At 41.1% G+C, this 41,169-nt stretch carries 24 protein-coding genes, 1 pseudogene and 1 riboswitch (1 of these 26 only partly in view); of the genes and pseudogenes, 12 read left to right on the top strand and 13 right to left on the bottom strand.

Going from position 1 to position 41,169, the window contains the following annotated elements; all coding sequences use genetic code 11:
- Positions 1-91: 91 nt before the first annotated feature.
- The 4 genes from ACM0OW_RS12865 to ACM0OW_RS12850 form a co-directional block, all read right to left on the bottom strand.
- On the bottom strand, positions 92-1,060 hold the full coding sequence (locus ACM0OW_RS12865; RefSeq protein WP_414550491.1) for an Rpn family recombination-promoting nuclease/putative transposase: 969 nt from the start codon (positions 1,058-1,060) through the stop codon (positions 92-94).
- A 425-nt stretch (positions 1,061-1,485) separates the two neighbouring features.
- A complete protein-coding gene (locus ACM0OW_RS12860; RefSeq protein WP_414550490.1) occupies positions 1,486-2,883 on the bottom strand; it encodes a protein kinase domain-containing protein in 1,398 nt (465 codons plus the stop codon).
- Positions 2,884-3,238: 355 nt separating this feature from the next.
- Positions 3,239-4,765 (bottom strand): ferredoxin:protochlorophyllide reductase (ATP-dependent) subunit B, encoded by a 1,527-nt coding sequence (gene bchB, locus ACM0OW_RS12855; protein ID WP_414550489.1) that lies wholly within the window; start codon positions 4,763-4,765, stop codon positions 3,239-3,241.
- A gap of 504 nt (positions 4,766-5,269) precedes the next feature.
- Entirely contained in the window at positions 5,270-5,593 is a 324-nt protein-coding gene (locus ACM0OW_RS12850; RefSeq protein WP_414550488.1) for a hypothetical protein, read from the bottom strand.
- A gap of 1,001 nt (positions 5,594-6,594) precedes the next feature.
- Here ACM0OW_RS12850 and ACM0OW_RS12845 point away from each other — a divergent pair.
- From ACM0OW_RS12845 to ACM0OW_RS12830, 4 genes are all read left to right on the top strand, one after another.
- Complete coding sequence (locus ACM0OW_RS12845) at positions 6,595-6,882, top strand: hypothetical protein (RefSeq protein ID WP_414550499.1); 288 nt, start codon at positions 6,595-6,597, stop codon at positions 6,880-6,882.
- Between the two features lie 454 nt (positions 6,883-7,336).
- Positions 7,337-13,849, top strand: a complete 6,513-nt coding sequence (locus ACM0OW_RS12840) for an SDR family NAD(P)-dependent oxidoreductase (RefSeq protein ID WP_414550487.1) — start codon at positions 7,337-7,339, stop codon at positions 13,847-13,849.
- A gap of 44 nt (positions 13,850-13,893) precedes the next feature.
- The gene (locus ACM0OW_RS12835) at positions 13,894-14,175 is read left to right on the top strand and encodes a hypothetical protein (RefSeq protein WP_414550486.1); all 282 of its coding nucleotides are present in this window, start codon (positions 13,894-13,896) and stop codon (positions 14,173-14,175) included.
- A gap of 117 nt (positions 14,176-14,292) precedes the next feature.
- A complete protein-coding gene (locus ACM0OW_RS12830; RefSeq protein ID WP_414550498.1) occupies positions 14,293-15,957 on the top strand; it encodes a PfaD family polyunsaturated fatty acid/polyketide biosynthesis protein in 1,665 nt (554 codons plus the stop codon).
- Between the two features lie 229 nt (positions 15,958-16,186).
- On the opposite strand, the gene ACM0OW_RS12825 is transcribed toward ACM0OW_RS12830, so the two are convergent.
- The 7 genes and pseudogenes from ACM0OW_RS12825 to ACM0OW_RS12795 form a co-directional block, all read right to left on the bottom strand.
- Positions 16,187-17,110, bottom strand: a complete 924-nt coding sequence (locus ACM0OW_RS12825) for a manganese catalase family protein (protein ID WP_414550485.1) — start codon at positions 17,108-17,110, stop codon at positions 16,187-16,189.
- A 201-nt stretch (positions 17,111-17,311) separates the two neighbouring features.
- Positions 17,312-17,653, bottom strand: a complete 342-nt coding sequence (locus tag ACM0OW_RS12820) for a cupin domain-containing protein (protein ID WP_414550484.1) — start codon at positions 17,651-17,653, stop codon at positions 17,312-17,314.
- A 15-nt stretch (positions 17,654-17,668) separates the two neighbouring features.
- The gene (locus ACM0OW_RS12815) at positions 17,669-18,838 is read right to left on the bottom strand and encodes a zinc-dependent alcohol dehydrogenase (RefSeq protein ID WP_414550483.1); all 1,170 of its coding nucleotides are present in this window, start codon (positions 18,836-18,838) and stop codon (positions 17,669-17,671) included.
- Positions 18,839-19,061: 223 nt separating this feature from the next.
- The gene (locus ACM0OW_RS12810; RefSeq protein WP_414550482.1) at positions 19,062-19,460 is read right to left on the bottom strand and encodes a hypothetical protein; all 399 of its coding nucleotides are present in this window, start codon (positions 19,458-19,460) and stop codon (positions 19,062-19,064) included.
- A gap of 30 nt (positions 19,461-19,490) precedes the next feature.
- Positions 19,491-19,973, bottom strand: a pseudogene (locus tag ACM0OW_RS12805) (SRPBCC family protein); the annotation flags it as partial.
- A 55-nt stretch (positions 19,974-20,028) separates the two neighbouring features.
- Positions 20,029-21,153 carry a DJ-1/PfpI/YhbO family deglycase/protease gene (locus ACM0OW_RS12800; RefSeq protein ID WP_414550481.1) on the bottom strand — a complete coding sequence of 375 codons (1,125 nt, stop codon included), beginning with the start codon at positions 21,151-21,153 and terminating at the stop codon, positions 20,029-20,031.
- Between the two features lie 109 nt (positions 21,154-21,262).
- Positions 21,263-21,667: a DUF2267 domain-containing protein gene (locus ACM0OW_RS12795; RefSeq protein ID WP_414550480.1), complete on the bottom strand. Its 405-nt coding sequence runs from the start codon at positions 21,665-21,667 to the stop codon at positions 21,263-21,265.
- A 298-nt stretch (positions 21,668-21,965) separates the two neighbouring features.
- Between ACM0OW_RS12795 and ACM0OW_RS12790 the strand changes: the two genes are divergently transcribed.
- Positions 21,966-22,364: a DUF6335 family protein gene (locus tag ACM0OW_RS12790; protein WP_414550479.1), complete on the top strand. Its 399-nt coding sequence runs from the start codon at positions 21,966-21,968 to the stop codon at positions 22,362-22,364.
- Positions 22,365-22,465: 101 nt separating this feature from the next.
- Here ACM0OW_RS12790 and ACM0OW_RS12785 read toward each other — a convergent pair whose 3' ends face one another.
- Positions 22,466-24,841 carry a WD40 repeat domain-containing protein gene (locus tag ACM0OW_RS12785; RefSeq protein ID WP_414550478.1) on the bottom strand — a complete coding sequence of 792 codons (2,376 nt, stop codon included), beginning with the start codon at positions 24,839-24,841 and terminating at the stop codon, positions 22,466-22,468.
- A 1,415-nt stretch (positions 24,842-26,256) separates the two neighbouring features.
- On the opposite strand from ACM0OW_RS12785, the gene ACM0OW_RS12780 reads away from it, so the two are divergent.
- A complete protein-coding gene (locus ACM0OW_RS12780) occupies positions 26,257-31,443 on the top strand; it encodes an eIF2A-related protein (protein ID WP_414550497.1) in 5,187 nt (1,728 codons plus the stop codon).
- 181 nt (positions 31,444-31,624) lie between these two features.
- Positions 31,625-32,119 carry a peptide-methionine (R)-S-oxide reductase MsrB gene (gene msrB, locus ACM0OW_RS12775; protein WP_414550477.1) on the top strand — a complete coding sequence of 165 codons (495 nt, stop codon included), beginning with the start codon at positions 31,625-31,627 and terminating at the stop codon, positions 32,117-32,119.
- Between the two features lie 87 nt (positions 32,120-32,206).
- Here msrB and ACM0OW_RS12770 read toward each other — a convergent pair whose 3' ends face one another.
- Positions 32,207-36,169 (bottom strand): DUF4912 domain-containing protein, encoded by a 3,963-nt coding sequence (locus ACM0OW_RS12770; RefSeq protein WP_414550476.1) that lies wholly within the window; start codon positions 36,167-36,169, stop codon positions 32,207-32,209.
- A 327-nt stretch (positions 36,170-36,496) separates the two neighbouring features.
- Positions 36,497-36,645: riboswitch (cobalamin riboswitch) on the top strand.
- Positions 36,646-36,751: 106 nt separating this feature from the next.
- Here ACM0OW_RS12770 and ACM0OW_RS12765 point away from each other — a divergent pair.
- The 5 genes from ACM0OW_RS12765 to ACM0OW_RS12745 all read left to right on the top strand — a co-directional run.
- Positions 36,752-36,997, top strand: a complete 246-nt coding sequence (locus tag ACM0OW_RS12765) for a hypothetical protein (protein ID WP_414550475.1) — start codon at positions 36,752-36,754, stop codon at positions 36,995-36,997.
- A gap of 63 nt (positions 36,998-37,060) precedes the next feature.
- On the top strand, positions 37,061-39,061 hold the full coding sequence (locus ACM0OW_RS12760; RefSeq protein ID WP_414550474.1) for a TonB-dependent receptor: 2,001 nt from the start codon (positions 37,061-37,063) through the stop codon (positions 39,059-39,061).
- Between the two features lie 27 nt (positions 39,062-39,088).
- A complete protein-coding gene (locus tag ACM0OW_RS12755) occupies positions 39,089-39,955 on the top strand; it encodes a (2Fe-2S) ferredoxin domain-containing protein (protein ID WP_414550473.1) in 867 nt (288 codons plus the stop codon).
- Positions 39,956-40,100: 145 nt separating this feature from the next.
- Positions 40,101-40,241 (top strand): hypothetical protein, encoded by a 141-nt coding sequence (locus tag ACM0OW_RS12750; protein ID WP_414550472.1) that lies wholly within the window; start codon positions 40,101-40,103, stop codon positions 40,239-40,241.
- Between the two features lie 89 nt (positions 40,242-40,330).
- Positions 40,331-41,169, top strand: partial view of an ABC transporter substrate-binding protein gene (locus ACM0OW_RS12745; protein WP_414550471.1) — the 5' portion only. It continues 364 nt past the right edge of the window; only the first 839 of its 1,203 coding nucleotides appear in the window; it begins with the start codon at positions 40,331-40,333; the stop codon falls past the right edge of the window.

Raw genomic sequence — 41,169 nt, 5'->3', positions numbered from 1 at the left:
CTTTGAATTTTCCCCCTTCCCTACCAGGGAAGGGGGCTAGGGGGTTAGGTTTCGCGTGGGGTTTTCCATATCCCGTGAAAAGTGAGTACGGTTAATTTGATTCCAACCAGTTGAGTAAATCTGACATACTTGTGAAATCTAGTAAAGCTTCGCCAAGGGTTTCTAATTGATTTCCCGAAAGTGATTGGATGCGCTGTTGTATTTCTGGGGATAGTTCACCTACTCGTCTTTTGAGTAGTTTTAAAATAATCGCCTGTTCGCCTTCTTGTCGTCCTTCTTGTTTTCCCTCTTCTCTTCCTCGCTCGTAGCCTATGCGCTCACCTGTGGTGACATATCTCATAGTCCTCTCCTGCTCAAATTGTTTAAATTCGTCCCAGAATTGATTCTCTAATGCTTTTGGTAAAATCATAACCCAATCGATGAATCGATAGAGGTTGCGAATGTCTTGCTCTTGTAAGCCTATGTCGTATAATCGGCGAATTAGGCGGAATTTCCAGATTTTGCGTTCGGCTGGTGATGAGCGTGTCTGTTGGGTTTTCAAATGCGCCATGACTACTGTCGCAAAGGGATTATTGCTATTTTCTAACTCTTCCCAACTATCTTCGTAATCTAAAAGTTTGACGCTACCAAATTCAAAGTCTAAGCGGGTGTCGGGATAATTGTAACTGTAGTTGCTGGGTCGCCATTCTCGGTTGGTGTCGCACAGAATGGCCAAGCTGATTGCTGGTTGGTCAAAGCGGTCAAAGATGCGAAAGTTATAAGTAAACATCCGCTTACTAAAATTATCTTCTTTTTGCGCCTGAATTTCTACATGAATTAATAACCACAGTTCTTGTCCTTGGATTTGCCAAACTTTTACTAATTGGTCTGCATATCGTTTACCTTGTTCGGCTTCACAGGCGATTTGTTGAAATTCTTTGTTGAGAAATTGGTAGGGACGTTCCCAGTCAATTAATGCTGCTGTTTCTGGGAAAAAGAATTGCATGGCTTGGGGAAAATATGCTTCCAGAATTTCTTTCCAGGGGCTATCAAAATCGGCGCGTTCGTTAACGTTGGTCATGAATTGATGGCGGAGGATTTTTTATGGTTGTTGGGGCGGGTTTATTATTATTGTCGTTAGTATTTCGCAACAATAGAATAATTGTCATTGCGAGGAGGAACGACGAAGCAATCGCATAGGTTTGTGGTTATTCGGAGATTTTGCGATTGCTTCACTCCACTTCGTTACGTTCGCAATGACGGGCAAAAAAGTGGAATGCTATCATATCTCTCAAGGAAGCAAGGGAAACAAAATACTAGTTAAAGTTATTAGTTAAGTCAGAATTAATCACTAATGAAAAAATCGCCGATCTTATTGATGAATGCGAACAATTGATTAAAATTATCGCTAAGTCAATTATCATAACTAAGCAAAAATTGAAACAATAATTAATCTCTATAATTTTGACTTTTGACTTTTAACTTTTGACTTCCCGCTAGGGCGTGTTACACTTTACAAGTCTCGACGCGAGAGAAGAGACACACACCCTCATTTCCCCTAAAACAATATTTCCCCAAATCTCCCCAAAAATCATCACACACAACACAAGGAAAGTGGGCTGATGGTGCTTTAATATCATAAGTAATATCTGAGTAAAACCAGTCTCCTCCTTTTCTCCATCCAACTTTTTCCCCAAAAGCTTCCCAGATTTTTTCGTTGTACTCTCTTGTTCCACCCAAACTTTGATAAATGCGCTTTTGGACAGAAAAGCCAAATCGCCCATTACTATATTTTACCCACAACTGGTCAATAGTGCGGAGGTCTACACAGGGAAAGTTATCAATATCTTCTACATTTAACAAACCGTTTCCTTCCCGCTTCGCTACCGCTAACATTACCCGTTCTGTTTCCTCATTTGCTTCTTGCCACTTCCCAGCAGCGAGTAAGTCACGCAATTTGCTATAGTCCATCCCTACGGCTGATTTTAATCCCCCCTCCTCGCTGACGTTAGGGGGTGGGGTGATTCTCTCATGCTGGCGCTGAGGGGTTGGTACTGAGGTGACAACCAAACCCAAATTTTTCCGAAACTGCAACACCGTTGGGGTACGTTCTTCGGGTTCTAACGCCATCCCCTGTAAAATCGCATCATTCACCCTCTGACTAATACGGGAATTATAACTGCGTGGTTCTGGTAAAGGTTCATCATCATACTTACGATTTAGCGCCGGGACTGGGTATATCTCTTCCTCTGCTTTCAGTCCGTCCGCAGTCAGGAGATAATATAAAGTTGCAGCTAAAGCGTAAACATCGGTATGGGAACCAAAATTACCTTTGCGTCTATATTGTTCTATGGGTGCATAACCTTCTGTGCGTGATTGAGTCATGCTTTGGGTAGCAATACTCCGGGTTAAACCAAAGTCAATTAACACCGCTTCTTGTTGATTTTGTCGTAAGAGGATATTTTGCGGTTTGATATCTCGGTGTAAGTGTCCCTTTTGATGAATATATTCTAAAGCCTGTCCAATTTGGTCTATATATAATAGTGCTTCTGTTTCTAATAGTTGTCCTTTTTTCTGGACATATTCAAATAAAGTTACGCCATTTATATATTCCATGACTACGCCAAAAAGTTCACCTTCTTGGATGACTTCATTAACTTTGAGTATATGGCGATGGTCAAAGCCTTTCATCGTCAAGGCTTCGTTAATAAATTTTACCTGTTGTTCGGCAAAGTCGTTTTCGCGTTGCATTCGCTGATTCAGGGTTTTGATGGCGTATAATTTCCCTGTGTTGGGTTCTTTGGCTTTGTAGGTAATGCCAAATCCTCCTCTACCCAGTTCACCCTGAATGATAAATCTACCTTTGTTTATTGGTTGGTCGGTTTGCCAAATTATATATTCCATATATTTGTCAAGATAAATACCCTGTCCTGCGGCGATGTCTACCAGGGAATCAGGGTGTGGTTTTGTATAAATTACAGTATAAGCGATTAATTAAGAACCCCACCCCCAACCCCTCCCCGCAAGCGAGGAGGGGAGTTAAGAGTTGGGTTTGGGTTAATGTAAAGTTTTATACAAATGTGGGCAAGATGCTTACTTTACAGGATTTATGATATTAAGATGTCTACTTCGGTAAGCACCGTGAGGCTCAGATCCCCGACTTCTTGAAGAAGTCGGGGATCTATATAGCGTAAAGCCTCCAGCTTAAACAAGGTTTTTTTCTCCCCTGCTCCCTGCTCCCTGCTCCCTTTCCTCTTTTCTAAGCGCCTACGGATTCTTTGGCTGCATAAAGCACTTCGGCGTTAATCTCTTTGAAGCCTCTCTCACGGGCAAATTTCTCGGTGTTGCGTTTGACTTTACCTCGCACAAATCCGGGAATTTTGTTGAGTTCGGCTTGTCCGTCTTTCGACCAGTTGAGGTCTGAGTCGGCTGATATTCCTTTGGTGATTACTTCTTTGGTGTCGTGTCCACCGAAGATTTCTAAGAGGTGATCTTCCATTCCCAAGGTGAAGGAGTTGTATATCAAATCTGTGATCTGATTTGTCCCTTCGTAACCTAAAAATGGTTTGTATCCGATGGGGAAGTTCTGGACGTGTATGGGTGAAGCTATGACTCCACAAGGAATGTCTAAGCGTTTTCCTACGTGGCGTTCCATTTGTGTACCGAATATGGCTGAGGGTTCGACGCGGGCGATCGCATCTCCAATTTCTCCGTGATCGTCGGTAATCAGCACTTCGTCACAATATTCGCTCACTTGTTCGCGGAACCAGTCTGCATCATATTTACAGTAGGTTCCCGCCCAAACTACGTGTATCCCCATTTCTCTGGACAAAATCTTGGTCATGGCCGCAGCGTGGGTATTGTCTCCAAAAACTACGGCTTTTTTACCAGTCAAGTTTTGACAGTCAATAGAACGGGAGAACCACACAGCTTGAGATACATTCATGGTTTGTTCGTTGATGAATGCTTCGTAATCAGCTTCAGCGCCTTGGGCGTTAATTACCTGCTGAATTTTACGGATACATCTGGCAGTTTCTACTACACCCATTGGGGTAATATCTACACAAGGTGTACCAAATTGTTCTTCTAAGTAAGCCGCAGTGGCTAAACCCAGTTCTCGGTAAGGAACCAAGTTAAACCAAGCTTGGGGTAATTTTTTCAAGTCATGAACTGAAGCACCTTCAGGAATGATTGTATTGATTTCAATTCCTAAGTCAGCCATCAGCCGCTTGAGTTCGGTGCAGTCGTGGTTGTTATGAAAACCCAGGGTAGAATTACCTATAATGTTAACAGAAGGTTTTGCCGTTTTGCCTTCTGGTAATTCGCCCCGTTTGCGGGCTTTTTCAATGTAATACTGCACGATTTGATGCAGTGTGCGGTCTGCGGCTTGCAGTTCGTTAAAGCGGTAGTGGTTGACATCCGCTAACATGACATCGCCTTTGGCTTCTAGCTGCGCCCGTTCTACAAAGTTGTGTAAATCTTCTTGGAGAATGCTAGATGTGCAGGTGGGAGTTAACACAATTAAATCGGGATGTTCTTCACCATCTTTGCGGACGATGTTATCTACCACTTTTTCTTGAGAACCCCTAGCTAAAACGTTGCGGTCAACTACACTGGTGGTTACAGGGGTGAAGTTTTTCTCCCGTGATAACATGGAGCGCATGACGTTGAAGTAGTCATCGCCTAGTGGGGCGTGCATAATCGCATGGACGTTTTTAAATGAACTCGCGACTCGCAATGTACCGATGTGGGCTGGCCCTGCATACATCCAGTAAGCTAATTTCATGAATGTGTTCTCCCTTTGCAACTGAAATAACTATAAGTGCTTGATTATGAAATCGCTTCTGATTGTCTCAAATGTTGGAGTCGCAATGAAAGGGGAGTTTTTGCTGATTGGGTTGGTAATTAATGGCTGAAATTGAGTCACTGATTGGGGTTTAGCTTTTGTTTTTAACAATATTCCTGTTGTTTAATTAAATAACTCTTAATGATTGGACAAGTATTTTTATCATTTTTTGTTGATTGTTAAATTAATGCTAAGAATATTTTGCACCGCCAAGCCTTCATCTGCTAAGGCTAATTTGGGATGACTGACTAAAGGGCGATCGCCATCCGTTGTTTTTGTCTGGGCGTATTATAGTAATACGCCCCTTCAGCCCTGCGGTGCTATCGACAAATCATTCCCGAAGTTTGTCAAGTAAGCATTGGTCATTAGTAATGAATCTTTACGCCCACAGACTGAATAATTAGTGGGTTATGTATCTTCAACAACTAAATAACTAATGATTACTTATTTATTTAGCACTGCCTCTTTTTGATGGTTCAAAATGGCTAAGTATTCACGACGTGTTCCATCTATCCGGTAATGGTCACAAATTTGGCATAGTTTCAAAATATCCAATCGGCTGAATAGTTTTTGATGCTCAATTTTGTTATCTGTCCTCCAGCGCCAAAAAGTTGTCCGGTCAATGCGGCGATTACTCTCAGGCCATCTGCGTCGGGATAAGAAATCGACTATTTCTTGTTCATAAAACGAATAGCCTTTGGGCAATTTCAGTAGTTCTTCTCTTAACTCAACTAGCGGTATGAGTGGATCTAACTCAGATAGTCTCATGCCAGCAATCCCTTATAGTTTCGTGTCAGTCTAATTATGTAGAATGCTTGATGCACCACGGTTTCATTATATGTAAGTGTATTGTCATCCTCAGTGAATTTCCATGAATAGAGGAATGAGATCATCAAGCAAGTTTATGTCTCTGTACTCTATTTGCAAAATCCACATTATTTAATTACCCTTTCTATCACTTAGAATAAACATCATGATACTCAATTGCAACCCATAAGCAACATATTTAATGATAAAACAATGGCAAAATGGCATAGATATTTTTTGTAGGCAAGTTATAGCTAAGAACTATTATTGGATATTCTATTTAATAAAATAGTTGATACACAATTAATTGCTGAAATTTTCTTAAAGAAAATAAAAGTATTAGTAAATAAATTTACATCTCGCCAACAAAAAATCGTTTTTAACGGTAATAATTTAATTAAAATACAATATTCATAACGATGTTTAGGTGAATATATTCTCGCTTTACAGGCATATTAATATTCCCAATGGCAGATGTAGTTCAAATAAATTCAACCTGTTGTATAGAGTGTTTTATCGCCAGCGTCCTATTTCTAAGTTCTAAAATTTGTAGTGATTTGCGGATAAAGTTCTTATTTTTTCTATCAACGCTGTGAGCTTTTTAACAATAGTCTCTACTTGGGAAATTATACTTTCAAACTGAATCAATCCTTAGACAGATGGAAAAAAAGTCATTGCTTATTAGTCATTGGTAAATCACAATTTTTCCTTGCTTCCCTATACAGACTTCAGCTTACTAATTGGGTGGCGTAAATATGGTGTGGCACATAAGAATATACATTGGATAATTAACTAAAGCTTATATTTCAAACGCATAAGAATTACACCTATGCAATTGTTATGCAATTTATATTTAGATAGTTTCACTATATGGCATAATAAGAAGTCAAACTGTAAACAACTATTTAATTAATAGTTATAGCCCTCCACAGAGCAGAGACAAAATGAGATTACAGCGATTTATGCTCTCGTTACCAAATTTTGATAATCAGAGGCTAATTTTTCATGCAGCTCGCCAAACTCTTCGGAAAGCAGAGATGGCACGCCTGGTGGTGCATGAATGGCTCAATCAGCATGATTTTGAGCTAGAAGAGTGGAAAAATAAAACCGCCACTGATCTCGGAATTAGTATTAGTGAGCTAGAGCAAAAATTATTAGCTTCTACTCAAAAACAGGGAATAAATAGGAAAAAATCTGACCATGCTAATTCAGAAACTAATCTTGACTCAGTTATTAAGACCGATGTATAGCTATGTAAATAATAACAATTTATATGCTGATATCACCAGGTTTGCCAGTATTTTCTCTAGTCATAGATATTGAGTTGCATATAAGTTGCGATTAAGAATCAACCAGTCTAATATAGCTGTGATTGGCAAACTAATAGGACATTACAGGTTAAGCACAGGTTCAATATCAAGCTATCCTAGCTCAAGTTGTTAAATAAATTAGACTGCAACTTTCTATCTATATCTGTAATTTATTTGCCAACAGCAATTCTTAATCCAATAAATTATTGCTAATTTTCTACTTGATAGAGGAACTACAGTCAACATAGCTACATTTCCCAAGCACATTAAAATAATGAAGTTGAAGTCATGGCTGCTTCTAAAATTGAAGCTGAATTAGAACAAATGCAAGATCAATCAAATCAGCAATTGTGAGAAATCTCTGCTAAAGCTAATACAGGGGAAAAAGATTATAGTGACAAACGTACCGCTAAATACTAACCAAATAAATAGAAAACTCCGACATACCCAGATTGCTATTGTCGGTATGGGTTCTATATTTCCGCAAGCCCAAAATTTACAGGAATATTGGGAAAATATTGTTCAGAAAGTTGATTGTATTACAGATGTTCCGCCTTCCCGTTGGAACATAGATGATTATTACGACGCTAACCCCAGAACACCTGACAAAACCTACTGTAAACGGGGTGGATTTATCCCAGATGTGGATTTCAATCCGATGGAATTTGGTTTACCACCCGATATTTTAGAAGTTACAGATATTTCTCAATTGTTAGGTTTGCTAGTTGCTAAATCTGCCATCGAAGATGCTGGTTATGGTGACTTTCGGCAGTTTAATCGCGATATCTACGATAGGCTTCGCCAACGCACTGGTGTAGTATTGGGTGTGGAGATATCTAGGCAATTGGCGATACCTCTGAGTTCGAGATTGCAGTACCCGGTTTGGGAAAAAGTTCTTAAAAGCAGTGGCTTATCTGATGAAGATACACAAAGCATAGTTGAGAAAATCAAAAGCGCTTATGTGGAGTGGAATGAGAACGCCTTCCCAGGGATGTTAGCTAATGTGATTAGCGGACGAATTGCCAACTTCTTAGATTTGGGAGGAATGAACTGTGTCGTCGATGCTGCTTGTGCTAGTTCTTTGGGTGCGTTGAAAATCGCCATTAGTGAGCTTGTTGAACATCGGTCTGATATGATGCTGACTGGTGGAGTGGACACAGATAACTCCATCCTGGCTTATATGTGTTTCAGCAAAACCCCGGCTGTTTCTCCCAGTGAGAATGTCAAACCATTCGATGCCGATTCTGATGGGATGATGTTGGGTGAAGGTGTGGGGATGTTGGTACTGAAGCGCCTGGAAGATGCCGAGCGAGACAATGACCGCATCTATGCAGTAATTAAAGGGATTGGCAGTTCTAGCGATGGTCGCTATAAAAGCATCTATGCACCTCGTTCAGAAGGTCAAATCACAGCTCTACATCGTGCTTATGAAGATGCAGACTGTTCGCCTACAAGTGTGGGTTTAATTGAAGCACACGGCACTGGCACTATGGCTGGAGATCCCACAGAATTCTCCTCTATTAAAACAGTTTTTAGCGAAAATAACCCCAAACAACAATATATTGCCCTGGGAAGCGTCAAATCACAGATTGGACATACAAAAGCGGCTGCGGGTGCGGCGAGTTTAATTAAAACTGCTTTGGCTCTGCATCATAAAGTATTGCCACCTACAATTAATATTACTCAACCCCACCCTAAACTCAATATTGAAAATTCTCCGTTTTATTTAAACACGGAAACTAGACCTTGGATTACTCGCAATGACCAACCGAGAAGGGCTGGAGTTAGTGCTTTTGGCTTTGGTGGGACGAACTATCACGTAGTTTTGGAAGAATACAAACACGAACACAACCAGCCTTATCGCATACATAATATTGCTGAATCAGTATTGATATCAGCTAAAACACCAGAACATCTGTTATCGCGCTGTGAAGAAATCCAAGAGCAATTACAATCTGATGGGAGAGAACGGCATTATGCAGAACTAATTGCGGCTGTTCAAGCTTTAGAAATCCCAATTACGGATGCTAGAGTCGGGTTTGTTGCTAATTCTTTAACTCAAGCTGGTGAGTTGTTACAAAAATCTATTGACTTGCTGAAAAACAAGTTAGAAGCTGAATCTTGGGAACATCCCCAAGGAATTTATTACCGTAAAACTGGTATCAGCAAAGATCAGAAAGTTGTGGCTCTGTTTTCTGGTCAAGGCTCACAATACTTAGAAATGGGTCGGGAACTGGTAATCAACTTTCCCTGCTTACGACAGACTTATGCAGAGATGGACAGGCTTTTAAGCCAAGACGGTTTACAGCCTGTTTCTGAAGTGGTATTTCCGCATCCTGTGTTTAATCCAGAATCAAAAGCAGCGCAGATGTCAGTTTTACAACTGACCGAATATGCACAGCCAGCCATTGGCGCTTTTAGTGCGGGTCTGTACAAGATTCTACAACAAGCGGGTTTTAAAGCAGATATGGTAGCCGGACATAGTTTCGGAGAACTGACCGCTTTATGGGTTGCGGGGGTTTTGAGTGAGGAGGATTATTACTTCTTGGTTAAAGCTAGAGGTCAAGCTATGGCTACACCCCCAAATTCTCAATTAGATCATGGAACCATGTTGGCGGTGAAAGGGGATGTGAGTCAGGTTAAAAAACTGATCGAAAATTTCCCTCTGGTTCATATTGCTAATTTGAATTCCCATCAACAGATGGTGCTGGCGGGGACAAAGGCGGAAATTGCTAAAGTTGAAGAGATGCTGACGGCGCAAGGGTTCTATACTGGATTGCTGACAGTTTCCGCAGCTTTTCATACATCCTTGGTGGCTTATGCTGTGAAACCTTTTGCGAATGCTATTGAAAGGGTGACTTTGCAACAGCCACAAATCCCGGTTTATACCAATTTTACCGGGACTCCTTACCCCAATCAGCCCAAAGTTATTCAAAATATCCTCCAAGAACATTTGGGAAGTCAGGTGTTGTTTCAAGAGGAAATTGAAAACATTTATGCTGAAGGCGGTTATTGCTTTGTGGAATTTGGGCCACGAAATACTCTGACTAATTTAGTTAGAGAGATTCTGGGCGCGAGATCCCATATAGCTGTAGCATTAAATACTCATCCTCAAAAAGATAGCGATCGCACTCTCCGAGAAGCTGTTGTACAATTGCGTGTCGCTGGTTTACCTCTATTCAACCTAGACCCATACAAACAGTCGCGCCCCATTCCCCCAGAACCTCAAACTCAACTCTTGAATGTGCGCTTAAATAGCACCAATTATGTCTCGGACAAAACGAAGCAGTTGTTTGAAAAAGCTTTACAAAATGGGCATCAAGCACAATTGCCGGTTAGCAATGGTCATTACTCCACAATATCAAACTCTGTCACTGCTGAAAACTTGCATAATCGAGCCATACCTACAGAGACAGTAGCAGTTAATGGTCAGCCTAAATTACCTACAGAGGAGTTAACAGTCCATGAGGCTAAATCTATGAAAAACGGGCAATCAGATCAACAGGATATCAAGTCTACACCAAATAATCTCGAAGCAACCGTGAATTACCAGAGAGCCATAGATAACTTAGAATACACCCTGATTGAATTCAATCGCCATCAACGTCACATCTTGCAGGTTCATGAACAGTCTTTGAAGCATCAGACAGAATATACTAAAACCTTCTTTGGGCTGATGCAACAACAGCATATCTTGTGGGGAAATGGTAAATTCATTCAGCAAGAACCGCAAACTCAGCAACTTGCTATCTCCAGTTCAGAGCGTAGTATCATGCGGTTTCACCAGCATCAAGCTGACAGCCTCCGCATTCATGAGCAGTACTTGAACTATCAGCAAGAATATACTCATAACTTCTTCCAATTAGTCCAACAACATCAACTGCCGACTTGTGATGATACCACAGAACACAGTTTGATTCCGTCGTTCCAATATCAAGATAGTTCTCGCATTCCTACATATTCAGAATATCAGCCTATTTCAGTCACCACTGCATCGGCTGTGGCTACTAAACCTGAGCCAGTTTCTAATGGTAATGGTAACGGTAATGGTAACGGCGCACATCATCAACCAACACCAGTTCTAGATATCATTGCGCCCCAGGAGAATCAAACTCTAGTAGCTGCACCACCAGTAGAGATTGATGCAGCTACCCTCAGTCAAACCCTGCTCACCATCGTCAGTGATAAGACAGGCTACCCCAGCGAAATGTTAGAGATGTCAATGGACATTGAAGCTGATTTGGGGATTGATTCTATCAAACGTGTCGAGATTCTGGGCGCATTATTAGAGCTATACCCCGATTTACCTCAGCCAAATTCTGAAGAAATAGCTCCACTGCGTACCCTCCAAGAAATAGTTGATTACATAGAACAGACGGTAGAGGAAGCAGGGGCGCAGGGAACAGGGAGCAAGGGGGAAGGAGTAGGGAATAGTTTGTCTTCTCAGAGCCACTCTCTAATTCGCCGCAGTCCCGCTAGACTGAAATTTCTGCCTGAACCTGATTTTTTAAATTTCACCTTACCTGCACAGCATATTGCTTTGCTCACTGATGATGGTTCCCTGACTACTACAAAATTAGCTGAAGCTTTAAGTAAGCGGGGCTGGAAAACCGTTGTTTTAAGTTTCCCTCAAACTCTGATTGGTAAACAATCGCCTTTACCTGACAGTATCAATCGGGTAGTGCTATCAGATTTGAGCGAGGAACATTTGCAACAACAGTTAAATGCGATCGCTTCTGAATATGGTAAGGTAGCTGCATTCATTCATCTCAATCCCCCAAGTTTGCAAAATAGCAGTAATCATGTCTGCTATCTGGAAACAGAAAAATCTCTCCTGCGTCACGTCTTTCTCACTGCTAAATACCTCAAAGAATCGTTGAATCAAGCAGCAGAGCAAGGACGCAGTTGTTTCTTGACAGTGGCTCGTCTGGATGGCGAATTCGGACTAGGACAAAAAACTAACTTTGGCGCAATTAGTAGCGGTTTATTCGGATTAACCAAAACTGTCAACCAGGAATGGGAACCTGTATTTTGCCGAGCTTTAGATATCAGTCCTGATTTAGATGCTCAAACTTCAGTAGAGCATATCCTGGCTGAACTTCACGACCATAATCGCTTGGTTGTGGAAGTGGGATATACTGCACAAGGACGCACAACTTTAATCTGTGAACCAAAATCAGATGATATTTTTGCGAACCCCATACCTCATCCCCAATCTCAAGTATTTCTCGTCAGTGGTGGTGCAAAGGGGATAACAGCTAAATGTGTGATTGAATTAGCACAGCGTTATCAATGCAGATTTATTCTCCTGGGGCGTTCTGCTGCTGAACCGAAACCTGTATGGGCGGAAGGTTATGTTGGCGAAATGGAATTGAAAAAGCGAATTATGGAGGGTTTCATCGCTAAAGGAGATAAACCTACACCCGCAATGGTGCAGAAAAAGTTTCAAACTATTGCATCCAGACGAGAAATAGCCGCTACCTTACAAGCCATTAAACAGGCGGGTGGACAAGCAGAATACTTAAGTGTCGATGTGACTGATGCAGTCATGCTTTCTGAAAAAGTTGCTAGTGCTGTGGAGCGTTTGGGGCCAGTTACAGGTATTATTCATGCAGCCGGTAATCTCGCTGATAAACGGATTGAGAAAAAAACACTCCAAGATTTTGAAACGGTTTATGCTGCTAAGGTGAAAGGTTTAGAAAACCTGCTACGGTGTATACCAAATCGTGAATTGCAATATTTAGTGCTGTTTTCTTCGGTTGTCGGCTTTTACGGAAATGTGGGACAATCTGATTATGCGATCGCTAATGAAATTCTCAACAAATCAGCCCATCTGTTCAAACGCAACCATCCCAATTGTCATGTAGTCGCCATTAACTGGGGGCCTTGGGATAGTGGAATGGTATCTCCAGAATTAAAAAAGGCTTTTTCTGAACGAAATATCGAGACAATTCCCCTGGAAATTGGGGCGCAGATGTTAATTAACGAACTGGAACAAAAAAATAACCAAAGCACACAAGTAGTAATTGGTAGTCCGCTTATCTACATCCCAGAAGCATTAAACCCAGAGTTAAAAAGCTTTCGCATCCAAAGGCGATTAACATTAGCAGCAAATCCATTTTTACGTGACCATGTAATTGCAGGTAAACCAGTTCTTCCCGCCACTTGTGCAATAGCTTGGATTGCAAATACCTGTGAACAACTCTATCCCGGTTACAAATTCTTTAGTTGCCAAAAATTCAAAATTTTGAAGGGAATTATCTTTGATGGAAATCAAGCCCCTGAATACACTTTAGATTTAGTAGAAATTTCTAAATCTGATGTCAATGAAATCGAAGTTCAGGCTAAAATTTGGAGTAAAAATGGCGATAAAATACGTCATCATTTCAGTGCCAATATCAAGTTACAAAAGCAAATTACCCTAGCTCCCATCTATGAGCCATTTAACCAGGAGCGAGCCAACCCAGATATCAGCACATCATTTTATCAAAACGGGGCATCAAGTTTATTTCATGGTTCAGCTTTCCAGGGCGTAAAAAGAGTTTTAAATATTACTCCTGAGACTATAACTATAGAGTGCTTATTGCCTCAAATCCCAGAAACCCAACAAGGGCAATTTCCAGTCCAAACCTTCAACCCTTATATTGCTGATGTTCAGGTTCATTCACTATGGATTTGGTCTCAACATTTTCACCAATTAGGTTGTTTACCTTCAGAAATCCATAATTTTGAGCAGTTTGCAGACCTGCCATTTGGTAAAAAACTCTACATCTCTTGCCAAGTAAAATCAAAGACAGAATCAGCAGTAGTTGCTGATGTGATCACACACGATATCCACGGAAAAATATATTCCCGGATGATGGGAGCTAGAGGTATTATTTTACCAAAATCAGCCGGAAAAATTTAATTACACATCTGCAATCGCAAAAGATAAATAATAATACTTTAGTTATGTCACAAAAAAACTCTCCAAGCTTGTTGCTCAATAGCCGTATAAATGATGGATTTATTCATAAAGATAATCAACCTAATTTACGTGATTTCCACTACCGAGAATTGAGCAAAAATGCTTTAAAAATGAACGAAATTCACTCTGTTTTATTGGAGTCACGACAAGAAACACTACATCAAATTAGCTCTATTATTCAGCAACAGCTAGAGTTGTACCAAACATTATTTGAAGAATCAAGTGATTTGAGTGAATACAGCTTTTCATCCACTTATAGAGCATGAAGTTGCTAAAACTCTGCATTCAGAAGTTTACAACTTTAGGCAAACTTATACTTGTTAAGTATAACTGCCACATAACTTATCCCTATATACCATAAAAATCAAAAAAATAAAAATGTGATGATTACAAATAATGTCATCAAGCATAAACGCAGTAAGTCACTTTTAAACACAGCTAACTTTTTTACCGCAGGTAATCAAACTTGGCAAGGTTCTTTAAACACCATATCTTTTGATGGCAATGGAATCAAAGCTAAATTACTTAACTTAGCTAAACCTTGTTATGTTATTAGAATTAAAGATAAAATAGGTGTTACTAATGAAGGGGACTTACTTCATACTTATAATGAAGAAATAGGAGAAATAGAACTGTTAATGTCTGTACCAGCTATGCAGATGCAACAGTTAGGCGATCCCAAGTTTCTCAATTTTCACAATGTGAAATATGCCTATGCTACTGGAGCAATGGCTCATGGTATTGCGTCTGAAGAATTAGTAATTGCTCTTGGCAAAGAAAAAATTTTAAGTTCATTTGGTGCGGGAGGTTTATCCCTTGACCGTGTGGAAGCAGCCATCAAGCGTATTCAACAAGCCCTACCCCAAGGCCCTTACGTTTTTAACTTACTTCACAGTCCCAGTGAACCTGCTATTGAACGCGGTGTCATTGATTTGTACCTGAAATATCAAGTCAGAACCATAGAAGCATCTGCCTTCTTAGATTTGACTGAAAACATCGTTTATTATCGGGCTGCGGGGCTAGGTTTGAATGCAGCCCATCAAATCGAAATCAAAAATAAAGTCATTGCCAAAATTTCCCGTCGAGAAGTTGCCACCAAATTTTTAGAACCTGCTCCTTTAAAAATTCTCAAAAAATTAGTCCAGCAAGGTTTAATTAGTGAATTACAAGCAACTCTAGCCGCAAAGATTCCGATGGCTGATGATATTACTGTAGAAGCAGATTCTGGTGGTCATACAGATAATCGTCCTTTGGTTTGTTTGTTACCATCCATTCTGGAATTAAGAGATCAAATTCAATGTCAATATGGTTATGAAAAACCAGTCAGAATCGGAGTAGCAGGAGGAATTGCCACTCCACAATCAGCCTTAGCTGCCTTTATGATGGGCGCTGCTTATGTTGTCACTGGTTCCATTAACCAATCCTGTATTGAGGCTGGAACTTCTCAATATACCAAAGAATTACTAGCTCAAGCAGAGATGGCTGATGTGATGATGGCTCCAGCCGCAGATATGTTTGAAATGGGGGTAAAGCTGCAAGTTCTCAAAAGAGGAACTCTCTTTCCTCTCCGAGCGCAAAAATTATTTGAGTTATACAAAAATTATGATTCAATTGAGGATATACCTGCTGCCGAAAGAGAAAAACTAGAAAAACAAGTTTTCAAAACTAATCTAGATGCAATTTGGCAAGAAACAGTTAATTACTTATCTCAACGTAATCCCGATAAATTACACAAAGCAGCCCACAATCCCAAGCTGAAAATGGCTCTGATTTTTCGCTGGTATTTGGGATTATCTTCTCGTTGGTCTAACTCTGGTGAAAAAGGGCGAGAAATTGATTATCAAATCTGGTGTGGCCCTGCTATGGGAAGCTTCAATAACTGGATCAAAGGTTCTTATTTAGCAGATTTAAATAATCGCCGTGTTGTTGATGTTGCTAACCACATTATGACTGGTGCAGTATTTTTATACCGGACGCAAGTTTTAAAAATTCAGGGGTTAGAAATACCAAGTTACTACAGTACATATCACCCAGTTCATTTTCAGTAAAGGATGAAAATTAGATGAATTACCCCAATTATAGGACTACGATTTGATTTTTGAACAGACACGTAGGGTGTATGTAACAAGGCTAAAATGTTGCATTATGTTTCCTTGTGGAACAGGCATCTTGCCTGTTATCGGGGACCAGTAGCCCACCCCACAATATTTATGCTTATGCAACATTTTAGCCTTGCCACGCCCCTACAAATTGGGGATTTTGTGCCTTGGAAGTCCTTTATGAACTACGGATATTAAGGCGGTCAGCTAAAGGAGGGGCGCTAGAACCATTACCATCTGTTTGCCGATTTTGGGGCGTACCGTGTAATTTTGGATCTGGCTGTGGTGGCTGCGGTTCGGGGCCTAAAGGTTGGGGATTAGCAACATACTCAAATTCCCCTTTACCATCCATTGAACGCCCTTTTGCCCAACGACCTTCGGCGCTTTCATTACCTTCCGAGTGATTCCAGAACTGATAAGCAACTTCGCGTTTCTCTAATTCTAGAGGGAAAGAACTGGGAACCGGTGTGCTTTCTAGTCCAGAATCTCGTAAATCCTCAATGGCTGCTTCCCATTGATTTTGGTGCATGGTGTCACGAGCAATCATAAAGCTTAAGGTATCTTTCACCCCAGGATCATCGGACATCTCATACATTCGCACAGCTTGCAAACGTCCCTGAGTTTCTGCATGGAGATTAGAGCGAAAATCTGCCATCAGGTTGCCGCTAGCGACGATAAAGCGACCATTCCAAGGGAAACCAACGCTGTCAGCCGGCATTGCACCTAAACCAGAAACGATCGCGTGTTGAGGGTTCATGGCTGCTGCCATAATCATCTCTCGTGGGTTAGTACCACCCATCACCGCACCCACGACGGCATCTTTAGCCCCTTCTTCTTGGACTTTAACTGGGGCTTTATCTAGGAGATGGGCAATCATTGTCGCTAGCATCTCAATGTGACCAATTTCTTCAGTGCCGATATCTAGCAGCATATCTCTGTATTTAGCAGGGCCGCGGCAGTTCCAACCTTGAAACAAGTACTGCATCATCACGGTCATTTCGCCGAATGTACCACCGATGAGTTCTTGAATTTTCATCGCGTAGACTGCATCTGGCTTTTGTGGTGGCTTGAAATACTGTAACTTCTTATTGTGGTAAAACATTGGGGTTCCTACTTGTTTGATGGCATCTACAATTGCACTAATTCAGATTTTTTGTGTTGCTGATGCTTTCTAGGAAACTAGCAAATTATTATCTCTACATCATGCTGGCGGTATATAACAATATGGCATAATTTGTAACTATAGATATACAAAAAAACACAGATAATTTATCTGTGTTGAGATATATTATTGCTGTATTTTTTAATCCTCATCTCGTCCATGAATTTGCGCTGGTGGACTGGTGGCTTCAACTGCGGTAAATGGTTCGAGGATTTTGTAAGTATGGCTTGCTCCTTTTGGGACTACCCAGGAACTTCCAGGTTCTAATAAAATCATTTGTCCTTCTATATGCAGTTCCGCACGGCCTTTGATTGCATAGCCCACTGTTTCATAGTCGCGAGAAGTAGGTTGTTTATCTGCGCTTGGTTGTTCGTCTTCCCAAAGGCGCATAGAAATTGATTTTCCAGAGGCTAGATATTTCTGACCGAGTTGACCTTTGGGGGAATGGCTAGAGTCTACTTTTTTCACACTTGTGTCAGTCATATTTAATTAATTACCTTATGGTTTGAGTACAACTTTGATGCAGTTATCTTTTTTGTGCTTGAAAATTTCGTAGGCGTGGGGTGCTTGTTCTAGAGGTAGGCTGTGGGTGATCACAAATGATGGATCGATTTCACCCTTTTGAATATGTTCTAGTAAAGGTTGTAAATACCTATGGACGTGTGTCTGTCCCATTTTGAAAGTCAGTCCCTTGTTCATGGCTGCACCCATTGGCATTTTGTCGATAAAGCCACCGTAAACTCCTGGGATTGAGACTTTACCAGCTTTACTACAAGTCAAAATTACTTGGCGGAGGGCTGTGGGGCGGTCTGTTTCTAGGCGTGCTGTTTGTTTTACTTGGTCGTAGAAAGCCATAAAGTCAGTACCGTGTGCTTCCATACCTACTGCGTCTATGCAAGCGTCGGGGCCACGTCCACCGGTCATTTCTTTGAGTGCTTCCCCAACTTCGATGTCTTCATAGTTGAGAACTTCGGCTTTACCGTATTCTTTAGCCATTTGTAGGCGTTCGGGAATGCGATCGCAAGCAATAACTCGTTCTGCACCCAGCATATAAGCGCTGATGATGGCAAATTGCCCCACAGGGCCACAACCCCACACAGCAACGGTATCACCGGGTTTGATGTCGCAGTTCTCAGCGGCCATGTAGCCTGTGGGAAAGATGTCTGTTAAAAACAATACTTGTTCATCAGTTAAATTATCGGGTACTTTGAACAAGCCGACATCGGCAAAGGGTACTCGTGCGTATTCAGCTTGACCACCAGCGTAACCACCCAATAAGTGAGAATAGCCAAATATACCTGATGGTGTGTAGCCCATTAACTTTTCTGCCATCCAAGCATTCGGGTTGGAGTTGTCGCACAATGACCATAATTGCCGTTGACAGAATAGACAGCCTCCGCAAGAAATGGTGAAAGGCACTACCACGCGATCGCCTATTTGCAGATTTTTGACTTTACTCCCTAATTCAACGACTTCTCCCATGAATTCATGACCCAGGATATCGCCTTTTTCCATTGCAGGAATATAGCCGTTATAAAGATGCAGGTCTGAACCGCAAATGGCAGTAGAAGTAATTTTGACAATGGCATCACGCGGGTTGATAATTTTGGGGTCAGGTACTGTTTCTACCCGGACATTGTTTGCTCCTTGCCAGCAAACTGCTTTCATACTGTTTTATCCTTATTTATTAGTATCCTCTCGTGGTTTTATTGGAGTTATAATATTTTTTTTAACCACAGAGGACGCAGAGGACGCAGAGAGAGAAGATTTTTTGGCGTTGCTGAATTGGAATATGAAATGCCAAAATTACCTTTCTTTTTCTTTGTAACTTTGCGTCTTTGCGACTTTGCGTGAGACAAATTCATATCTTTATTCAGCAACGCCGATTTTTTTATCTGTTGTTCACTTCTGGTCTATTTTCTTGGTAATATCCGTGTCGAGTGCCTGTAATTGGCTCTACGGTATCTTCAACTTGGGTTTGAACTGAATCTAAAAACTCTTTTGTGGCTCTAGGAGTTGGTTCATCTAGATTGAGCTTTTCTCGCACATTTTCAGCAGTTTCTTTGAGGTTTTTCTGGGCATTATCAATCTGTCGGTCGTTTCTAATTGGGGCGTTATAATCAGGCGTACCTTTGTAATAAATGCCTTCAGGAGTTTTTACGGTGTCAGCTTTCGCTATATCGTTACCGTAGTTAAAAATCTGAAATGAGAAAAAGGCAACACCTATGAGAAAAACTATAAAAATTTGGCGCAGAAGGATATTTTGTAACCAAGAAAATACGCGTTTCATGAAAATCCTCACTCGATTGTAATTGGATAACTATTTTTGTCCGGTTGGTTGTCCTGCGGTTGTGGCAATTTCACCTGTTTCCATTAACATTTTGAAACGGCGTAAATCGTCACCAATTTGCTGTTTTGGTTCTTCACCAAATAATTTGGCGATCGCAACACCTAAAGCCCCACCAGGAGGGTTATATTTGAGGACAACTTTCACTTCCGTACCGCGATCGCCTGGCGCTGGTTGGAAACTGACAAAACCAGAATTTTCCACATCTGCACCAGCTACAGCAGCCCAAGAAATAAACTCGTTTTCTCGGTCTTCTAGAATGTCTGCATCCCATTTCACACTCTGCCCTAAAGGAGCATTCGCAACCCAGTGAGAACGTTGTTCGTTGTACACTTTCACAAATTTGAGATGCTTCATAAATGTGGGCAGGTTCTCAAAGTTGTGCCAAAAGCGGTACAGTTCATCTGCTGGTTTATTGATGGTTACTGTTTTTTCCACTTTGATGGGTTGGTTCATAAAGAAAGTGCTGAGTAAGTTTATTTCTCCCTTGCTCCCTGCCCCTCTGCCTTGACTACACAGCAGCCCCTGTGGTCGGCTTGGGAGGCTGAATTTCAGTGCCTATGCGTCCCTGATATCCTCGATATAGCTGTGCTAATTGCTGCTCGTATTGAAGCAAATCTTGGTAAATTTCTTTGAAAAGAGCGGTGGCTACGGGATCGGTGTACATAGCACATAAATTGCCAATATCACCAATACCTGTTTGCACATCCCCCAAGGCGCAGCGTAACTGATAGATGTCGTCACTACCAGTGAAGGCACTTTTAACTTTGGCATATTGATGGGCGATATTTGCCACTATGGAAGGTTTTTCACCGAGTCTGTCCAGATAGGTTTCTAACTTCTGAATATGTGGCTGTCTATGACTAATCATCTCTTGAAAGAGCGATAGCGAAGCGCTGCTGCAAGCAGTTCGCATTTGACTATCTGATTCTTTTTCGGCGTACTGTTCCAAGGCTTCTATTGAATAACGCTCCCCACTCAGGGCTGTATTCAAGCCTCTAATGATTTCACCTTTGGTAGAACCACCCCAAGCATCAGCCAGTTTCCACCACTCAGCGCTGGTGTCTGTCTCGTCTGGAAGTGCAACATCTTTACCACCGTAACCCAGACGACTCAGCAACGCTGTGGTAAAAATCGCTAAGTCTCCAGGTTCGCGAGAGGTAATTAAATTCCTATCTACCACTAATGGCTGATCGAGATAATTTGCACCTGCATTGATCATATCTTTGCGGATTGCACTAAAGCCTGTGGCTTTTCTACCTTTGAGCAAATCACCTTCAATTAAAAGTTGTGGTCCATGACACACCGCAGCTACCCATTTTCCTTGTTGCATAGCTTCTTGTACGAAGCTGACTGTGTTGGGGTTCCGCCGCATTTTATCGGGAGCCATACCGCCTGGAATTACCACTGCGTCAAATTCCGCCGCTATGGCTTCTGTGGTGGTAGCATCGGGTTGAACTGAAACTTTGCCTCGTTTACCTTTGTATTTCTCATTCATGCGTGAACCGAGGACGACTACCTCCATTCCCGCTTGTTTTAAGCCATGACAAGGGATGGTAAATTCTATATCCTCAACGCCATTTTCAATGAGGATAGCAACTTTTTTCTTCCCGGAATGATTGTTATAATTTGTCATTAATTTTCCTAATTGTTAGAACTTAACCAAATACATTAAAAGCTTTCAATTACCACTCAAGAGAGATAATTAGCTCTAATTCATAACCGTTAACTGATTTAATTGCTGCTTACATTGCTGGAACTTCACTCGTTGGCGATGTCGTAAACAATTCTTCGTAATCATGAGAAAAATAAGTATGAAACTTAGCAAATTTCTCAGGATTGATGGCGTTTTGCAAAACTGCAAACACAGCCCTGACATGAATTGCGGTGGTAGTCGGTTCTATATTTTCTCTTTGACTCACACGAGCAATAAATTCTTGCAAGTTGAAAGATTCACTAGTTTTTTCTTCTCGTACTTGCAAACATTGTCCCAGTTCTTGCGGCAATTGTGCTGCTATTTCATTGGCTTCATCACCGGGAACACGCTCTTTGAGAGTTTCTAAAGTCGCACGGGTAGCACTTTCTGCTTCTTCCCGATCATTTGATTGAGCTAGGCTTTGTACGTGTGTAATAAATTCGTTGTAGTCCATTTTTGACCTCCGCTATCAAAATCGATGCTTGGTGTTTTTATGAATTAAATTGCCAAAAACCAGTATTTAGAATTCGTAATTCGTAATTCGTAATTAAGAGGGTAAAAACTCAGACTGATTGCAATTACTACAAGTGGCTTGAATTTGAATTTACACTTACTAGATTATGAGATAACGACTATTTTATCTTCGTTCGCAGGGGATATATATTTTATGACTAAAGTAATACATCTTTGGTGAGACAGGGTTTTGATGTGGCAACGTTATGATGAATAGGTAAATAAATTTAATATTATTTATGATAGAAAATAAGCATAATGAAGAAATTAATCCCGATGATTTAGCACAAGAAATTACTGAATCCTACGGTACTGGTGTAAAAGATATGCCGGGGTATAATATTGGTGGGCGATCGCTCAGGCAAAGAAACCGTCAATATACTCATACCAGTCCCGAAATTACTGGTGGTGATATTGATGCTAATTGGCAACTAGAGGATGCGGTAGGAGATGAAGCCGTCGGTGGTACTGCTCCCACTCCTGACCAAAATGTGACTGACGAATTAGGAGAAGCAGTAGGATTACCGATGAATGACAAGGCTTTTCTCCACACCAACGATATTTTAGAGCAACGTGATGATGCTCGTTGGGAATTAGATCCCATGTCTTCTGATGATTATTCAGAACGGAAAAATTGACTGAACCTCACCCTGGTTCTGCTACGCAAAACCTGTCCCTCTCCTTACTAAGGAGAGGGAAAGATTTACCCACGGGGTAAAGCCAGGGTGAGGTTCCGCCTTTAATCAGCAGCTATTTGCCAAATTTTGATCGTTTTGTCAGCACTACCACTAGCGAGTAACTGACCATCTGGACTCAAAGAAATAGCATTGATAGTTCCTGAATGTCCAGTTAGGGTTTGTAATACTTCGCCTGTAGAAAGTTGCCAAATTTTGATAGTTTGATCAGCACTACCACTAAAGAGGATTTTGCCATCAGGACTAATGGCTAATGATTTCACCTCATCTGAGTGACTACTTAATGTATGCAGAAGTTTACCTGAGATTAAATCCCAAATTTTAATAGTTGTGTCAGCACTACCACTGAAAAGCAGTTGTCCATCAGAACTCATAGCAATTGATTTGATTTCACCTGAGTGACCCACAAGAGTGCGTAACGGATCACCTGTGCGTGGGTTCCATAGTCTAATTTTGCTATCAGCGCTACCACTGGCGAGAATTTTACCATCGTGGCTAATGGCGATCGCATGGACAGCAAAGGTATGCCAAAGTGTACAAATGCGATCGCCTACGGCGCGGCTTTGCCCATCGCCTGTGTGCAAATTCCAGATTTTGATTTTATTACTTCCACTGGCGATCATCTGCCCATCTGGGCTAATTGCGACTACATTGACTGGTTTTTGATGTCCTAAAAGTGTATGCAGTAATTTACCCGTTTTTAAGTCCCAGATTTTGACATTACTTCTGGGATGTTCACAACTACCAACCGCCAGAACATTACTATTAGGACTAACTGCAACCGATGAAACTTCCCCTTGATGACCTGTGAGGGTGCGAATTTGTTTGCCAGTCTGAAGATTCCAGATATTAATAGTTTTGTCTGCACAGCCACTGATTAACACCTCCCCATCTGAACTAATCGCCACAGATGTAACTTTCCCCGAATGTGCAGTTAAGGTAGAACTCGCCGAGGGGGGTGCTAGAGTAGGTTTTTGCTGGAGATCAGCGATGATCATATCTAAAAGCTGATCTACATTTAAAATATTTTGGCGATCGCCTAATGCTGTAAAATATGCTTTTAGCTTTTCTAGATATTCCTTATCTTCTATCTTGATAGCTGATTGCATCGCCTCAAAAGGATGAATGAAATCCTGTCGTGACACTTGGCGCAATTCCAACCATGTATTGATAGAGTAATCCACCTGCGACTGCGCCCAAGAAGGATCAGGTAAATGAGATAAACTTTGGGCTAACTGCAAAGCTAATTCTGGAACCCAATAACGACGCTCATGCTCTAAAGCTTGGTAAACTTCTTGATAACCTGTAGCGTATACCCGCAAAAGTTCCTGTACAGATTGTAAGTTAAAAGTATCTTGAAGTAAACTAGGCAGTACCTCTGGTAATAAAGGCGGCACATCATAATCAAGCAGGTGATAAGCATCAGCTACCCAAGCAGCAACTAAACAATGACAGTTAATTAACACCTGGGAAAGTTTTTCTAAATCCTGATGATTAACTTGATACTTTAAGGATAATTGACTAATATCAATACCGTTACTTTGCCATTTTTCCGACTTTTCTAAAATTGCCAGATTAAATACATTATCTTCGCCTAAATTATTAATTTCTTCGCTATCTTCACCCATTAAGAGGAGTTCATTTCTAATTTTTCTCCATTCTAAAGCCCGACTTTTAGCCGATTCTTGGAGAATTTCTCGATAAGATAGCCGAAAAATCGTTTTGTAATAATAGGTTTCCTGACCTAACCCCCAATAAGCAATGCGGAAATTTAAATAATCCCCATCATCCTCAGATTCTAAAATCAAAATCGGCTCTGTTTTTAACATTCCAAACAAAGCTTTGATACTAGATTCACTATGAAATCGTTTACTATCCCAAGCACCGGCTAAAAGTTCTGTGGGTCGAATGGGACTGTGGAGCGAATAATGTTTGTGAAGAAACTCTCGTAAACCTTCCGCCAAAGTTAGCTCAATTGCCGAATTTTCATGATTTTTTTGGTCAAATTTGTCAAACTTAATTTGTGGAGGAGCGAGAAATATTTTTAGAGGAATACGCTGATAATTAGTGCCAGAATTTAACAGTTGGGAAGGATACAGTCTCAAAGGCCAGCTATCAAATATTTTGGCAAATTCTGGCAATTTGAGAGATGTTTCTCGTGCTTGGGTTGCTATTTGCACCTGTGTTTCACGTTGGTAAATAGCTAATTCTTGTTGCAGAATTTTTTGTTGTTCAAATCCTGCAAGAGCATCTTCCCTTTGTTGAGGGAAATCTACAGTTTGGATAAATTCTTTAATTACTTGAGGAAATGGAAAATTTTTAGTAGCAAGACTTTCTTCAGTTCGCTTTTGGATGAGGGTGACAATCACAGGTGTGAACTCTATCACCAATTGAGTTAGTAATCTTAATCCTGGCTCCATAAGGAGATTCCTGTTAAGTAAATAAAATTTTCAGTGTACTGAGTGGGGAAAGTGCTGAGTGGGTAGGGGCGGGTTTAAGCAATCAGTCTGTGGTTCGTCGAAATCCTTAGTAAACCCGCCGTACAAGAGTAATGAGTGCTGTTATCGGGGCGTTGAGCTATCAACACTGTTCTCACCTGATGAAACCGCTATAACTATATAGTACTCTCATGTTTGTTCATTAATAAAATTAACAGACTCTGCCTATACTACTATCTTAAGGAACATTTTTGTAAAGAATTTAAATTTCACAGGTTAACTACTTTTGCTAAACAGCTACCAACCCCTGATATTGAACAGTTAACTTTATTTACGCCCACTTACTTATACATGAGATAGAGGAATCCGGTTTGATTTATGAAAAAAATTAAGTATTGTAGTGGCGTGACAAGGCTAAAATGTTGCAATAGATTTTTGAGAAAATTGAGATAAATCAATGTTTTCTGCCTTGTTCGTAATGCACTATTTTAAGCTTGCCACGCCAGTAGGGTGCGTTACGGATTTCATCCTAACGCACCATTATTAAGGCTTTGGTGCGTTAGCTACCGCTTACACACCCTACGTGTTTTTAAACGCAAAGCGCAGGCTACGCCAACAAAAATCATAGTCCTATATAATTCCTATATAAGCGATACTTTAGCTCTTTTCAGTTATCACTCATGCAATTTTAACAATAATATATCGGCATAAATTGCCAAATACATTAAATTCTTGGCGTTGCTGATTCTTTCCCTAATTTTCGCATTAAAAATACCCCGTTCATATCATGGTTGAACGAGGTAAGGATAGGAGTAAATCAACAAGGACTTATGATTCTACTTATCCCTTTTGCGAGAAGAAGGGATTGGTGGAGATCACTACAGAAAATCTAGCAGTAATCTTCAGTTCATAGAGCATAACTAACAGAACTACAGGAATTAGTACCGTACTAAATGCTCTTGAAGTGTAGTAAACCTTGGACTATTAAGCCCACAAGTCTTTTACAATCAATACTTTAGCAAATATAATTTCAGAAGTGTCGCCATTTTGGCGTTTTTTTAAAATTCATTTGTTTATACAAGTAATATTATTGTGGAACACAATAAATATTTTGCTTTTTTATAGGACTCAGACTGCATAGAATAACATCCACAAACCTATAACGTAAATGAACCCAAAAAACTTTTATGATTGACCAATCGGTATGAAAATGAACAAAATACTCATAAGTGTGCTTATCTGCAAACTTTTAAACATCGTAAGCACCGAATAAAATTATTTTTGAGCAAAAGTCCCTATTCTAGAGGGAAGCTTTAAATTCAGTTTCTTGGTGACATTGCTAGCGGTTATACTAGTACACAATGGCATCCCCTTCGGTTTACCTATCAACTCTTAAAATGTCTCCACTCGGTATAGCTACCAGTCATTTAACCCATGTCCTAGAATTAGGAGAGGCACAATTTTGGCTGCTGTTAGTGGGTGTGAACCAATACCAAGACCATAGACTGCCTTCACTACGCTATTCGGCTGTTGATTGTCAGGGTTTGGCCGCAGCTTTAGCCGACGCAACCCAAGGATTTCCCCAAACCGAAGAAAGAGTTCACCACGATTTAACATCTGGAAGACCAACTCTATCGAGGGTGCGTACTAGCTTAAACGAAATTGCTGCGGCTGCTCAACCACAGGACAAGATTTTATTTTATTTCTCTGGACATGGAATGCTAGAGGCAAATTCTCAACAAGCATTTTTGTGTCTAGCAGATACTCAAACAGACGATTTACTCAACACGGGTTTAGGGTTACAAGAAGTTTTACAAACTTTGGGAAATAGTCAGGCGCAGACTCAATTAGTATGGCTGGATGCTTGTCATAGTGGTAGCCTGACGTTCCGAGGTGCTAGAAGTGAGACAACTTCAGCATCTTTGCCCAATCCTACATCTGGGATGGTGGAATTGTTACGTCAACGGGCAAAACAGAGTAAAGGATTTTATGCTTTGCTTTCCTGTGATACTAATCAACAATCCTGGGAATTTCCCGAATTGGGACATGGCGTATTTACATATTACTTAATGCGCGGGTTGCGTGGTGAAGCGGCTGATTCTCAAGGGTTGATTGATGCTGATGGACTGTACAGATATGTTTATCATCAAACGCGCCAATACATTGAGCAAACTAATCAGCAATTACGACTGATTAATCAGCAAAATAAAAGTAGAGGCGATACTAATCTCTATTCAGAATATCCACAGCAAACACCCAAGCGGATTGTGGAAGGAGTGGGCGAAGTTATTCTGGGGTTAAAACCAGCCCTGGGAGAATCTTCTTCTTGCCGACAAGCATTAATATTAGAAGGATTGGCGACTAATCAGACGACTCTGGCTGTAAGTAAACTATTACGGGGTGTGGGTAATTTTGAGTTAGAGTATTGGCCTCGTTCCCTAGAAGCTACCACTCAGGATTTACACTCGACTATTCAAACTTGTTTACAGACTACAGAATTAGCATCGCCAAACCACCCCAAAAATTTTGCTACAGTTCTGTTATATTTGCGTGGGAGATTTGAAGAAACTGAATCTGGTGAACCTGCTTTAGTTTTAGCAGACAATATCCGGCTTAGTCGTTCCTGGTTGAGACAACAACTTAGGCGTTCTACTTATGCCCAACAAATTATTATTTTAGACTGCCCAATGGTTGCAAATGGCTATGCGCCTCTACAAGATTGGGTAGAAGATTTGCAACTCGGATTTGAGCAAGGACAATGTATCATTGCTGCTGCTTCACCGAAAAATAATTCTGAACAATTTGCCCAAGCGTTACACTCTACTTTACAAGCAGCCCATCCCCAACGTAGCCTATCAGCCGCCGCTTGGATTACCCAATTACAATTATCCTGTAACCATGAATTACCTCTACATATCTGGCTATCTGGGACACAAGGCGTAATTGAAGTTATACCTACCAATTCTGGAAATAGAGGTATTCAGTCAAGAACCAGTATTGATTTAGGGCTTTGTCCTTACCGAGGCTTACGGGCTTTTGGGGAAGAAGATGCTCAGTATTTTTACGGTAGAGAAATTGTGGTTCAGCAATTAATGAATGACTTAGCTCAAAAGTCATTTATTGCCGTGGTGGGCGCTTCTGGGAGTGGTAAATCCTCTGTGGTACAGGCGGGATTAATTGCCCAACTGCGACGGGGAAAAGTATTACCAGGTAGTGAAGATTGGTGGATGAGAAGCTTTCGCCCTGGTGCAAATCCTCTGCAAGCTTTATCACGCCGTTTAGTAGATAGCGGTACTGAAAAAGAAAAAGCTTACCAGCAGATGCAATTAGAAGGGATGTTGTACCAGGGGGTAGAAGGGTTTACTCACTGGGTGCATAATCGCCCAGAAGCAATGGTAGTTTTGGTGGTAGATCAGTTTGAAGAATTGTTTACCACCTCAACCAGTGAAGATAGACAGCGTTTTTTAGAAGTTGTTTTAGGGGCGCTGGAATCTATACCAGAAAAGTTTAAATTAATCATTACTTTGCGGGCTGACTTTATCGCCCCTTGTTTAGAAGTACCGAGTTTGGTGAAGTTGTTACAGCAGTCGAGTGTGCTGTTACCGCCCTGTTTGAGTGAGGAAGAATATCGCCGGATGATTATTAACCCGGCGGAACAAGTTGGTTTAACTGTAGAGGCGGAATTGGTAGAAGTTTTGATGCAGGAGTTACAGCACTCTCCTGGGGATTTACCACTATTAGAATTTGTGCTGGAACAGTTGTGGGAATACCGCGAAAATGGGGAAATTACTTTACAAGCATATCAACAGCATTTGGGGGGAATTAAGGGAGCGCTGGAAAGCAAAGCCCAAGCAGTTTATCACAGTTTAGATCCAGAGGCTCAAGAGTGCGCCCGGTGGATTTTTCTGTCGCTGACTCAGTTGGGTGAGGGTACGGAAGATACTAGGAGAAGGGTACTTAAATCTGAGTTAATTGTTAAAAAATATCCGGTGGCTTTGGTAGAAAGAACATTACAAGTGTTAATTGCTGCCAAGCTGGTAGTGGTGAATTTAGAAGAAGATCCAGGCGCGTTTGGAGAAGGAAAAAAGGCAGGGGGGCAGCGAGCAGCGAGCAGAGGGGAAGATGTTGGACTGGTAACACAATCTGCTTTCCCATCCGCCTCAGCTTCTCCTGTAACTATCGAAGTGGCTCACGAGGTTCTGATTCGCTATTGGTCTACTTTGCGTTGGTGGTTAGAGGAAAATCGGGCGATATTGCGATCGCATCGTCAAATTGCCCAAGCCGCAGCTTTGTGGATCAATAGCGATGAACAACCAGACTTTTTATTACAAGGTGTTCGTCTCGCCGAAGCTGAAGAAATTTATATTAATTACACTGATGAAGTATCTGCTGATGTCCAACGTTTTATTCAAGCTTGTTTAATCGAAAAACAACGCCAGCAACAAAAAGAAAAAAATCGACTCAGAAAAGCTCAAAGGACTTTGGGAATTATTAGTATTCTGGGACTGACTGCTTTTGGTTTAGCTGTTTTAGCTTACCAACAAACTCAAAAAGCCCAGTTACGAGAGATCCAATCTTTAAATTCTTTGTCAGAAAACTTTCTGCTCTCCCATAAGCAGTTAGAAGCATTACTAACTAGCCTTAGAGCCGGGAAAGAAGTACAAAAAATTACACCTGGAATCCCTAAGAATATCCAACTTCAAACTGCAAATATTCTCCAACAGGCAGTTTATGGAACTCAAGAACGTAACCGTTTAACTCATAATTCTTGGGTAACAAACGTCAACTTTTCACCGGATGGTCAAATATTGGCTGCTGGTTATGCTGATAACAGTATCCAACTCTGGAATAATGATGGCCGTTTACTAGCAAGTCTCGCAGAACATCAAGATAGTGTGAATAGTGTGAGTTTTTCACCGGATGGTCAAATATTGGCTTCTGCTAGTAGTGACAATACAATCAAACTCTGGAGTCGTGACGGTAAATTACTCACAACTCTCACAGGACATCTTCATGGTGTGAATAGCGTCAGTTTTTCACCGGATGGTCAAACTTTAGTCACTGGTAGCAGTGATAATTCCGCGAAACTTTGGCATCGCGATGGCAAGTTACTAGTAAATTTTCTCGAACATAGCCGCAGTGTAAATAGCGTCAGCTTCTCCCCAGAAGGTGATACCATTGCCTCAGCTAGTGATGATGGCACAGTTAAACTTTGGAGTTTAGACGGTCGGTTGTTATCAACTTTACCAGCCAGTACGAGAGAAATTTTAGATGTCAGTTTTAGCCCAGATGGACAGACTATTGCCTCAGCTAGTGCTGATCATACTATTAAACTCTGGAGTCGTGACGGTAATTTGCTCAGAACCATAGAAGGCCATAGTGGTGGCGTTTGGCAAGTTAATTTTTCTCCTGATGGTAAGATAATTGGTTCAGCCAGTGCTGATAAAACTATTAAACTTTGGACTCGTGCGGGTAACTTGTTAGGGACTTTGCAAGGACATAGCCATGAGGTGAATAGTCTCAGTTTTAGCCCAGATAGTCATAGATTAGCCTCAGCTAGTGATGACAATACTATCCGATTATGGAAACTGGAAGAAAGGCTACCCAAAAGTTTTTACGGACATAAAGGTAGTGTTAATGATGTCAGTTTTACCCCGGATGGCAATACTATTGCTTCTTTGAGTTCAGATAACACTATGAAACTCTGGAAGTTGAATGGTCAGTTACTCAAAACACTCCCTTCCCCCATAGAAGATGTTACCAGCATTAGTTTGACCAGGGATGGAAATACCGTGGCTTTGGCAAGTGCAAATGAGGCCATCCAGATTCGCCAACGAGATGGAACTTTGCTGCATACCCTGAAGGGACATAAGCATTGGGTAACGAGTATGAGTTTCAGCCCTGATGAGCAAATTCTGGCTTCTGCTAGTGCAGACAAAACTATTAAACTTTGGAGTCGTGACGGTCGTCTGTTGCAAACTCTTTCAGGTCATAACGGTTGGGTGACTAACATCAAATTCAGCCCCGACGGTAAAACTATCGCCTCCGCTAGTGCGGACAAAACTATCAAACTCTGGAGTCGTGACGGTCGCTTATTGAAAACTTTATCAGGGCATAGCGCCAGTATATGGAATATTAACTTTGCTCCCGATGGCAAGACTATTGCTTCAGCTAGTGATGATAAAACTGTGAAACTCTGGAGTTTGGATGGTTCCCAACTTCACACTTTCGGGGGACATAATGATTTGGTTAGTAACGTGAATTTCTCACCAGACGGCAAAATGCTCGCCTCAGCTAGTGATGATGGTACGATCAAGCTCTGGAATATTGGCAGTGGGATGTTGCTGAAGACCTTTTCCGGGCATCAGGGCGGTGTAAAAAGTGTTAATTTCAGTCCTGACGGTAGAATGCTGGTTTCTGGGGGTCAAGATACCACTATTAAATTGTGGAACCTAGAGGAGATGGAATTGCAAACATTAGACCTCGATCAGATGCTCAATCATGCTTGCGATCGCCTGGGTGACTATCTCAAAACTAATCCTAATATTACTATAGACGAGTATGAACTTTGTTTTGGTAACTAAGTGGGGAGAGTGCTGAGTGCTGAGTAGAAACCAAGTAGGGGCGGGTATGGCACTCTCCAAGTCTTTCACAGATATGTTCAATTACCAATAATAATTTTAATAAACCCGCCCGTAGAGGAGTGCTAAGTGCTGAGTGGGGAAAGTGCTGTGAGTGAAATTGCTTCACGTTAAAATAGAGATCATGAACAAACGCTATTTTTTAGAGGCTAGTGCCGCAATTATTGGCACAGCCGTTTTATCTCGCAATATCAATTGGGGTTCCCAAGACATGACAACTTCTAAAAGCCAGTTTGCAATTACTAAACCTGAAGAAGAATGGCGGACAATCTTAACACCGGAACAGTTTCGCGTTTTAAGAAAACATGGTACTGAACCCGCTTTTACGAGTCCACTCGATAAGGAATATGATGAGGGGACTTTTGTCTGTGCTGGCTGCGGACAACCATTGTTTACCTCTGACACCAAGTTTAACAGTGGTACTGGCTGGCCTAGCTTCTTTCAGCCAATTGAAGGCGCGATCGCTGTGACTGTAGATCGGTCATTCTTTATGACTAGAACCGAAGTGCATTGCAGCAACTGTGGTGGACATCTAGGCCATGTGTTTAACGATGGCCCTGCACCCACTGGTAAGCGCTACTGTATGAACGGTGTATCTATGAAGTTTGAACCTGCTTAATTGTTGAGATGTGGGGATTGGGTATCGGGATTGAGAAGCCTCTTCTCCCCCCTCCCCCCTGCACCGTGCCCCCCTGCCTCTTCCCCTCTAGCTGTCGGAATTTTCCTGAGAAAATTTCTTGCGGATAGTTGTACTGTGTTCCTCATTAGCAGCAATTGCGGTCATGAGATAGTCAATGGAGTCATCGGAGAAGGGAACCCGCAAATGGAAAGTCCCATCTGCTTTGAGTGTGATGGGTTTACCAGCAATATTTACTGTTGCACCTGGTTCTGTTGATCCGTGAATAATTAATTCAGCATCGGCGACAAACCAAAAATCTGGTTGGGGACGACTGAAGACACGAATTTTTTCGGAACGGACGATCATCTCCCAGCGATCGCCTGCGGTCAAATATCCGATCTCTGCAATATAATCATGATCTGTAGCGGGAATTGCCACATAGCGATCGCTTGTAATTTCGTCGCATTCGTATTTCTGCACAAGCTGAGGAGTGTGATAACTCAAGTCCAAATCTGTGACATCATACAACCGCAGATATAATTGAGATCTGCTGTTACTTTGCAGCATTTGTTTGTCAGTTGTGGATATATACCAAGTAGCATAAGCCCACTTGGGAGTCCGGGTTTTCAGGAGAATACTACTCTCATTCTGGGTTGTGGATAAATCCACTAATTCTGTGTCTGCTGTTGATATATTGTCATCTGTGGTATTTGTTAAGGGTATACCAAAGATGCGAACCCTGGCAGAACGAGCAATTGTTACCCAAATATCACTATCTGTAACATAACCTATTTCGGCAATATAATCGCGATCGCTTTGGGGAATGGCGAGATATTTCTTTTCTATCCCTGACTCTAGTTTATATTCCTGTCCCAATTCTGGAGTCTGATAACTCAAGTCTAAATCCGTGACATCATACAACCGCACCACTAATTGAGAAATGCCATTATTTGCTAATGTTTGCTGGTAAGTTTCACTAATAGACCAACTCGCAGCCGCCCATTCAGCATTTTGGGGCTGGAGGACAATACTTTGCTCCCCATCCAGATTCAGAACTGGGTCTTCTGTAGTATCTTTCAGGGGTGTATCAAAGACGCGCACCCTGTCAGAACGGGTAATTGTGATCCAGCGATCGCCTTCGGTGACATAACCGATTTCGGCTATATAATCATGATCACTGTCAGGAATGGCGACGTAAGCTTCTATCCCGGACTCGATTTCATACTTTTCTACAAATTGCGGAGTTTGATAACTCAAGTCTAAATCTGTCACATCATACAACCGCAACGCTAATTGAGAGATATCGTGATTGGCTAATGTTTGCTGACAACTTTCACTAATGTACCAAGTCGCATAAGCCCATTCAGGATTGCGAGGTTTGACAACAATACTTTGTTCCCCATCCAGATTGATAACTGGGGCTTCTGTGGTATCTTCTGGTGAGGCTGTATCAAAGACGCGCACCCTGTCAGAACGGGTAATTGTGATCCAGCGATCGCCTTCGGTGACATAACCGATTTCGGCTATATAATCATGATCACTGTGGGGAATGGCGACGTAAAGTTCTATCCCTGACTCGATTTCATACTCTTCTACAAATTGCGAAGTTTGATAACTCAAGTCTAAATCCGTAACATCATACAACCGCAGCGCTAATTGAGAGATGCCATTATTTGCTAATGCTTGCTGACAAGTTTCGCTAATGTACCAACTCGCATAAGCCCATTCAGAATTGCGAGGCTTGAGAACAATACTTTGTTCCCCATCGAGATTTACGGGGTCTTCTGTGGTATCTTCCACGGGTGTAGCAAAGACGCGAATTCTTTGGGAACGGGTAATTATTACCCAGCGATCGCCTTCGGTGACATAACCGATTTCGGCTATATAATCATGATCACTGTGGGGAATGGCGACGTAAAGTTCTATCCCTGAGTCAATTTCATACTCTTCTACAAATTGGGGAGTTTGATAACTCAAGTCTAAATCTGTCACATCATACAACCGCAGCGCTAATTGAGAGATGCCGTTATTTTCTAATGCTTGCTGACAACTTTCACCAATGAACCAAGTCGCATAAGCCCATTCAGCATTGCGATACTTGAGAACAAGACTTTGCTCCCCATCTACATCAAACCACGTAGGCTCTGTTATATCACTTAGCACTTCCCGCTCATTTTCCAGACCTGTGCCTTCAAAAGTTGCACTATCTGCAAAAATATCTATTTCCTCTGACAAATTATTGCCGGGTTCAGCTGCATCTGCTACCACATTTAATATATCTTCCGTAATATCTGGGAGTGATGGATGTGAAATGACCACATTTTCTGATATTTTTTCATCCGATGGCGGTAAGATAGTCTCATCACAATTACTGAACACCATTGTGTCATCATCATCATCGTGCTGAGACGAAACATTGTATTCTGGAGCAATATCACCACCTAAATCCGTAGTTTCAGTTGCAAAGATATCATCATCGTTCTCAGACCAAAGATTATCTGCTGTCGCCATATTACCAGCTAAGTCTGTAGTTTCCGTTGAGAAGATATCCTCAATTAAACCTAAATCTGGTTCTACTTGGGGCTGTTCTGCTATTTCGTCACCAAAGTCTTTAATTTCGCTATTTTCCGCCTCAGATACCACTTCTGAAAGAGGTAACTCTTCAGAGACAACTTGAGGTACATCTGGTAATTGAGGGTATGGAGTATTGACTACGGCTGCTGGTGCTTCTATATCCCAGAGTGAATCAGGATTATCAAAAGACTCTGTTTCTGTAGAATTACTCTCGTCATTAGTTTTAAGAGGTGATTTTTCTTCCAGGTGTTCACCCATAGCTGCTACTGCTCCTGCTGTTAAAGCGTCATCATTGGACGGCATTTCAGGGAAAGGTTCACTCACAGGAGTATCAATACTTATATTATCTATTGCCACTTCATTTTCCATAGATTCCTTGAGATTTGCATCTGTGGTTTTATTTTGAGCCTCAGTTGCCCAGATGCGTGACCGGATAAGCCACATTAGTAAGACAACTATCACGGATATAGGTAACAAAAGCCACCACAGAGGTATATCTTCAAGATTAGTTTCTGGAGATTGCTGTTCCTCTGATACAGTTTGGGTATTGGCGGGTGCTGTTTGTACTTCTCCCTGGGCGATGGCTGCGGCTGCTGCGGCTCTACCTGTTTCTATAGCTTGCTGTCCTGGTACTGCGAGGGTAAAACCGAGGAAATTGGCTACATTGGGGCTAGGATTCTGCCTGTAAGCATAAACTAAAGGCTGGGAATAGGGATAATTCGGATTATCTGGCAAAATATCATTGATGGGAATCACGCGCACATTTGACAATTGCGACACTTGATGAGCCATTGCATAGCTAATGCCGTCATTGCCTAATTGCTTGACAATTTCGGCAGTGTTATCCTCCTCTATCTGGGTAGCATTAGAGCCTGTGGCAAATTCAGCCCCGGTAAAAGCTGGATAAGTGCGAAATGTATTGCGGGTATCGCTCGTTTCAGGGCGGTCAATGAATCGAATTGTACCTTCAGATGCGCCTATTTCTGACCAATCTGTAATCTTTCCCCGGAAGATGTCGGCGAATTGTTGATCAGTTAAACCACCCTGAAAAGGATTATCTGTACTAACTATGATGGCAATATTTTCTCGTTGAAATGGTAATTGTACCAGACCTTGGGCTTGTTCATCTGGAGTCAAACCACGGGCGATCGCAACTAGATCAACAGTACCATCTATTAAAGCTGATATAGCCACATCAGCACCATTGCTGGCAACTTCTACATTAGCCCCCGAAAACTCTTGCTCAAAACCTTGTTTTAAACTTTGGTTGATTGCAGCCAAATTCATAGAACCATCAATCCGCACCGTAGTTCCATCTTCCACACTTGTCGGTAGTGGAAAAGAGTCAGCGTCAGTGGCAGATTGTGCCAGCACTGGTGTCGGCACGAACAAATGTACTGCCATAGGGCTAGTAGCTAAGGACAGTAATAATGCCAGACTGACTATCGCACTATCTTTTTTTTCTTGTTGCCACATAATGCTCTTTATCTAGGTACAGAAAGCCGGATGGTCTTAATTTTATCTTTTAATGCAAGAGGAGACGCGCTAATTATACATCTGGTGTCAAATTTCTTCTAATTTTCTGTTGACCAAGACTTAGCGAGTCTGAAAAAGTCATAAAAATTAACTATTTATGCCCAAATTACCTCTATTAGCAGTTGACAAAACAGTTAGACAGAATAATAATCATTATCATTACCATCTGGGTAACAACCTTTTGTATCTAATCTTTCCGGCAACGCAACTTTTTTTGTACAAATTTACACTTTTATAGTAATATGATTGAATCAAAAAAGTCAGTTCTTATGGCAAGCATCCATCAGACGTAACAGGTAACTCCTGTATTACGGGGGAAAGTTCGGTGTAAATCCGGCGCTGTCCCGCAGCTGTGAAGAGATAATAATTGTTTTTGTCTCTGAGTCAGAATGCCCACTGACGTAACTTCCAAGCAAACACCTATCTGCGAGGCACAGATCATGTATAGAACAAAAAAACTTGGTCAGCACAGGTATTTATTAAAACAGAATTAAACCCACAATTTTTGTAGGATGCGTTTTCGTGCAAAGCAACGCACCAGCACATAAATTTTTGCTGAGTTCAGGTATTCCCTTAACTGGAAATTTTTTGTGGCTGAATTTGGATATACAGCGCCTTGCAAGTAAACCAGGCAGACATCTTAACATGATAAATCTTCTGGAGTGGGCATCCTGTCGTCGTGTAACTCAATACAGCCAGCATATTTGCAAACAATTAACTAATCAACCTGAAATTCATCGGCGTTTATCGGCGTTTATCGGCGGTTAAAAACTCATGTCCTAGACTCTACAAGCAGTCTAAATCACACCCATACTTAAACAGAGAAACTAGATGCCTAAAATTTCTTGGCAATGCGGGATCAACTTACTGATTCTGCACACAATTTATAGTAGTTTATCATCAGGATATGTTATGGCTTCAGAACCAGAACCAGAACCCGATATTGAACTGACTGTAATTGAGAAACTCTTAAATCAAAGAGTCTCTTCACCTTTGCGGCGTGATGGCACAGTTGAAGATTCTACACGCCCTGTGTATGTAATTACCCAAGAAGAAATTGAAGCTAGAGGGGCGCGAACAGTCAAAGAAGCCCTGCAATTTCTCCCCGGTGTCTTAGGTGATGGTACAGTCGGTACAGGAGTTGGTGCATTAAGCGGTCAATTTATTCGCGGTTCTAACACCGGACAAGTTTTAATATTACTCGACGGGAGACCAATCAATAATTTGGGTTCTGGTGGTTTTGACCTTTCGGAAATTACCACCAATAATGTAGAGAGAGTAGAAGTTTTACCAGGTGGTGGTTCTACCTTGTACGGTTCCGATGCTATTGGGGGTGTAATTAACATTATTACTCGTCGTCCCACAGAGAAAATTACCACCGAAGCGGGAGTGACTCTGGGCGCGTATGGATTAAATCAGCAAACCATTCAAAATAGCGGGAGACAAGGTGATATATCTTGGGTTGTGGGTTATAACCGTACCCAGGCGCAAAATAATTTTCCTTTTTTCATTCCCGAAGCTAATTTTGAGGGAACCAGGGAAAACGATGATGTTCTGTTTAATAATTTTAACGTCAAATTAGAAGCAGATTTAGGGAATAGAAACACCTTAACTCTTTCTACTTTATACTTAGCTAAAAATCAAGGCGTACCAGGAGGAGTAGCGATTCCTGAACCACAATTTGGTCAAGGATTTTTCAATTCCTTAACTCCTAATAATCGCAAATATACAGACCAAGTTTTAGCTGACTTAACTTGGAACTCTCAGCTAGGTCAAGGAAATGATTCTTTATTAACAGCAAAGATTTACACAGACTTTCTCAACACTCGCTTTGACAGACCCACTAACCAACTAGACAATAGACAAACTTCCTACGGTATTCAAACACAGCATAGCTGGAAATTTGCCGACAATCAAATTTTAGTTTATGGCTTTGACTACCGCAACGTCTCAGCAAATAATAGTACCTTAAATTTTGCTGATAATATTAGAACAGTTAGTTATGACGGTAGTATTAGTCAAGGAGCATTATTTGCTAGATATGAAGTAGATATCACACCTAACCTCGGTGTCAACTTAGGTTTGCGCCAAGATTTTAACAGTTTAGCTAATGGTTCCTTTACATCACCCAGTATCGGTGCAAGACTAGCAGTTTCTGAATCTACCACCCTGAGAGCCAATTATATCAGAAATTTTCGTGTACCTACGCTATCTAACTTATTTGGTCAAGGTGCTAGATTTGTGGGGAATCCCAATTTACGACCCGAAAAAGGTGATAGTTATGATATTGGTATTGACCAAAAACTAGGTAATATTGGTTTACTACGCTTAACATTTTTTCAAAATACCATATCGGATAATATTGCTTTTGACTTTGGTGTTCCTATAGGTTCATTTGAAAATATTGGCTTAGTGCGTACCAGAGGAATTGAAGCAGCTTTGAATGTGCAACTAGCCAAGAATATTTTTGCCTTTGCCAATTATACTCTGAATGACCCACAAATATTAGAAAGTAGCAATTCTGCGGAAGTAGGTAAAGAGTTACGCTTCGCAGGTGCAAATAGTTTAAATGCCGGAATTTCTTATGAAAATGCTCAAGGTTTATATTTAGAATTTCTCATGCGTTCTCTCAGTGGCTATCCCACAAATAATACCAACACAGAATTTTTGTCAGGTTATACTACCTTTGATACTAAACTGCGAATTTCTCTGAGTGATAACCTTGTACTTAGTGGTAGTGTAGATAATATTTTCAACCAACGCTATCAACTTTTTGCGGGTTTCCCCGACGCAGGTAGAGTTTTTCAAGTTGGTTTAAGATCCACATTCTGAAAAATTTCGTAAAAATTGGTAAATACCATGACGCAATTTAATCCTTGGGTAACACCATTAAATCTGATGACAACAGAACCTCTGCTTTCAGGAGGTAGAGTTGAGTATGAAGATTTTCCTGCCAATACAGATGTTTTATCATCATTGCTGTACACCTTATTTCAGGAAAATTGGCATCAAGTAGGAGTCGGTCATGTTGCCGAAGGTGGTGTATTAGAACTGGAATTTACTGCTGCACCTAAATTGTGTATTCTTTACGATGGTTATTTAACGGTAGCAGCTGAAGGTTGGCATTTACATTTATGTATTGAACCAAGTTTAGGGGGACCAGAGTGTAAAACCCCATTGAAATTAAGACAAAAACGTCAAGTTAGTCGGGCTGCTTTTTATCGTCGTTTTAATGCAGAAGGAAATCCCAGAAGTTGGGGAATTAAATTTTGGAATGGTGCAAATGTAGAGGTAATGACGATATTTTTCCCTAATCCTTTTGTGGAGGATGAGAATTTATTACCAGAGGGTAAACCTAATTTAGCTAAGTTAGCGCTGTATGAGGAAATGCGGGAAATTTATGTGTTAGGAAAGCAGCCGATACCATTTACTCGCAATCCTTTAAAGCGTTCTTATATCTCAGTTTGTACTTCTGGGCGTTGTCTTCCTTCTCGGAAGTGGGAACCGACTTTTACAGCTTTAAAAGCATCTGTGGAAAAAGCTGGTTTAGATATTGAAGTGAGAACTTCTGGCTGTTTGGAGGTTTGTAAGTTGGGACCAGTGGTGTTTAATTCTGAGGATAGGAGTTGGTATACTCGCGTTACTCCTGATGTGGCGGAAATTATTGTTGAGGAACATTTGGTGAGGGGTAATAAGGTGAGGGAATATTCTTATCCCCCAGAGTAAATATTTGTTTGTAGTAAGGACTTTAGTCCTTCCTGAAACCACCAAAGTCCGGGAGCATCCCAAATTTGTAAGTTCAATCTATAGGAATCCGATTTGATTATTGAAAAAATCTAAGTATATGTAGGGTGTGTTTCATAAATCAAATATGAGTCCTATATTTATGGGATTTTGGCTTACAGAAGAATGGAAAAACGAACCGCAAAGACGCATTCGCGTAGCGTCTCCCCTTCTCCCAAAGGGAGAGGCTAGCGCCAAGGGAGAAGAACGCCAAGGTAAGAGGGTTTAATAGGTTTTTTACATCAATCTTCTATGTTTTTACTAAATTGGGATGCTCCCCAAAGTCCTAACTACAAACCAGAAAAATAGCACCGGAATATGATAGTTATAAAACATCATCAACGTAAACTCAACTTTTTTGTCTGTCTATTATTCTTAGTTGCTACCTTAATTATCTCTTGTAACAATACAATTCCCCAGGGTAGCAGCGCTTGTAATCAAGAATACAATCCTAATATTGATTATTTTCCCGCAAAAGTGAGCGTTAATTATGCGACTGGTTTTGATGTGGAGTATTATAAACATTACAAAGTTGTCACGGTTAAAAATCCTTGGCGGAATGCTAATACGGGTTTTCAATATGTTTTAGTGCAGTGTGGCGCACCAGTACCGCCGGATTTTTTAGAAACGCAAGTAATTACTGTCCCGGTAAATTCGATTGTCTCTCTTTCGACGACTCATTTACCGCATTTAGCTAAGTTAGGAGTGGTGGATAAACTCATCGGGGTGAGTGATTTTAAACAAATAAATACACCTGATGTGATTTCGAGAATTAAAACCGGAAAAATCACAGAAGTGGGGAGAAATAATAATGTCAATATTGAGCAGATATTAGATTTAAATCCCGACTTAATTACAACCTATGCTGTGGGGAATTCACAGTCAGATAGTTATCCGCAATTAGTAGATGCTGGCTTAAAAGTCGCCATAAATGCGGAATATATGGAAAATTCTCCGCTAGGAAGAACCGAGTGGATGAAATTTACCGCTTTGTTTTTTAATCAGGAAGAAATAGCCGAAAAAATATTTAGTGAAATTGCGAGGAAATATAAAGATATTGCTCAAAAAACTCAGTCTATAAATAAACGTCCTAGCGTATTTGTAGGATTTAACTTTAAAGGGACTTGGTATATGCCAGGAGGTGATAGTTATGTCGC

Origin of the sequence: Anabaena sp. CCY 0017 (assembly GCF_963920885.1) — a bacterium.
In the GTDB taxonomy this organism is placed as follows: Bacteria; Cyanobacteriota; Cyanobacteriia; order Cyanobacteriales; family Nostocaceae; genus Nodularia.
This window is presented reverse-complemented; position numbering and strand designations above follow the sequence as displayed.

Excerpts from the sequence above, each read along its gene's own strand:
- ACM0OW_RS12800 (WP_414550481.1), bottom strand. The coding sequence starts at position 21,153 with ATGACAAATTATAACAATCATTCCGGGAAGAAAAAAGTTGCTATCCTC.
- ACM0OW_RS12785 (WP_414550478.1), bottom strand. The coding sequence starts at position 24,841 with ATGGAGCCAGGATTAAGATTACTAACTCAATTGGTGATAGAGTTCACA.
- msrB (WP_414550477.1), top strand. The coding sequence starts at position 31,625 with ATGAACAAACGCTATTTTTTAGAGGCTAGTGCCGCAATTATTGGCACA.
- ACM0OW_RS12810 (WP_414550482.1), bottom strand. The coding sequence starts at position 19,460 with ATGAAACGCGTATTTTCTTGGTTACAAAATATCCTTCTGCGCCAAATT.
- ACM0OW_RS12820 (WP_414550484.1), bottom strand. The coding sequence starts at position 17,653 with ATGACTGACACAAGTGTGAAAAAAGTAGACTCTAGCCATTCCCCCAAA.
- ACM0OW_RS12815 (WP_414550483.1), bottom strand. The coding sequence starts at position 18,838 with ATGAAAGCAGTTTGCTGGCAAGGAGCAAACAATGTCCGGGTAGAAACA.
- bchB (WP_414550489.1), bottom strand. The coding sequence starts at position 4,765 with ATGAAATTAGCTTACTGGATGTATGCAGGGCCAGCCCACATCGGTACA.
- ACM0OW_RS12790 (WP_414550479.1), top strand. The coding sequence starts at position 21,966 with ATGATAGAAAATAAGCATAATGAAGAAATTAATCCCGATGATTTAGCA.
- ACM0OW_RS12845 (WP_414550499.1), top strand. The coding sequence starts at position 6,595 with ATGCTCTCGTTACCAAATTTTGATAATCAGAGGCTAATTTTTCATGCA.
- ACM0OW_RS12780 (WP_414550497.1), top strand. The coding sequence starts at position 26,257 with ATGTCTCCACTCGGTATAGCTACCAGTCATTTAACCCATGTCCTAGAA.
- ACM0OW_RS12770 (WP_414550476.1), bottom strand. The coding sequence starts at position 36,169 with ATGTGGCAACAAGAAAAAAAAGATAGTGCGATAGTCAGTCTGGCATTA.
- ACM0OW_RS12825 (WP_414550485.1), bottom strand. The coding sequence starts at position 17,110 with ATGTTTTACCACAATAAGAAGTTACAGTATTTCAAGCCACCACAAAAG.
- ACM0OW_RS12795 (WP_414550480.1), bottom strand. The coding sequence starts at position 21,667 with ATGGACTACAACGAATTTATTACACACGTACAAAGCCTAGCTCAATCA.
- ACM0OW_RS12760 (WP_414550474.1), top strand. The coding sequence starts at position 37,061 with ATGCCTAAAATTTCTTGGCAATGCGGGATCAACTTACTGATTCTGCAC.
- ACM0OW_RS12750 (WP_414550472.1), top strand. The coding sequence starts at position 40,101 with ATGAGTCCTATATTTATGGGATTTTGGCTTACAGAAGAATGGAAAAAC.
- ACM0OW_RS12860 (WP_414550490.1), bottom strand. The coding sequence starts at position 2,883 with ATGGAATATATAATTTGGCAAACCGACCAACCAATAAACAAAGGTAGA.
- ACM0OW_RS12865 (WP_414550491.1), bottom strand. The coding sequence starts at position 1,060 with ATGACCAACGTTAACGAACGCGCCGATTTTGATAGCCCCTGGAAAGAA.
- ACM0OW_RS12835 (WP_414550486.1), top strand. The coding sequence starts at position 13,894 with ATGTCACAAAAAAACTCTCCAAGCTTGTTGCTCAATAGCCGTATAAAT.
- ACM0OW_RS12850 (WP_414550488.1), bottom strand. The coding sequence starts at position 5,593 with ATGAGACTATCTGAGTTAGATCCACTCATACCGCTAGTTGAGTTAAGA.
- ACM0OW_RS12830 (WP_414550498.1), top strand. The coding sequence starts at position 14,293 with ATGATTACAAATAATGTCATCAAGCATAAACGCAGTAAGTCACTTTTA.
- ACM0OW_RS12755 (WP_414550473.1), top strand. The coding sequence starts at position 39,089 with ATGACGCAATTTAATCCTTGGGTAACACCATTAAATCTGATGACAACA.